Genomic DNA, 57,085 nt, shown 5'->3' with positions numbered 1-57,085 from the left:
CAGATTATACAGAAAAAAGCGCCCTCCGTCCTTGCAGCATAGAAAAGATATTTGGAAATAGCAAAAAAATCAGGCCAGGAGCGGCGGGCGGGGCGTTGCCGCCCTGCTCCGCCTAGGCCTTGGCGGGCTTGTTGCCCGCGCGGCGGCGGCGCGCCTCTTTCGGGTCCGCCTGCAGGGGGCGGTACACCTCGATGCGGTCATGCGCGCGCAAGACCGTGTCGAGCGGTTTGCGCTTGCCATAGATGCCGACCAGATTCACGGCCAGGTCGATGCCGGGCATTTCCTGCAGCAAGCCGCTCTGCTCGAGCGCCTGCTGGATAGTCGTGCCCGCAGGCACCGTCAAGGCACGCAGGAAGCTGCTGTCGGGCAAGGCGTGGCAGACCTGCACCTGGATGCCGGCGTCAGCCATACACGGTCTCCGCGCGCTTGCAAAAGGAATCGACCATGCTGTTGGCGATCATGCCGAAGACGGGGCCGATGATCTGCTCCAGCACGCGGCTGGAAAACTCGTAATGCAGGTCCAGTTCGATCTTGCAGGCATCCTCGCGCAGGGCCTTGAAAGTCCACACGCCATCGAGGGTCTTGAAAGGACCGTCCACCAGCTTCATCTTGATGGCGCTGAAAGGCGTGTTCTCGTTGGAGGTGGTGAAGCTTTGGCGCACGCCGTGGTACTGTATGCCCACACTGGCGACGACCGTGTTCTCGCCCCGCTCGCGTATCTCGACCGCACCGCACCAGGGCAGGAATTTGGGATAATCCTCCACCGCCGCCACCAGCGCGAACATTTGTTCGGCGCTGTAGCCGAGAAAAACTGATTTATGTACTACTGCCATTGAAGAACCATTTGCTATGATGTTGGATACATTTGATTTTATCGCGCTTGCGCGAGACAGTAGTTTAACCGACCCGCGCACATTTACCATCTCATGACCATAGCAGACAACAGAAAAGCATTCCACGACTACTTTATCGAGGATCGCTACGAAGCGGGTATCGCCCTGGAAGGCTGGGAAGTCAAAGCCATCCGTGACGCCCGCGTGCAAATCAAGGAAGCCTACGTCGTCGTCCGCGGCGACGAGCTATTCCTGTTCGGCGCGCACATCAGCGCCTTGCCGACCGCCTCCACGCATATCCACCCGGAAGCCGTGCGCACGCGCAAGCTGCTGCTGCACCGCGCGGAAATCGACAAACTGATCGGCAAGGTGGAACGTTCCGGCTATACCCTGGTCCCGCTCAACCTGCATTTCAAGGGCGGCCGCGTGAAATGCGAGATCGGCCTGGCAAAAGGCAAGAAGCAGCACGACAAGCGGGCCGCCGAACGCGATCGCGATGGCGCGCGCGAAGTACAGGCGGCAATGAAGACGCACCGCCGTTGATACGGCAAGGCATTTCGCGACAACAGGCCCGGCTATATGCCGGGTTTTCTTTTACCAATTACGACTGGCAGGCGGAAAATAAAAAACAATGTAATGGGGCGTAACGGGAGGATGATACAAAAAAAGGCAGAAGAAGAAATTGGTATTATTCAAAATACCATGAAGATAAGCGGGAAGAAATCAGGCCGGCGACGACGAATAAATGGAAAGTTCCGGATGCTTGCATGCTGCTTTGTATACCACCTGCACTACCACGCAGGACAAGCATCCGAATGAAGGGGTAGATTACACCTTCAGCAGATCACGCGACTTGCCCGAATCGGTCCACTCCTTGACCCATTTCGGTTGACGGCCACGGCCAGTCCATTGCTGCGTCGGATCATCGGGATTGCGATAACGTACAGCAACAGCGCCGGTTTTAGCGCGGATACCGGTACCAACGAGGTCTTTTACCGAAACGCCGACGCTTTGTGCAATCGCCAGGATTTGCTCGCGCGCCTTGGACAGGTCGTCCTGTTCGCGTTTTTTCATCTGCTTCTTGATGTCGTCCTGCAGCGTGCGCAGTTCGGACAGGGATAAGCTGGACAGATCCATGATATTTCCTTGTATGAGTTGAAAAATATAACTGAACAGTTAAATTCTATCCAATTGTAACGCGACTCAGGTGATTTTTCTTGAAATTTGATTGTTTTTTACAATTCTTTTAGCAAAAAACCTACGTTCCACGGCCATGAGACGATCCCACTCCCAATTCTGGAGCGGGCACAGCGACAGGATAGTTTGCATATACTCCCTGCTTAGGTGAATGCGATACGGGACATGCACGGCATTTATTTTGCAGCACTTTTTGTTTCATTGCAATTTATAGTAATTGCAAATGACAATTCAAAATACAGCCGGGAGCAATACTATCATCGATTACCGTTCCTTTGCCGGCAAAAGCCAGCGCAGGCAAACGGATATAAGTGCGATACCTGCCCGGCATGCCCGCAGGCCTCCACTTTAATCGAAAACCGTAATAAGCACGGCACCGCAGCACATAATACGGAGAGTAGCTGCAGCATAGCATGAAGAGTATCCAGCCACTCATCCATTCAAACACCCTGCCGTCCACGGATATTGCCAGGGTACAAATGCAAACCGCCCACCATTTCAGGCGGGCGGCATATCGACAGCGATGCGGCGAACTTACTGCGGACTTACTATTAATTGACTAGTCAGGCTGGAAACTCAGGGAATCGCCACGCCGCTTTTCGGCTTCTGGCTTTTGACCACCTGCATCGCCGTCGCGATCAGACCGCTCATGTCGCCCAGGTTGGCGGGCACGATAATCGAATTATTCGTTTTTGCCAGTTGCGCAAACGCATTCACATACTGCTCAGCAACTTTCAGGTTGACCGCATCTTCGCCGCCCGGCTCGCGGATGGCGGCGCCTACCTGGCGCAGGGCCTCGGCACTGGCTTGCGCCAGGGCTACGATGGCCGTAGCCTGCCCTTCGGCGCGATTGATGGAGGCCTGCTTCTCGCCTTCCGAGCGGGCAATGGCGGCTTCACGCTCGCCGCTGGCGATATTGATCTGCTCCTGCTTGCGCCCTTCCGAGGCGGCGATCAGGGCGCGCTTTTCGCGTTCCGCCGTGATTTGCGCCTGCATGGCATGCAGGATTTCCTTCGGCGGCGTCAAATCCTTGATTTCATAGCGTAATACCTTGACGCCCCAATTGGCGGCCGATTCATCGATGGCATTCACGATGGCCGTATTGATATGGTCGCGTTCTTCAAATGTCTTGTCGAGCTCCATCTTGCCGATGACGGAACGCAAAGTGGTCTGCGCCAGCTGCGTAATGGCCGCAATGTAATTCGACGAGCCATATGAGGCGCGCATGGCATCGGTGATCTGGAAATACAGAATCCCATCCACCTGCAATTGGGTGTTATCGCGCGTAATGCACACCTGCGGCGGTACATCGAGGGGAATTTCCTTGAGCACGTGCTTGTAAGCGATGCGGTCAACAAAAGGCACGACGATATTCAAGCCAGGCCCCAGGACCGCGTGGAATTTACCCAGCCGCTCCACCACCCAGGCATGCTGCTGCGGCACCACATTGACCGTCTTGAAGACAAATACCAATGCCAGCAATAACAAGATCAGCGACACGCTTCCGATGCTTACTTCCATAATCTACTCTCCAGGTTATCCAACAATCAAACGGCTGCCACGCACGGCACGTATGGTGTAATGACCGGCCTGCGTATCGCTGCCGGGTATCAATTCCACATCCCACAAGGCGCCGCGATACATGACGCGCGCCGCGCCATCGACCCAATGCGCCACGGCCACGCTTTGGCCGATATCGAGATTCACATTCGGATCCTGGGCCGCATCGCGCCGCGCCGCCTTGCCAAAGCGGCTGCGCCGCAATAACAAGGTAGCCGCTACGCCGACAATGGCGGCCGTCACGGCCTGCCAGCTGCCATTTCCGCCCGCCAGCGCCACCAATCCGCCCGCACTGATGCCGATGGCAATCATCAGCAGATAAAACGTACCAGTAAACAATTCCAGGATCAATACCGCGCCAGCGGCCACAAACCAGCCTACCCATTCAGCCATGATGCCTCCATCTTTTAAATCCGAAAATAAAAAACCCCGCAGCCTATATAAGCGACGGGGTTTGATGCGCAGTACTGCCTGATATTATTCTTGCCACACACCTATATACAAGCAGTCTAACGCAATTCCTGATGGCGTCAATAGGCCAGGGGCGAATTAGCGCCGGGCCAGGCGTTTATTCCTCCAGCAGGCTGCGCAGCATCCACGCGGTCTTTTCATGCAGGTCCAGGCGCTGCGTGATCAGGTCGGCCGTCGGCTGGTCATTGGCCTTTTCCAGCAGCGGGAACAGGCGGCGCGCCGTGCGCGCCGTCGCTTCCTGCGCCGCCACCAGGTGGCTGACCATCTCCAGCGCCGGCGGCACGCCGTCGATTTCCTTGATCGAGGCCAGCTTGACGAATTCCTTGTAGGTACCCGGCGCCGGGTAGCCGAGGGCGCGGATGCGCTCGGCGATCAGGTCCAGCGCGCCCCACTGTTCCGTGTACTGGGTCATGAACATCAGGTGTAGGGTGTTGAACATCGGCCCCTTGACGTTCCAGTGGAAATTGTGGGTCATCAGGTACAAAGTGTAGCTGTCGGCCAGCAGGCCGGACAGGCCTTCCGCGATCTTCGCGCGGTCCGCTTCCGAAATGCCGATGTCGATCTTTGCAGCTTTGGTCGGTTTCTTGCTTGCCATATGAACTCCCGTCAATGTGTTGGTGGAATCATTTTAGCTGATCTTGCGCTACCTCATCATTCACGCGCGTGCGCCATCCGCCGTGGACTTGATGCAGGTGACGGCGCATAAAAAAAACCCGCTGCCAGGGACCGGCAGCGGGTTTTTTCAGGAAGTGCGAAAGACGCTTACGCTTTCAGCGCAGCCAGCTTCTGCCAGGTGTCGATCACCGAGTCGGGATTCAGGGACATCGATTCGATGCCCTGCTCCATCAGCCAGACGGCGAAGTCCGGATGGTCGGAAGGACCCTGGCCGCAGATGCCGATGTACTTGCCGCGTGCCAGGCAAGCCTTGATGGCCAGGGCCAGCAGGGCTTTCACGGCAGGATCGCGCTCGTCGAAGTCGGCGGCCAGCAATTCCATGCCGGAATCGCGGTCCAGGCCCAGGGTCAACTGGGTCAGGTCGTTCGAGCCGATCGAGAAGCCGTCGAAATGGTCGAGGAACTGGTCGGCCAGGATGGCATTCGACGGCACTTCGCACATCATGATGACGCGCAGGTCGTTTTCGCCCCGCTTCAAGCCGTTTTTCGCCAGCAGGTCGATGACTTTCTCGGCCTGGCCCAGGGTACGCACGAATGGCACCATGATTTCCACGTTCGTCAGGCCCATGTCATTGCGCACGCGCTTCATCGCTTCGCATTCCATGTTGAACGCTTCGGAGAAGTCGGCCGACAGGTAGCGCGCCGCGCCGCGGAAGCCCAGCATCGGGTTTTCCTCGTCCGGCTCGTAGCGCGAACCGCCGATCAGCTTCTTGTACTCGTTCGACTTGAAGTCGGACAGGCGCACGATGACCTTTTTCGGCCAGAACGCGGCGGCGATGGTGGCGATGCCTTCGGCCAGCTTGTCGATGTAGAAAGCCTTTGGCGAAGCGTGGCCGCGCGCCACCGATTCCACGGCCTTTTTCAGGTCGGCATCGATGTTCGGGTATTCCAGGATCGCGCGCGGATGCACACCAATATTGTTATTGATGATGAATTCCAGGCGCGCCAGGCCCACGCCGGCGTTCGGCACGGACTGGAAATCGAACGCCAGCTGCGGATTGCCCACGTTGAGCATGATCTTGGTATCGAGCTTCGGCAATTCGCCGCGCGACACTTCCGACACTTCCGTTTCCAGCAAACCATCATAGATCTTGCCTTCGTCGCCTTCGGAACACACCACGGTGACAAACGTGCCATCCTTCAGCACGTCGGTCGCGTCGCCGCAGCCGACGACGGCAGGAACGCCGAGTTCACGGGCAATAATTGCTGCGTGGCAAGTACGGCCGCCACGGTTGGTGACGATGGCCGACGCGCGCTTCATGACCGGTTCCCAGTTCGGGTCCGTCATGTCGGCAACGAGCACGTCGCCTGGCTGCACGCGCTCCATGTCGGCCGGGTCGTGAATCACGCGCACGGGGCCGGCGCCGATCTTCTGGCCGATGGCGCGGCCGGAGGTCAGCACGGTGCCCGTGCTTTTCAGCTTGAAGCGTTCCTGCACGTCGGTCGCCTTCTGCTGCGACTTGACGGTCTCGGGACGCGCTTGCAGGATGTACAGCTTGCCGTCGCGGCCATCCTTGCCCCACTCGATGTCCATCGGACGGCCGTAGTGGTTCTCGATGATGACGGCGTATTTTGCCAGTTCCACCACTTCGCTGTCGTTCAGCGAGTAGCGGTTGCGCATTTCGACGGGCACGTCGACGGTTTTCACGGAACGGCCGGCTTTGGCTTCGTTCGTGAATTCCATCTTCAGCAGCTTCGAGCCGATATTGCGGCGGATCACAGGCGACTTGCCCTTCTCCAGCATCGGCTTGTGCACGTAGAATTCGTCGGGATTGACGGCGCCCTGCACCACGGTCTCACCCAGGCCATAGCTGGAGGTGACAAAGACCACGTCCTTGAAGCCCGATTCCGTGTCGATGGTGAACATCACGCCGGCGGCGCCCAGGTCGGAACGCACCATGCGCTGCACGCCGGCGGACAGGGCCACTTCCGCGTGGGTAAAGCCCTTGTGCACGCGGTAGGAGATGGCGCGGTCGTTGTACAGCGAGGCGAACACCTGTTTCATGGCTTCGAGCACGTTGTCGATGCCGACCACGTTCAGGAAGGTTTCTTGCTGGCCAGCAAAAGACGCGTCCGGCAAGTCTTCCGCCGTCGCCGAGGAACGCACGGCAAACGACATTTCCGTATCGGAGTCGGCTACCAGCTTGGCGTAGAACTGGTCGATTTCGGCGGCCAGGCGTGGCTGGAACGGGGTTTCGACGATCCATTGACGGATCTCGGCACCGGCTTGCGCCAGCGCGCGCACGTCGTCGATGTCCAGGCCTTCCAGGCGCTGGGCGATGCGTTCGGCCAGCGGCAGGCCGCCATTCGCGCTATACGACAGGAAGTCGCGGAAAGCCTGCGCCGTGGTGGCAAAGCCACCGGGCACGCGCACGCCGGCTTCCGCCAGCTGGCTGATCATTTCGCCCAGGGAGGCGTTCTTGCCGCCGACGGATTCGACATCCGTCATGCGCAAATGCTCGAACGAGGCGACGTACACCGCGTCCTTGTCTTTCTCCTGCGATACTGCGTTGGTCATAATGACACCCTTACTGATGATAGAAATCTTTACGCGAGGCGCACAGACAGTCTTCTTGTTATTCTTGGCGTCGTGCAGCACAATCATACCGTTACAGCCATTTTACCTTGTGCGGCGCAAATTGACGACGCACAATCTTGATCCGAAGACCCATGACACAAGAACCACGCCCCCCTCTGCCCTCCGCGGCCCGCACCGTTTTCTTTGTTTCGGACGGCACCGGCATCACCGCCGAGACTTTCGGCCACTCGGTGCTGACGCAGTTCGAACTGCGTTTCCGCCAGATCCGCCTGCCCTTCATCGACACCATGGACAAGGCCTACGAGGCGGCGCGCAAGATCAATGAAGCCTTCGCCGCAGATGGCCAGAAGCCCATCATCTTCTCGACCCTGGTGAAAAGCGATTTGTCGGCCGTGATCCGCAAGTCCAGCGGCATGCACATGGACCTGATCCAGACCTTCGTCGCCCCGCTGGAGCAGGAACTGGGCGTGATGTCCACTCACACCATCGGCCGCTCGCACAATATCGTCGACAGCGAGGAGTACAAAAACCGCATCGAGGCGATCAACTATTCGCTGGCGCATGACGACGGGCAGTCGCACAAGAACCTGTCATCGGCCGATGTCATTCTGGTGGGTGTTTCCCGCTCTGGCAAGACCCCGACCAGCCTGTATCTGGCGATGCAATATGGCATCAAGGCGGCCAACTACCCGCTGATTCCCGACGATTTCGAGCGCGAGAAGCTGCCATCGGCCCTACTGGAATTTAAGAATAAAATTTTCGGATTGAGCATTACGCCCGAACGTTTGTCGGAAATACGCAACGAAAGACGGGCTGGCAGCAAGTATGCGGCCATTGAAAACTGCCGCTACGAGGTCAACGAGGCGGAAAAGATGATGAAACGCGAAGGCATCCGCTGGCTGTCCTCCACCACCAAATCGATCGAGGAAATCTCCACGACGATCCTGCAGGAGATCAAGCCGAACCGCCGCGAATACTGATTCGCCGGCGCAGGATGCGAAAACGGGGCCCTGGCGGCCCCGTTTTTTGCATCTGCGGCCCTGGCGCCTACGCTAGGCCCTGGCGCACCTGCTCGAAAAAGCATACGGCAGCGCAGGCGGCCACGTTCAGCGATTCGACCTGGCCCAGATGGGGAATGACCACCTGGTGCGTCGCCATCGACAGCAGGTCGTCGGCGACGCCCTGCCCTTCATGGCCGAACAGCCAGGCCACGGGCTGGCGCAGGTCGACGTCGTACAGGCGCTGGGTGGCGTAGCCGCTGGTGGCCAGGGTCGCCACCTTGGCACTGGCGACCAGCGCCGCCAGATCGACGTTTTCAAAGATATCGAGCACGAAGTGCGCGCCCATGGCCGCGCGCAGCACCTTCGGCGACCAGCAGAAGGCCGTGCCGGCGCTGCAGTACACCTGCGTGATGCCCGCCGCCGCCGCGCTGCGCAGGATGGAGCCCACGTTGCCCGGGTCCTGCAGGTTATCGAGCAGCACGGCCGACACGCTGACAGGCGCCGTGACGGCCCGTTCCGGCGTCTCGATGAGGAACATCACGCCCACGCCGTGTTCCACCTGGCTCACGGCGTGGTACAGCGCGTCGGGCAAGCCCAGCACGTGCGCGCGCTGGCTTTCCAGCTGGCCCACGATGTCCATCACTTCCGCGTTCTGCAAGGCGCTTTCGCTGACGATGCACTGCTCCGGCATGCCGCGCAGCTGCAGGTACGACAGGCACAGGTGCACGCCGTCGAGCAGGGTGCGGCCCGACTTGCGGCGCGCCTGCGAACTGCCCGCCAGCTTCAGCAGCTCCTTGTATTGCGCGTTGTCGCGCGAGGTAATCGTCTTCATGCCACCACCTCCTGCGCGCCGAACAGGGCGATCACGTTGCGCACGGGGGCGAACGAGCGGCGGTGCACGGGCGAGGCGCCATGCAGGTGCAGGCGCTCCAGGTGCAGCTTGGTGCCGTAGCCCTTGTGCTGGTCAAAGCAGTATTCGGGATAGGCCGCGTGCAGCTGCACGAGGGCGGCGTCGCGCGCCGTCTTGGCCAGGATGGAGGCGGCGGAAATCGCATCGACCTTGTCGTCGCCGCCGATGATGGCCATGCCGCGCACCGGCATCACGGGGCAGCGGTTGCCGTCGATCAGGGCCAGGGTCGGCACGGTGGCCAGCGCCTCGACGGCGCGGCGCATGGCCAGCATGGACGCCTGCAGGATGTTCAGGCGGTCGATTTCCTCTTCCGACGCTTCGGCGATGGCCCAGGCCAGGGCCTTGGCCTTGATCTGCGGCGCCAGCAGGTCGCGCTTGGCTTCCGTGAGTTTTTTCGAGTCGCGCAAGCCGTCGATGGGCTGGTTCGGGTCGAGGATCACGGCGGCGGCGAAGACGGGGCCGGCCAGCGGACCGCGCCCTGCCTCGTCGACGCCGCAGACGATGTCGTCGGGCGAGAATGGCAAGTCGTCAAACAGGCCGGGATAGATATTTTTCACGTTGGATCTTTGTCAGGAACTGCAGTTGAAACGGTGCTTACTTGCGGTTGGCGGCGATGACCTGCATGACCGCATTCGCACTCTCCCGGGCGCTGTCGCGCAACAGGCTGTGATGCATGTCCGTGAAGCGCTGCACCAGGCGCAGACGGCCCGGTACGTCGCTCAGCTGCTGCCACATGGCGTCGGCCAGCGCCTGCGGGCTGGCCGCATTCTGCAGCAGCTCGGGCACCAGGTAGTCGCGCGCGAGGATATTGGGCAAGCCTATCCACGGCTGGTAGCCCATGTGGCGCATGATTTCCCACGAGGCGCGCATCATCCTGTAGGCGATGACCATGGGCTTCTTGTACAGCGCCACTTCCAGCGACGCCGTACCGGACGCCACCAGCACCGCATCGGCGGCGCAGATGGCCGTGTGCGAGCCGCCGTCGGTGAGCAGGATCTCGACGTCCTGCAAGCCGGCTTCCGCAATCAGCTGCAAAAAGTACTGGCGCTGCTTCTCGCCCGCCATGGGGGCGACGAAGCGCAAGGAGCGGTCGCGCGCCAGCAGCAGCTTGCAGGCGCCGACGAACGCCGCCGTGTTGTATTTGAGTTCGCCCATGCGGCTGCCCGGCATCAGGGTCACCACGTTCGCGTCCTCGGGCAGGCCCAGGATGCGGCGCGCGGCCGCCTCGTCGGGCTGCAGCGGGATCATTTCCGCCAGCGGATGGCCGACGTAGGTGACGGGCACGCCCGCCTTGCGGTAAATCTCTTCCTCGAACGGGAAGATCACCAGCATGTGCGAGACGGCCTTGATGATCTTCTTGATGCGGCCACCGCGCCAGGCCCAGATCTGCGGCCCGATGTAGTGCACGGTGGGGATGCCGCCTTCCTTGAGCTGCTGTTCCAGTCCCAGGTTGAAGCCCGGGTAGTCGGCGCCGATGAAGACGGCGGGCCGCTCGGCCAGCAGCTGGTCGCGCAGCGCGTTCTGGATGCCCTTGATTTCGCGGTAACGGGGAATGATCTCGAACAGGCCGCGCACAGTCAGCTTGTCGAGCGGCCAGTCGGAGACAAAACCCTGCCTGGCCATGTGCTCGCCGCCGATGCCGTGGAAACGGGCGCCGGGCAGCTGCGGCACGAGGCCGGACAGCAGCCGGCTGGCCAGCAGGTCGCCCGACACCTCGCCGGCGACGATGGCGACCGACAGGCCGCTGGCCAGGTCAGCGGACGATGCCACGCGACGCCACGCCAAGGAATTCGCGCATGGCGCGAATGTGTTCCGCCACCTCGGGAGAGGACGCCTGCTCTTCTTCGAACAGGGCCGCCTTGGCCTCGTCGAGGGTCAGGCCCGAGCGGTAGATCAGTTTATACGCGGCACGGATGCCGTTGATCTGCTCGCGCGTAAAGCCGCGGCGTTTCAAGCCCTCGATATTGACGCCGTGCGCCTGCGCCGGATTGCCGCTCAGGAGCACGAACGGCGGCACGTCCTGCGTCAGGCTGGTGCTCATGCCGACGAAGGCATGCGCGCCAATCTTGCAGAACTGGTGCACGTTGGCGAAGCCGCTCATGATGACCCAGTCGCCGATTTCCACGTGGCCCGCCAGTTGGGCATTGTTCGAGAAAATCGTGTTATTGCCTACCAGGCAATCATGCGCCAGGTGGACATACGCCGAGATCCAGTTGTCATTGCCCAGGCGCGTCACGCCGCCGCCCTGCACCGTGCCGGTGTTGAAGGTGCAGAACTCGCGGATGGTGTTGCGGTCGCCGATTTCCAGGCGCGTCGCCTCGCCCGACCATTTTTTATCCTGCGGCTGCGCGCCGATGGACGAAAACTGGAACAGGTGGTTGTCGCTGCCTATCGTCGTATGACCGTCGATCACCACGTGCGGGCCGACCTTCGTGCCGGCGGCTATGCGCACGTGCGGGCCGATGATGGAGTACGGCCCCACCTCGACCGAGCTGTCCAGCTCGGCCTTCGGATCGATGACTGCCGTGGAGTGGATGGCCGCCATTACTGCCCCGCTGGATGGCTCGCGGACTGGCTCGCATCCTGCGCGCTGCGGATGGTGCACATCAGTTCGGCTTCCAGCGCCACCTTGCCGTCGACCGAGCCGACTGCCTTGTATTTCCAGATGCCGCGCGAAACGCGCAGGATTTCCACGTCCATCTTCAGCTGGTCGCCCGGTTCCACGGGACGCTTGAAGCGCGCATTGTCGATGCCGACAAAGTACACCACCGAGTTTTCATCCGGTTTCACGCCCATCGACAGGAACGACAGCAGGGCCGCCGTCTGCGCCAGCGCTTCGATCATCAGTACGCCCGGCATGACCGGCTTGTGCGGGAAGTGGCCCTGGAAGAACTCTTCGTTGACCGTCACGTTCTTGATGGCGGTGATGGTCTTGTTCGCTTCCCAGTCCAGCACGCGGTCCACCAGCAGCAGCGGATAGCGGTGCGGCAGCAGCGATTTGATGGCCAGGATGTCGAGGGTCTTTTTTTCAGTAGTCATTTTTCGTCTTGCGTGGTCAGTGTTTTAATTGTTTTTTCAAGCGTGCGGATTTTCTCGCGCATGCTTGACAGGTTGCGCACGATGGCGGCGCTCTTTTCCCAGTCGGCGTTCTTGGCCAGCGGATAAAAACCCGTGTACTGGCCCGGTTCCGCGATTGAGCGCGAGACCATGCTGCCCGAACCGATGTGGACGCGGTCGGCGATCGTCAGATGGCCCAGCACCATGGCGGCGCCGCCAAAGGTGCAGTATTTGCCGATGATGGCGCTGCCCGCCACGCCGACGCAGCCGGCCATGGCCGTGTGCGCGCCGATATGGCAGTTGTGGCCGATCTGGATCTGGTTATCCAGCTTGACGCCATCTTCGATGATGGTGTCGGCCAGTGCGCCACGGTCGATGGTGGTGTTGGCGCCGATATCGACATCGTCACCGATCACCACCCTGCCCGTCTGCGGTATCTTGATGTAGACGCCGCCTTCGTTGGCGAAACCGAATCCGTCGGTGCCGATCACGGCGCCCGAATGGAGGATGCCGCGCTGGCCGATCACGCAGCGCGCGTGGAACGTCACGTTGGCGAACAGCTGGGTGCCGGCGCCGATGACGGCATCGCGGCCCACCACGCAGCCGGGACCGATGATGCAGCCGGCGCCGATCACGGCGCCCGCCTCGATCACCGCATGCGGGCCGATGGAGGCGCTGGCGTCCACCTGCGCGCCGGCGTCGACAAAGGCGCTCGGGTGGATGCCGGCCGGCGCCCTGATTTCATGCAGGGCGGCGAAAAACTGCGCCGCGCGCGCGAAATACACATAGGGATTCGGGGTGACGATGCGCGCGCCGGCATAATCAAAGCCGATCAGCGCGTCGTCGGCCGGCGTGAGTATCAGCGCCGCGGCGCCGCTCTGGGCCGCCTGCGCGCGGAATTTGCTATTGCTGAGAAAGCTGATGTGCGAAGCGCCGGCGTCGGCCAGCGGTGCGATTCCTGTGACTTCCAGGTTCGGATCGCCCGCCAACTGCCCGCCGAAGCGTTCGACCAATTCTCCTAGTCGAGTGCCCATCTATGAAACCCTTATAAAAACGCCTGCCACTGCCAATTGCGCGGCGCGATTTGCGGTCTCCGATGCTCACTGTGCATGCGCACAGCTGCGCTTCCCAACCACAACTCACATCCGCTCGCTACGGCACTGTCAGGCGTGAAAACCGTACTGTTACTTGTCCAGCGCCTTCAAGACCTTGTCGGTAATGTCGATGCGCGGGCTGGCCCACAGGGCCTCTTGCAGCACGATGTCGTAGCCTTCGATATGCGCCATCTGCTGGATGATGGTGTTGGCTTTTTCCGCGATGGCGCTGCGCTCTTCATTCGTGCGCTGGCTCAGGTCTTCGCGGAATTCGCGCTGGCGGCGCTGCAATTCCTTGTCCAGCTCGAAAAACTCGCGCTGGCGCTTGGCGCGCTCCGCCTCGCTCAGGGTCGGCATATCCTTTTCCAGGGCCTCGTTGGCGACCTTGAAACGGGCCGCCAGTTCCTGCACGGCCTTTTCACGCGAGCGGAACTCCTCGGCCAGCTTGGCGCTGGCCAGCTTGGCCAGCCTCGATTCGTTATAAATACGTTCGCTGCTGATCCAGGCGATCTTCGACTCCTGAGCCTGCGCCTGCACCGGCAACAGCGAACTCCAGCACAATGCGATCGCGGCAAGGGTCTTGGGCAGGGTAGCGGATGCGGTGTTCATGATACTCCATGGTCAAAAAGTGAAAGCTGGCGCCCGGTTCGAATGGGGCCGGTCAGAAACCGGTACCCATCTGGAACTGGAAGCGCTCCAGGCGGTCCGTCGGCTTGGCGTTCAGCGGCTTGGCATAGCTCAGCTTGAGCGGGCCCACCGGTGAAATCCAGCTGATCCCCAAGCCAGCAGAATAGCGCAATTGCGAGATGCGCATCTTTTCGCCTTCCTGGTAGACCTGGCCGCCGTCAAGGAAACCGAACCAGCGCAGGCTGCGGTCATTGCCTGAACCGGGGAATGGCATCTGCAATTCCGCGTTGCCGATCAGGCGCGAAGCACCGCCGAGCGCATCGTTGGTGCTCGGCTCGACCGCGCCCAGCGAGGAACTCAGGTAGCCGCGCACGGAACCGATGCCGCCGCCGTAGAAGTTCTTGAAGACGGGATACACGTGGTTGCCGATGCCGTGGCCGTAATCGATCTCGCCCTTCAGCGCCAGGGTGACCTTGCTGAACAGCGGACGGAAATACTGGTGCTCATAGATGGCGCGGAAGTATTTCTGGTCGCCGATCAGGTCAGCCTCCAGGTTGACGCGCTGGTAGCGGCCGACCGATGGCGTCAGGGCGCTGTCGCGGCTGTCGCGCTGCCATGCCGCCGTCAGCGGGATGGAATTCGTGGTGGCCGAACCGATGCCGTCCGACGGGCCGCCGTTGTCGATCACGTACTGCTTGAAGCGCACCGGGCTGGTGATATCGGTCTCGATGCGCGAACGCTCGGCGCCGATGCCGAAGAAGATGGTGTCGACTTCCGAGAACGGCACGCCGAAACTGACGCGGCCGCCCGTCTGCTTGATCTTGTAGCTGCCGATGTTCAGCGCCGGCGGTTCCGTCGTGCGCAGGTACACTTCGAAGCTGCGCGAGATGCCGTCGTCCGTGTAATACGGATTGGTTTGCGAAAACGCAATGGTGCGGCTGTAGTGGCTGGTATTGAGTTCGATACCGACCGTGTTGCCGCTGCCGGCAAAGTTGGCCTGCGAAATCGAGGCCGACAGGGTGAATTTTTCCGATTGCGAAAACGCGCCGCCGATCAGGAAGTTACCCGTCGGCTTTTCCACCACCGTCACGTTGACGTCGACCTGGTCGGTCGTGCCCTGCGCTTCCGGCGTGTCGATGGTCACGTCCTTGAAGTAGCCCAGGCGGTCGACGCGGTCGCGCGACAGCTTGATCTTGTTGCTGTCGTACCAGGACGACTCGAACTGGCGGAATTCGCGGCGGATGACTTCATCGCGCGTGGTGGTGTTGCCGGCGATGTTCATGTGGCGCACGTAGACGCGCTTGCCCGGATCGATGAAAAAGGTAAACGCCACTTCATGTTTTTCGCGGTTGATCTCGGGATTGGCGTTGACGTTGGCAAAGGCGTAGCCGAACGTGGCCAGGCGGTCCTGGATGCGCTTGTTCGTCGCCGTCAGGCGCGCGCCCGAGTAGATGTCGCCGTCGCGCATCAGGTTCAGGGCCTTGAGCTCTTCTTCGCGGCCGAACATCTCGCCTTCGAACTTGGTGCCGGAGACCTTGTATTTCTCGCCTTCGGTGATGTTGATCGTCAGGTAGATGTCTTTTTTGTCGGGCGTGATGGAGACCTGGGTCGAATCGACCTGCATCTCGATATAGCCGCGATCGAGGTAGAAGGACTTGAGCGATTCGATATCGCCCGTCAGCTTGGTCTTCGAATACTGGTCCGCCTTGGTGTACCAGCTGAACCAGCCGCCCGTGTTCAGGGCCAGCTGCTCACGCAGCTCCTTGTCCGAGAAGGCCTTGTTGCCGACGATGTTGATCTGCTTGATGCGGGCCACGTCGCCCTCGTCGACGGCGAACACCACATTGACGCGGTTACGCTCGATCGGCGTGACGGTGGTGGTGATCTTCACGCCGTACAGGCCATGCGACAGGTACTGGCGCTTGAGTTCCTGCTCCGCGCGGTCGACGGACGCCTTGTCGAAAATCTTGGCTTCGCCGACGCCGATTTCCTTCAGCGCCTTGACCAGCACGTCTTTTTCAAATTCCTTGGTACCGGTAAATTCCACCGACGCGATGGCCGGGCGTTCCTCGACCAGCACCACCAGCACATCGCCATCGACTTCCAGGCGCACATCCTTGAACATGCCCGTCGCGTACAGCGCCTTGATGGCGGCGATACTCTTCTCGTCGGAGAACGTCTCGCCGACCCGCACCGGCAGGTAGGCAAACACGGTGCCCGCTTCAGTACGCTGGATCCCTTCGACCCGGATGTCCTTGACAGTGAATGGCTGGACGGCCAGCGCGTGGCCGGCACAGAAGGCCATGACGGCAGCGCCAATCAGGCTGCGGCGAAAGGATGGCAAGGCAAAACGAGCAGAATGTAATTTCATTGGGGTTATTCAATGGTAAATCAATGGACAACATACACAAAAGACTGCTTGTGCGACTTATGCAATGGCATCCGCCATCGCATTAATTGATCAGCCGCAATACGTCATTAAAGACGGCAAGCACCATCAAGGTCAGCAACAAACCGATCCCCAGGCGTTGGGCAATCTCGCCTACGCGTTCCGGCAAGGGGCGTCCGGTCAAAACTTCCAGCGAATAATACAGCAAATGCCCGCCATCCAGAACAGGAATGGGTAGCAAATTCATCACGCCCAGACTGATACTGATGAAGGCAATGAAGCTCAGGTAGCTTACCAGGCCGGTGCGCGCCGTCTGGCCCGCATAATCGGCGATGGTAATCGGGCCAGTTACATTCTTCAGCGACACCTGGCCAGTGATCATTTTACCCAGCATTTTCAGGCTCATGACACTGGTATCCCACACCTTGGCAGAGGCCTTGCCCACGGCAGAGAACGGTCCGGAGGCCACGCTGATCATATCCGGCACCTGTCCCAGCTTCGCCTGGATCTTACCAACTGTTACAGCTCCCTCTGCTCCCGCGCCCGGCACGGCTTCCGGCGTGATGGGCACGGTCAGGTCCTGTCCATGGCGCAGCAGCTGCAATTGCAGGGTGCGTCCCGGCGCCCGGCTGAGGGTATCGATGATGGCGCCCACGTCCTGTACGGGCTGGCCATCGATGGCGAGGATCTCGTCGCCCTTCTGCAAGCCGGCGCGCGCCGCGGCGCCGCCGGGCAGGATTTCCATCATGGTGGGGGCCGAACGGGCCAGCGTCAGGCCCAGCTTGCCCAGCACGTCGCCTTCCAGATCCGCTTCCGTCAGGCCGGCCGTCGGCAGGATGGCTTCCTGCATGCCACGGTCGGGACGGCGCACGTCGATGCGGGCGGTCTGCTTGTCGAGGGTGGCCTGGATCAGTTCCCAGCGCAGCTCGGACCAGCTGGCCACGGCCTTGCCATTCACGGACTCGACGGTGTCGCCGCTGCGCAGGCCGGCCGCATAGGCAGCGGTCTGCTCGGCAACGGGGCCCAGCTTGCTCGATGGCTCTTCGATGCCATGCATGAACAGGCCCGCGTACAGGGCGATGGCGACGAGGAAATTGGCCAGCGGGCCGGCGGCGACGATGGCGATGCGGCGCCAGACGCTCTGGCGCGTGAATTCACGGCGCAATTCGCTTTCCGGCAAGCCGCTCACGTCCTGCGCGCGGCTGTCGAGCATGCTCACATAGCCGCCCAGCGGCAACGCGGAAATCGCCCATTCCGTCTGATCCTTGCCAAACCTGCGCGAATACACGACTTTTCCCATGCCGATGGAAAAGCGCAGCACCTTCACGCCGCAGGCGCGCGCCACCAGATAGTGGCCCAGCTCATGCAGCGTGACCAGCGAGCCCAGCGCGACGATAAACGCCAGCAAGGTGGTAATCAGGGTCATGCGGCCAGCCTGTGCGCGATATAGGCGCGTGCCGCCGCGCGGGCCAGGCGGTCCTGCTCCATCACGGCCTCGATGCTGGAAGCGGCGCCATGCGGCACCGTCTCGATGACGTGGGCGATGACGCGGTCGATCTGGCGGAAGCCGATCTGCTCGTCGAGGAAGGCTTGCACGGCCACTTCATTGGCCGCGTTCAGCAGGGCCGGCGCCGTGCCGCCCGCGCGCAGGGCGTCGAACGCCAGCGCCAGGCAGGGGAAGCGGCGGAAGTCGGGACGCTCGAACTGCAGGGTCGCCACTTGCGCCAGGTCAAGCTGCGCCACGCCGGAAGCGATACGCTGGGGATACGCCAGCGCATGGGCGATGGGCGTGCGCATGTCCGGGTTGCCCAGCTGGGCCAGCACGGAGCCGTCGATGTACGACACCATGGAATGGATCACGCTTTGCGGATGGATCAGCACCTCGATCTGCTCGGCAGGGGCGCCGAACAGCCAGTGCGCCTCGATCACTTCCAGGCCCTTGTTCATCATGGTGGCCGAATCGACGGAAATCTTGCGTCCCATGGCCCAGGTCGGATGCTTGCAGGCCTGGTCCGGCGTCACCTGGTCCAGGGTCTCGACGTCGCGCGTGAGGAAGGGACCACCGGAGGCCGTCAGCACGATCTTCGCCACGCCGGCGGCGCCCGGCGCGCGGCCGTGGGCGTGCGGCATGCACTGGAAGATGGCATTGTGTTCGCTGTCGATGGGCAGCAGCACGGCACCGTTGTCGTGCACGGCATCGATGAACAGCTGGCCGGACATGACCAGCGCTTCTTTATTGGCCAGCAATACTTTCTTGCCGGCACGGGCAGCCGCCAGGGTGGGCGCCAGGCCGGCGGCGCCGACGATGGCTGCCATCACGCCCGTCACCTGCGGCGCGCTGGCGATGGCGCACAAGGCTTCCTCGCCGTACTCGACCTGCGTATCGACGCCCTGCCCGCGCAGCAAACGCGTCAGCTCAAGGGCGGCGTCAGCCGTGGCGACGACGGCGCGCTGCGGATGGAACTGCAGGCACTGGGCGGCCAGCTCGGCCACGCGGGTATGGGCGCTCAGCGCATACACGCTGTATTGCTCCGGATGACGGGCGAGCACGTCCAGGGTGGACACCCCGATCGAACCGGTCGCGCCAAGGATGGTAATGTATTGCATGAAAGTTTCCTTAAAGCCAACTTGCCACGAGGGCGGCAAATGGCAAGACCGGGATCAAGGCATCGATACGGTCAAGCACGCCGCCATGGCCAGGCAGCAGGTTGCTGCTGTCCTTGATGCCGGCGCGGCGCTTCAATTGGGATTCGAACAGGTCGCCGACGATGCTGGCGGCGACGATCAGCAGCAGCACCAGCAGGGCCACGAGCCAGCCGCGGCGCAATTGCAGTTGCACGGCAAAGGTATCCTGCAGCACCGGCAGCGATGGCGCGGCCACGATGGTGATGGCGGCGATGACGAGCACGGCGATGCCGCCGCCGATGGCGCCCTCCCAGGATTTCCCAGGGGAAATACTTGGCGCCAGCTTGCGCTTGCCGAAGGCCTTGCCCGAGAAATAGGCGCCGATGTCGGCGATCCAGACGAGGGCCATGACGGACAGCAGGAATAAGGGGCTATGCAGGAACAGGGCAACGATGGCGACGAAGCAGCCGACGATGGTGACGGGGTACACCAGGCTGAGCAAGGTGTTGCCCAGGCCTTCCATGGGCGGCAAGCCCGTCGCCAGCGACGGCACGAAGCGGATCAGCCAGATGGCCACGCACAGGGCGAACCAGAAATTGAGCTGTGCCATGCCATTACCGACAAAAAACGTATAAGCGAACGCTGCAGTCCACACGGCCGCGATCACGAGCGCATGGCGATTTTTGAAGAGGCGGAAGCTTTCCCATACGGCGGCGCCGAAGAACGCCGTGGCGATCACGGCGAAAGCGGGGAAATAGTTGAGATACAGAACCGGCAGCAAGACCGCCAACAAGACCAGGGCGGTGATTATCCGTGTTTTCAGCATCAGTTTGTCTTTTCAGTTAATTGCGCACTGGTACGGCCAAAGCGCCGTTCGCGCTGCTGGTAGGACGCGATTGCCGCGTCAAGGCAGTCGACATTGAAGTCGGGCCAGAAAGTCTCGGTGAAATACAACTCAGTGTACGCCAGTTGCCACAGCAGGAAATTGGAAATGCGCTGTTCGCCGCCCGTGCGGATGAACAGGTCGGGCTCGGGCGCGTAGGCCATGGCCAGGTGCGGCGCCAGCTGCTCTTCCGTGTAAGCGTGCCCGGCGGCTTGGCCATCGGTCCCCGCCTCGGCCGTCATTTTGTTGACTGCCTGCATGATGTCCCAGCGGCCGCCATAGTTGGCGCAGATGGTCACCGTCAGGCGCGTGTTGCGGGCCGTCTTGCGTTCGGCGTTGGCGATCAGGGTTTGCAGCTGTTCATTGAAGCGCGACAAGTCGCCCACCACCTTCAGGCGGATATCGTTGGCGTGCATCTTGACCACTTCGCGTTCCAGCATGGTGACGAACAGGCGCATCAGCATCGACACCTCTTCTTCCGGGCGGCGCCAGTTCTCCGAACTGAAGGCAAACAGGGTCAGGTACTCGATGCCGCGGTCGAGGCAAAGCTCGACGACACCGCGCACGGCGTCGGCGCCCTTGACGTGGCCTGCCACGCGGGGCAGGAAGCGCTTGGTTGCCCAGCGACCATTGCCATCCATAATGATTGCCACATGGCGCGGCACCGTGCCCACCTCCGGTACTGCCGTTGTCGAACTCGAATAGATCATGAAAACACTAATGCCAAAAATAAAAGATAACTATTATGCGCCAAATAGCACTGCCCGGAAAAGCCATGCTTTTCCGGGCAGTGTCAAAGGGGCCGAAAACTAGACCGTCAGCACTTCTTTTTCTTTGTCGACGACCATCTTGTCGATGTCGGCAATAAACTTGTCCGTCAGTTTCTGCACTTCTTCCGACGAGCGGCGCTCGTCGTCTTCGGAACAGGCTTTTTCCTTGACCAGTTTCTTCAGCGATTCATTCGCATCGCGACGAATATTGCGCACGGCAATTTTCGCGTCTTCCGCTTCGCTCTTGACCAGCTTGACCATCTCCTTGCGGCGCTCTTCCGTCAGTGGCGGAGTCGGCACGCGGATCAGGTCGCCCTGCGCCGACGGGTTCAGGCCCAGGTCGGCGTCGCGGATGGCTTTTTCGATGGTCGAGGCCATCTTCTTTTCATATGGCTGCACGCCGATGGTGCGCGCATCGATCAGGGTCACGTTGGCCACCTGGGTCAGCGCCGTCGGCGAACCGTAGTACTCGACCATCACGTGGTCCAGGATACCCGTATGGGCGCGGCCGGTACGCACTTTGGCCAGATCGGCCCTCAGTGTTTCCAGCGACTTCGCCATGCGTTCCTGGGCATTCTTTTTAACGTCAGCTAAGGACATGCTGCTCTCCTGTGGTGACGCCTGTCAAAACCTGCTGCGCGTCGGCATTTGCGGCCTGCGATGCTCACCGTACCTTCGTACGGTTGCGCTTCTCGGCCACAACTGCCTTCCGCTCGCGACGGTTTTGTCAGGCGTTATTAATGTTAATGAATCTTGAAATTACTACTAATACTAATTTAGACGTGAACCAAAGTACCTTCGTCTTCACCGAGAATCACGCGCATCAGCGCGCCCGGCTTGGTGATCGAAAACACCTTGATCGGCAGTTTCTGGTCGCGGCACAGGGCGAATGCGGTGGCATCCATCACTTGCAGGTGCTTGGCGATGGCATCGTCGAACGTGATCGTGTTGAACAGGGTCGCGTTCGGGTCCTTCTTCGGATCGGCCGTATAGACGCCGTCCACCTTGGTGGCCTTCAGGACGATCTCGGCGCTGATCTCGGAACCGCGCAGGGCCGCGGCCGTGTCGGTGGTAAAGAAGGGGTTGCCGGTACCGGCGGCGAAGACGACCACTTTACCCTCTTCCAGGTATTGCAGGGCTTTCGGACGGACGTACGGCTCGACAACCTGTTCGATGCCGATGGCCGACATGACGCGCGCGGTGATGCCGACATGGCGCATGGCATCGGCCAGGGCCAGTGCGTTCATCACGGTGGCCAGCATGCCCATGTAGTCGGCGGTGGCACGGTCCATGCCTTGCGCGCCGGGCGCAACGCCACGGAAGATATTGCCGCCGCCAATCACGATTGCCAGTTCCACACCCAATTTCGCCACCTCGGCCACATCGGCCACCATGCGCTCGATCGTGGCGCGGTTGATGCCGTAGGGATCATCGCCCATCAGGGCTTCGCCGGACAACTTGAGGAGGACGCGCTTGTAGGCTGGTTTTGACATGAGCTGGGGCTCCATAAATGAGGTTATTCGAGTATGACATGGCGCAGCGCCTTGCAGCGCCGGATAGGCGGGAGGAAGCTGCCCATGCCGCCGCCCGGCACGACGGGTGCGGGCGGGCCAAAAAAACGGGCCTCTCGGCCCGCTTTACTTACGCTCCCTGGGAGGCAGCCATCTGTGCTGCGACTTCTGCTGCGAAGTCGTCTTGCTTCTTCTCGATGCCCTCGCCCACGACGTACATGGCGAAACCCTTGACGGTGGTGTTCGCCGCCTTCAGCATTTGCTCAACCGACAGCTTGTCGTTTTTCACGAAAGCTTGGTTCAGCAGGGAAACTTCTTTCAGGAATTTCTGTACGGAACCTTCCAGGCGCTTGGCCAGGATTTCCGGCGATTGCGCTGGCTTGCCTTCGGCGGCCGCTTTGGCTGCGTCTTCTTCGGCTTTCAGTTGGGCAACCGAACGCTCTTTTTCGATCAGTTCCGCAGGAACTTCGTTCGACGACAGCGACACTGGCTTCATGGCGGCGATGTGCATGGCCACGTCCTTGCCTACTTGCTCATCGGCGCCGTCGAATTCGACGATCACGCCAATGCGCGAGCCGTGCAGGTACGATGCCAGCTTGTTGCTGGTTTCGAAACGCTGGAAGCGGCGGATGGTCATGTTTTCGCCGATTTTGCCGATCAGGGCAGCGCGCACTTCGTCCAGGGTCGTGCCATCGAGTGGCAGGGCCAGCAGGGCAGCTACGTCAGCCGGGTTGTGTTCCGCGACCAGACGGGCGGCATTGTTTGCCAGCGCCAGGAAGTCGTCGTTTTTCGCAACGAAGTCGGTTTCCGAGTTCACTTCGACCAGGGCGCCCACGCCATTGGCGATGTAGGTTGCCACTACGCCTTCAGCGGTGATGCGTGCCGATGCTTTCGATGCCTTGCCGCCCAGCTTGACGCGCAGGATCTCTTCCGCACGCGCCATGTCGCCATCGGCTTCGGTCAGTGCTTTTTTGCATTCCATCATTGGTGCGTCGGTTTTGCCGCGCAATTCGCCTACCATCGCTGCTGTAATCGCTGCCATGTGTTTCTCCTGATTCGGTGAGAGTCGATAGTCGCGGCACGGGCTTGCGCCTTGCCAGCGGTCACTATCGTTTTTTTGTTAAAAAAAAGGGGGAGCTGCTGCCACCCCTTTTCCATTACTGCTGTGCTTACAAACGGCTGTCTTGCGACAGCCTGGCCATTAAGCCTGTTCGTTCACTTCGACGAATTCGTCGCCAGCGGCTGCTTTAACCATTTCAACAACTTCGTTACCGGCAGCTGCACGGCCTTCGATGATTGCATCAGCAACACCGCGAGCGTACAACATGATGGCTTTCGAGGAGTCATCGTTACCTGGGATCACGAAGTTCACGCCTTCTGGGGAGTGGTTGGTATCGACAACGCCGATGACCGGGATACCCAGTTTAGCCGCTTCGGTGATCGCACCTTTGTGGTAGCCGACGTCGACGACGAAGATTGCGTCAGGAACGCCGCCCATGTCCTTGATGCCGCCGATCGATTTTTGCAGCTTGATCATTTCGCGGGAGAACATCAGCGCTTCTTTTTTCGACAGCTTCTCGATCGAACCGTCTTCGACCATCGCTTCCATGTCCTTCAGGCGCTTGATCGAGGTTTTGATCGTTTTGAAGTTGGTCAGCATGCCGCCCAACCAACGTTGATCAACGAAAGGCACGCCAGCGCGTTGTGCTTCAGCAGCGATGATTTCGCGGGCTTGACGCTTGGTGCCAACCATCAGGATGGTGCCACGGTTTGCAGCCAGTTGACGCACGTGCTTCATTGCGTCCTGGTACATCGCCATGGTTTTTTCCAGGTTGATGATGTGGATCTTGTTGCGATGGCCGAAGATGAACGGTGCCATTTTTGGATTCCAAAAACGGGTTTGGTGACCAAAGTGGACACCGGCTTCCAGCATTTCGCGCATTGTTACGGACATTATTAACTCCAGGGTTGGGTCTGGAATCCGATCAGTCACCATACAGGCACCCTTGTCGACCGGATTCGCGTGTTTATATAAATTAAAGACACTGTTTTACTGCATTGCTTAAAAGAGAATTCAAGCAACCCGGGATTCTACACCGAAATAGCCGTGACATCAAGTGCGCAGCGCAAATCGCGCGCCGGGCGAAAGCGTCCGACGCACCACGCTGGTGCAAGGTGTGGCGGCAGCGCCCTTTCCCCTTGAAATCCCCCTCCGGCCATAGGAAGGAGGCGGCGCATCAGGGGCGCCTCGTTTATAATTTCGACATATTTGCAGACTTTTCCTCGCTCAGCAGGATTTGTCTGTGCTTTTCACCCGAATTTCTTGCAGATTGCGAATCACATCATGTCCACCATCCGTATCAATTCCGCCGCCGACATCGAAGGCATGCGCGTAGCCGGCAAGCTCGGCGCCGAAGTACTCGACTACATCACCCCCTTCGTCAAGGTGGGCGTCACGACGGGCGAACTGGACCGCCTGTGCCACGAATACATGGTCAACGTGCAAGGCACCATCCCTGCCCCGCTGAACTATTGCCCGCCCGGCTACACGCCTTACCCGAAGGCCATCTGCACCTCCGTCAATGACGTCATCTGCCACGGCATTCCCGGCGACAAGGTCCTCAAGAGCGGCGACTCCGTCAACCTCGACATCACCGTCATCAAGGATGGCTACCACGGCGACAACAGCCGCATGTTCCTCGTCGGCACGCCGACCATCCTGGCCAAGCGCCTGTCGGAAATCACCTATGAATGCATGTGGCTGGGAATCGACCAGATCAAGCCGGGCGCCCACCTGGGCGATATCGGCCACGCCATCCAGCAACACGCGGAAAAGGCCGGCTACAGCGTCGTGCGCGAATTCTGCGGCCACGGCATCGGCAAGGTCTTCCATGAAGAACCGCAAGTACTGCATTACGGCAAGCCAGGCACCCTGGAGCGCCTGGAAGCGGGCATGATCTTTACCGTCGAACCCATGATCAACGCGGGCCGCCGCGAAATCCGCGAAATGAATGACGGCTGGACCATCAAGACCAAGGACCGCAGCCTGTCGGCGCAGTGGGAACACACGGTGCTGGTGACGGAAACGGGCTATGAAGTGCTGACCGTGTCGCCCGGCATGCCGCCACCGCCCGCCTTGATCCTGAACAAGGCCTGATTCTTCTCTCCCACGCACCGCCACCCAGGGCCCAGATGAAAAAGCAAGTTCGGGAACAGCTGAAACAGCAACTGAAAGCCGACCGCCAGGTCGTCATTGCGGCCTTCCAGGCCGACGGCAAGCCTGAAAAACTGCTGCGCAGCCTGCGCCACAGCGTCGACGGCGTGCTGGCGCGCGCCTGGCAGGAAGCGGAATTGCCGCCCGGCACGGCGCTGGTGGGCGTGGGCGGCTATGGCCGTGGCGAACTGTTTCCCTATTCCGACGTCGACCTGCTGATCCTGCTGCAGCAGGCGCCGGACGCCGGCACGCAGGAAAAGCTCGAGGAACTGGTGCAGCTGCTGTGGGACCTGGGCCTGGAAATCGGCCACAGCATCCGCACCGTCGATGAATGCATGGTCGAATCGAAGGCCGACATCACCGTGCAGACCAGCCTGCTCGAAGCGCGCCTCGTGTGCGGCAATGCGGAACTGTTCGCGCAATTGCAGCAGCGTTACGACGCAGCCATGGACCCGCAGGCGTTTTTCCAGGCAAAGACGGCGGAAATGCGCCAGCGCCACGCCAAGTACGAAGACACGGCCTTCAGCCTGGAACCGAATTGCAAGGAAAGCCCGGGCGGCCTGCGCGACCTGCAGGTGATCCTGTGGGTGGCCAAGGCGGCGGGCCTGGCGAACTCGTGGCGCACCCTGGCCACGGGCGGCCTGATCACCCTGACGGAAGCGCGCCAGCTGATGGAAAAGGAGCGCGCCTTCAAGGATATCCGCGTGCGCCTGCACCTGCATGCGGGCCGGCGCGAAGACCGCCTCGTGTTCGACGTGCAGACGGCCATCGCCGAATCGCTGGGCCTGCAGGCCACGGGCAGCGGACCGCACATGCGCCGCGCCAGCGAATTTCTCATGCAGCGCTATTACTGGGCCGCCAAGACGGTGACGCAGCTCAACACGATCCTGTTGCAAAACATCGAGGCGCGCCTGTTTCCGCAGGACGACGTGGCCGTGCCCATCAACGAGCGCTTCAATGAAGTCAACAGCTTGATCGATATCAGTGCCGACGATACGTTTGAGCAATATCCTTCCTCCATGCTGGAAATTTTCGTCCTGATGACGGAGCGCCCCGCCCTGAAGGGCATGACGTCGCGCGCCACGCGGGCCCTGTGGCACGCGCGCTTCAAGATCGATGCGGCCTTCCGCCAGGACCCCGTCAACCGCGCCCTGTTCCTGCGCATCATGCAGGCGCCGGTCGGCATCATCCATGCGCTGCGGCGCATGAACGAGATGAGCATCCTGGGGCGCTACCTGCCGAATTTCCGCCGTATCGTGGGACAGATGCAGCACGACCTGTTCCACGTGTACACGGTCGACCAGCACATCCTGATGGTGGTGCGCAACATGCGCCGCTTCACCATGAGCGAGCACGCACACGAATACCCGTTCTGCAGCCAACTGATGGCCGATTTCTCCCAGTCGTGGCTGCTGTACGTGGCGGCCCTGTTCCACGATATCGCCAAGGGACGCGGCGGCGACCATTCCAAGCTGGGCGTGGCCGACGCCACCCAGTTCTGCCAGGACCACGGTCTGTCCTTTGATGACACGGAACTCATCGCCTTCCTGGTGGAAAATCATTTGACCATGTCGCAAGTGGCGCAAAAACAGGATTTATCCGACCCCGACGTTGTCCAGGCGTTCGCCAAGGTGGTCAAGGACGAGCGCCACCTGACGGGCCTGTACCTGCTGACGGTGGCCGACATCCGCGGCACCAGCCCGAAGGTGTGGAATGCGTGGAAAGGGAAATTGCTGGAAGACCTGTACAAGATCACCCTGCGCGTGCTGGGCGGCGAACCGCACACGGCCGACCGCGAGCTGAAGAACCGCCAGCAGGAAGCGCTGGCCACCCTGCGCCTGTACGGCTTGCCGCCCGATGCGCATGTAAAGCTGTGGCAGCAGCTGGACGTGGCGTATTTCCTGCGCCACGACGCCTCCGACATCGCCTGGCAGACGCGCTCGCTGTATGACAAGCTCGACAGCAAGTTGCCGGTGGTAAAATGCCGCCTGGCGCCCATCGGCGAAGGCTTGCAGGTGGCCGTGTACGTGCCCGACCAGCCCGACCTGTTCGCGCGCATCTGCAGCTATTTCGACCGCAAGAACTTCAGCATCCTCGACGCGAAGATCCACACGACGAAGAACGGCTATGCGCTCGACACCTTCCTCGTCACCGAGCAGAATTTTGCCAAGAGCTACCGCGACATCATCAGCCTGATCGAGCACGAACTGGGCGAGCTGCTGCAGTCGCAGGCACCGCTGCCGCCGCCGGGCAAGGGACGGCTGTCGCGCCTGTCGCGCACCTTCCCCTTCCAGCCGACCGTTGACCTGCGGCCCGATGAAAAGGGCCAGTATTACCTGCTGTCGGTGGCCGCCAACGACCGCACGGGCCTGCTGTACTCGATCGCCAACGTGCTGACCAAGTACCGCATCAACCTGCACACGGCCAAGATCATGACCCTGGGCGAGCGGGTCGAAGACGTCTTCCTCGTCGACGGCCCCGCGCTCAACAATGCCCGCAACCAGATATTGCTGGAAACCGATTTACTCGATGCGCTGAAAGTATAAGCTTGCCGCGCGTCGCCTACCCTTACTGAAACTGAAACAACATGACCGAAGAATTATTACGCTTGTCCAAACGCATGTCCGAACTGGGCCTGTGCTCGCGCCGCGAAGCCGATGAATGGATCGCACGCGGCTGGGTCCGCGTCGATGGCAAGGTGGTCTCCGAGCTGGGCAGCAAGGTCACCCCCAGCCAGCGCGTCACCGTGGAGCGCCAGGCGGCCGCCGAGCAGTCGAAGCGCGTCACCGTCCTCATCAACAAACCCGTCGGCTATGTCAGCGGCCAGGCCGAGGACGGCTACACGCCCGCCGTGGCCCTGATCAAGGCGGAAAACCGCTGGGCGGAAGACCGCAGCCCGGAACAGTTCCACCCCACGCAGCTGCGCAGCCTGGTGGCCGCCGGCCGCCTGGACATCGACTCCGTCGGCCTGCTGGTGCTGACCCAGGACGGCCGCGTGGCCAAGCAGCTGATCGGCCACGATACCGATATCGACAAGGAATACCTGGTGCGCGTCAGCTACACCAAGGGCGGCACCCTGCCCGACAGCGACCTGAAAAAGCTCAACCATGGCCTGTGGCTGGACGGCAAGCCGCTGCTGCCGGCCAAGGTGCGCTGGCAAAATGAAGACCAGCTGAGCTTTACCTTGCGCGAAGGCAAGAAACGCCAGATCCGCCGCATGTGCGAAGCCGTCGGCCTGAAAGTGCTGGGATTGAAACGCGTGCGCATCGGCAAGGTCAAGCTGGGCGACTTGCCGACAGGCCAATGGCGCTACCTGAGCGCGGACGAACAGTTTTAAGCGCGCCGGCGCCACCTGGCATGCCAGGCGGCATGCCGGCACAGGCAAAAGCGCCGGATGATAGTGATATAAAGATAATTATTGTGATTTGGTTAGCAAATATTGCTCTGAACCTATACACTATTCCCCATTAGAACATAAGAGATACGCTGTCGTGAACGATCCCATCCCCAATCCCCTGCGCAAGGGCGCGCCCAGCCTGGCCGACGTGGCCGAGCCGATGGCGCCCGGCACCAAGCCGCACCACATGAGCGATCCGTGGGATATCGGCGAAACCCTGTGCAGCCTGGCCGATAATGGCGACGCCATCTCCATCTACCCCACCGGGGGCGAAGACGTCATCATGGCGCGCATCCTGTCCGTCGACGACGACTTGCCGCAATTCGTGCTGGAACTCAATGAGGGTGCCACCCTGCCCGCAGGGGGCGCCACGTTTGTTTCCTGGGTACAAAACGCCAAGCTGCAATTTACCATCAACGGCGAATGGGAAGCCTATCCCGAGCGCCCGAACGTCTACCTGACAAACTTCCCCAGCCATTGCCTGGTGCTGGAGCGGCGCGAATCGGCACGCCTGGAAACGCCGCTGGGCGTGTACTACCTGGCCGCCTTCGTGCTGGAAGGCCGTCCCTACGAATTGCAGCTGTACGATTTTTCCGCCGGCGGCATCGGCATGCGCGCCCACCCGCGCGATACGGTAGGCCTGTACGTGGGGCGCAAGCTGTCGCGCGTGCGCCTGGAGCTGGGGCCGGACAAGGTCATGATTGCCGACCTGGAAATCCGCCTGTCGCGCACCTTCCGCTCCTTCCTGCTGGGCGAGCAGGTGCAGATCGGCTGCCGCTTCCTGAACCTGACGCAAGCCATGCAGGATGAATTGAAGACCCTGCTCGACAACCTGGGCAGCAGCCGCAAGGTACGCTGAGCTGCGCCCGCACAAAAAAAATGGCCGCCCAGCTGATGCTGCGCGGCCATTTTTATTTGACAGTAACGGTCACGAAGCGCCTGAAAAACGTTCAGGGCAAGGCGCCTTGCCGAAGACGGCAGGATTAGTACGGCGAGGCAATGCAACGCCGCCATGGGCGTTTTTTCAGGTGCCGCTCAATCGTCGTCGTTCGGGTCGAGGTCCGGGAACATCACGTCCGTGTAACCGAATTGCGTAAAATCAACGATACGCATCGGATACAGAATGCCATGCAGGTGGTCCACCTCGTGCTGTACCACGCGCGCATGGAAGCCGTCGCAGTCGCGGCTGATGGGCTGGCCGAACTGGTCCACGCCTTCATAGTGCAACTCGCTCCAGCGCGGCACGCTGCCGCGCAGACCCGGCACGGACAGGCAGCCCTCGAAACCCTCTTCCTTGCGCTCCGACAAAGGCGTCAGCACGGGATTGATGAGCACGGTTTCCGGCACCTGCGGCGCATCGGGATAGCGCAGGTTCTGCTTGAAGCCGTAGATCACCACCTGCAGGTTGACGCCGATCTGCGGCGCCGCCAGGCCTGCGCCGTTGGCGGCATGCATGGTGTCGAACATGTCGGCGATCAGCGCATGCAATTCGGGCGTATCGAATTCGCGCACGGGTTCGGCCATCCGCAGCAGGCGCGGGTCGCCCATTTTCAAGATCGGGCGCACCGTCATTTCGCCTCCCCGGTCGTTTGTAGCTGTTGCAGGTATGCGCGGAAAGCGGCACCCGTTTCCGGATGCTTCATGCCCATCGCCGTCGTCGCCTTCAGGTAGCCCAGCTTGGAGCCGCAGTCATAGCGCTGGCCCGTGTAGCGGTAGGCCAGTACGCGCTCTTCGCGCATCAGGGCGGCGATGCCGTCCGTCAGCTGGATTTCGCCGCCGGCCCCCGTCCCCAGGTTTTCCAGGTGATCGAAGATGCGGCTGCTCAGCACGTAGCGGCCCACGACGGCCAGGGTCGATGGCGCCTCTTCCGGCGCAGGCTTTTCCACGATGGCCGACACGAGCTCCAGGTCAGGCTGGTAATGCTGGGCGCTGACGATGCCGTATTGCCGGGTTTCCGCGCGGGGCACATCCTGCACCGCCAGCAGTGAACAATTTTCGTACTGGAAGACGTCGGCCATCTGCGCCAGCACGGGCCGCGTGCCCTCCTCCACGTCCATGAAGTCGTCGGCCAGCAGCACGGCAAAGGGCTCGTCGCCGATGACGGGACGGGCGCACAGCACGGCGTGGCCCAGGCCGAGGGGCGCCGACTGGCGGATGTAGATGCAGTTGATGTGCTTGGGAATGACGTTCTGCACCATTTCCAGCAACTGGCGCTTGCCGGCCGCTTCCAGTTCCGTTTCGAGCTCGTAGGCCGTGTCGAAATGGTCTTCGATGGCGCGCTTGTTGCGACCCGTGATGAAGATCATTTCCGTGATGCCCGCCGCCACGGCCTCTTCCACCGCGTACTGGATCAGGGGCTTGTCGACGATGGGCAGCATTTCCTTCGGCTGCGCCTTGGTGGCCGGCAAGAAGCGACTGCCCAGGCCGGCGACGGGAAAGACTGCTTTTCTGATTTTTTTCATGGGTCTATCTGCAAAATATTGAATGAATACCGATGACCGTGGATCATGCGCGCCCTATTCCTGCGCCAGCAAGGCCAGCAAGCCAGCCTCGTCGAGCAAAGCCACGCCCAGATCCTGGGCCTTGGCCAGCTTGCTGCCGGCATCCGCGCCGGCGACGACATAACTGGTCTTTTTCGACACGGAACCGCTGACCTTGCCGCCGGCCGCCTCGATCAGCTCGGCTGCCTCGTCGCGGCTCATGTTGGGCAAGGTGCCCGTCAAGACGAAGGTCTTGCCCTCCAGCTTGCCGCCAGCGGCTGCCTGTTCCGGCAATTGTGACAGCAATTCCTCGCGCAGGGCGTCCAGTTGGTGCAGCGCAGCGACATTCGCCTCCTGCGCCAGCCAGGCCGCCAGCGACTCGGCCACGGCGGCGGGCAAGCCCGCATGGAAACTGGCGCCCTGTGCCGCCAGGCTGGCCAGGGTCACGCCCCGCTCCACCAGCTGCTTGCTGCGCGGCTCCGTCAGCTTCGGGATGGCCAGCGCGGCCAGCAGCTTGCTTTGCTCCAGCTGCGTGCGCAGCTTGGCGCTGGGCGCATGTTCGCCTTGCGGCGTCACGCCCGCGCCGAGCAAGGCATCCAATGCCTGCTGGTTCTTTTCTTCCGCAAAGAAGCCGGCAATCGACTCGGCCACCGTGCCGCCGATATCGGGCAGCACGCGCAGCAGGGCCGCCGGCGCCCGGCGCACATAATCCAGGCTGCCGAGCCACTCGGCCAGGGTCTTGGCCGTCGATTCGCCCACGTGGCGGATGCCCAGCGCGAACAGGAAACGCTCCAGCGGCGGCTGCTTGCTGGCTGCTATGCCGGCCAGCAGGTTTTCCGCCCACTTGGTGGGAATCTTGCCTTGTTGCACTGTTTCAGGCGTGGAACCATCGCGCTCGTCCGCGCGCAGCTTCATTTCCAGCAATTTGTCCAGGGTCAAACTGTACAGGTCGGCCAGGCCGTGCACGTATTCCAGTTCGACCAGGGTGTCGATATAACGTTCCCCCAATCCCTCGATATCCATCATGCGACGGCCCGCGAAATGGCGGAACGCTTCCTTGCGCTGGGCCGAGCAGAACAGGCCGCCCGAGCAGCGGGCGATGGCCTCGCCCTCTTCGCGCACGACGTGGGAATCGCAGACGGGGCAACGCTCCAGCATCTTGAACGGCGGCGGCGCCGGTTCCGGCCGCCGTTCCAGCACGACGGACAGCACTTCGGGGATCACGTCGCCGGCGCGGCGCACGATGACGGTATCGCCCACGCGCACATCCTTGCGCAGCACTTCGTCTTCATTGTGCAAGGTGGCGTTGGTCACCGTCACGCCGCCGACGGACACGGGCGCCAGACGCGCCACGGGCGTCATGGCACCCGTGCGGCCCACCTGGATGTCGATGCCCAGCACCTGCGTCAGCGCCTCTTCGGCGGGAAACTTGTGCGCCAGCGCAAAACGGGGCGCGCGCGAGACAAAGCCCAGTTCCTGCTGGTCTTCCGTCGCGTTGACCTTGTAGACGACGCCATCGATTTCATACGGCAAGGCAGGACGCCGCGCGCCGATGTCGGCATAGTAATCCAGCAAACCCTGCGCGCCGTGCACCACGCGGCGTTCGGACGACACGGGAATGCCCAGGGTGTCGTACCAGTCCAGCAGGGCCGAATGGGACACGGGCATGGCAGCGCCGTCGAGGGCGCCGATGCCGTAGGCATAGAAACGCAGCTTGCGCTGGGCCGTGATGCGCGAATCGAGCTGGCGCAGGCTGCCGGCCGCCGCATTGCGGGGGTTGGCGAATTCCTTCTGGCCCGCCTCGCGCTGGCGCTCGTTCAGGCGGGCAAAGTCCGCCTTGAACATCATCACTTCACCGCGCACGTCGAGCAGGGCCGGGACGTTCCCGCCATGCAGGCGCAGGGGGATGCCGGAAATCGTGCGGATATTCGCCGTCACGTCCTCGCCCGTGGCGCCGTCGCCGCGCGTGGCGGCCTGCACGAACAGGCCGTGCTCATAGCGCAGGTTGATGGCCAGGCCATCGAATTTCACTTCGGCCGCATACGCGACCTCTTCCCCGTCGAGTTCCAGGCCCTCGCGCACGCGGCGGTCGAAATTGACGATATCGTCATCGGTGAAACCATTGTTCAGCGACAACATCGGCACCGTGTGCGTGACTTGCTCGAATTGCGGCAGGGGCGCCGCGCCCACGCGCAGGGTGGGCGAATCGGGCGCGCGCAGCTCCGGGTGGGCCGCTTCCAGCGCCTGCAGTTCGGCGAACAGCCGGTCATACTCGGCGTCGGGAATGGTGGGATTGTCGAGCACGTGGTAGGCGTGCAGGTGCCGGTTGAGTTCGGCGGTGAGTGCCAGGACGCGGCTGGCGGCGTCCTGGTTGGTCAGATCAGTCATTGTTGCGGGATTCTTCAGCTAAATAAACGCAGGGCGCGGGTGGAGCCTGCCGGGATGTCGGCCGCGTCCATTTCCTGGTAAAACTCTTGCACCTGGCCGGCGATCTCGGCCAGCGCCGCGTCCGACAGGGCCTGGTTGTAGTCGTCGACGATAGTGGCGTCCAGGCGGCCCACCAACGCCTTGGCGCAGGCGACCATGGCGCCGAAACCGTCGCGCGCGGGCGCCACGCAAGGCACGTCCAGCAGCAGGGTCAAACGGGGCGTCGTTTCCTCGGCCAGGGTGACGTTGGTCGACAGCGAGAACAGGTAGCCGCCATCGCCATCGGGCATGACGAAGCGGCCGTCCGGACGCACGTCGAAGCCTTGTTTCTCCAACGCAACGAGCAGGGTAGAAATGGCCCACGGCGCGCCATTCGTGTGCAGGTTGACGCCCAGCTGGGCATCGTGGCCGGCGACGAAGCGGTGCAGATTGCGCGCTTCGGCCATCACTTCCATCATATCCGGCACTTCCGGCTCGGCGCCGATGTCGTCGGCCACGCCGCGCAGGCGCGTGACCAGTTCCGAGTATTCCAGTTCATTCAGGGCCGTGCTGCGGCTGGCCAGCTGCACGCCGCCCTGCATCTTCGTATAGACACCGCCGTGCGTGATCGGTTCCCAGTCGCCGTTCACATGCAAACCGATAAAGTGCACGGGCTTGTTGCCCACCAGGCGCAGGGTTTGCAGCACGGGCAGGATCTTGTCGCCGCGCACGGGCGCTTCCAGCGACAGGGGCAGCAGGCAGTCGATCAGTGGGTCGACGAGGCTGGTCGCCTGCTCGCTGGCGGCGCTCACTTCCTGCACGGGCGGAGCGGCCGGCGCGGCCACTGGAGCGGACTCGGCGGGCGCATCGCCCAGCGACGGTTCCGCATGCACGGCAGCGTCGGGCACGGCCGTGGCCGGCGGCGCGCCGAACGACGGCTCGGCCTTGACGGCGGGCGCCGCGGGCGCGGAATCGAAGCGCGGCTCCTGGCGCAGCACGGGTTCCTGGGCGTCCGTCGCGGGGGCCTCGCCTTCGCGCATCAGCACGTCGTCGTGGTCGGTGGAAAAGGCCCGCTCCACGCTTTTCTTGGCCTTGTATTCCTGCCATTTGTTGTACGAGAAAACACCGACGATAAAGACGCCGCCGGCGCCGAACAAGGTAATTTGAAGGTCTGTCATGCTGCTTGTGCCTCGGTTGCAAAATTTGCGGCGGACTCCATGTCCACCGCCACGATGCGCGATACGCCCTGCTCCTGCATCGTCACACCGATCAATTGATGGGCCATTTCCATCGCAATCTTGTTATGCGAAATGAAAAGGAATTGGGTCTGGTCGGACATGCGCTTGACCATGCGACAGAAGCGTTCCGTGTTCGAATCGTCCAGCGGTGCATCGACTTCGTCGAGCAGGCAGAACGGCGCCGGATTCAGGCGGAACATGGAAAACACCAATGCGGTCGCGGTCAGCGCCTTCTCTCCACCGGACAACAGGTGGATGGTGGCATTTTTCTTGCCGGGAGGCTGCGCCATGACTTGTACACCGGAATCGAGAATCTCGTCGCCCGTCATGGTCAGCCTGGCCTGTCCCCCGCCGAACAGGATGGGGAACAGCTCGGAAAAGTGGTGGTTGACCTTGTCGAACGTGTCTTGCAGCAGGTCGCGCGTTTCCTTGTCGATCTTGTGGATCGCGTCTTCCAGGGTATTGATCGCTTCCGTCAAGTCGGCATTCTGGGCGTCGAGGAAATTCTTGCGCTCGGACGCCTGCGCCAGCTCGTCCAGCGCGGCCAGGTTGACGGCGCCCAGGGCCGTGATGGCATTCGTCAGGCGCGTCACTTCGCCCTGCAGGTACGATGGGCGCATGTCCGGATGCAGCTTTTCCGTCAACGCCGCCTCGTCGGCGCCCGATTCCAGCAGTTGCTGGGCGAATTGCTCCTGGTTCAGGCGCGCGGCCTGTTCCTTGAGCTGCATTTCCATGATCTTGTCGCGCTGCGGCTGCAGGCTGCGTTCCGACTGCGTGCGCGCATCTTCGGACAGGCGCAGCTGCTGCGTAATTTGATCGAGTTCATGGCGCGCGTCGGCCAGCGCCCGCTCCTGCGTCGTGCGGCGCTCGAGCAAGTCTTGCAAGCCGTCGGCGGCCGCGCCGCTTTCCAGATTCGCCAGTTCCAGTTCGCCCGCCTGCAGGCTGGCCGTCACCTGCTGGGCCTGCGTACTGGCCGTGGCGATGTTGCGGCGCAATTCCTCGATCTTCGCGCGGTGGGCTTTTTCCGCGTATTCCGTATCCTTGGCGGCACGCTCCAGGTCGCGCAAGGCTTCGCGCGCCTCGGCCAGGCGCTGTTCCTTCTGCAGGAAGTCCGTATGGCCGTCTTCGTGGGCTTCCTGCAGGTTGCCCAGTTCCATGTCCAGCTGCTCGAATTTCTCTTCCGATTCGGCCTTGATCTGCTGCTGCTCCGCTTCCTGCGCGGCAATTTCCGCCAGGTCGGCGCCGATCTGCGTGCTGCGCTGGTTGAAGCGCGCTTCCACTTCCGACAGTTTCACCACGTCCAGCTGCAAGGTATGCACGGAAGACGTCAGTTGCTGTATGCGCAGGCGCAAGTCCGACAGGTTGCGCGTCAGGGCGCCCACGGCCGCGTCGGCCCGCACGGAACGGGCGCGCGCCTCTTCGGCCAGCAATTGCTGGGCGCGCAATTGTTTACCGATGTTGTCGATTTCCTGCTGGCGGCCCAACATGCCTTCCTGCTCCGAATCGGCCGCATAGAAGCGCACGCTGGTGGCCGTCACCACGTGGCCAAGCCGCGTGACGAAATAGCCGCCCGGCGGCAATTTGCCCCGTTCGGCCAGCGCCTCGGCCGCGTCTTCCACGGCGTAGGCGTTGTACAGCCAATCCTGCAGCAAGCCGCGCAAGCCCGGATCGTTGAGTTTCAACAAGTTCAGGAAGGGTTTCAGGCCCGCTACTTCCGGCAGCGGCAGCGGCGCCACGGTGGACGGCGCGTACAGGGCCAGCTTGGCCGGCGGCGCGTCCGCAAAGAAGGCCTTGGCCCAGTCGATATTCGACAGCTGCAGGGCCGACGTGCGCTCGCGCAGGATCGATTCCATGGCCGCTTCCCAGCCCGCTTCGATCTGCAGCTTTTGCCACAGACGGGGCAAGGTATCGAGCTCGTGCTTTTTCAGCCAGGGCTGGACCTTGCCCTGCGTCTGCACCCGTTCCTGCAATTGTTTCAAAGCGGAAAGACGCGCTTCCAGCTGGGCGTTGGCAGCCGTTTCGGCATTGACCTGTGCCTGGGCTTCGGCCCGTTCCTGTTCCAGCTTGGGCTGCTGCTCCAGCGCTTCTTCCAGGTAAAAACCCTGCTCTTCCAGCGCCTGCTGTTTTTCTTCCAGCTGGAGCTTGAGGTTTTCCAGGTGGCTGCTGTCGGGCAGGCTGAGGCTATTCTTTTCCTGCTGCAGGCGCTCGCGGCGCGTCAACAGGCTGGCGAGGATGTTCGAGGCATTGCGCTGGTGCGCCGATTCCAGTTCCAGCTGCTGCTGGGCCTGCATGATTTTCGCCCGCGATTCCGTGCTCTTGTGCTGCGCGGCGCGCCAGGCGGCGTCCAGCTCGGGCAATTGCTCGCCCTTCTGTTCGGCCATCATCTGCGACTGCTCCACCTTGGCGGCCAGTTCCTCGAGGTGGAATTCCGCTTCCTCGATCTGTTCCTGGTATTCGCCGCCCTGTTGCGTCCACTGGTCGCGCTGGGCCGTCAGGGTGGCCAGCTGGGCTTGCAGGCGGGCGCGCGATTCGATGACGAACTTGATCTGCGCTTCCAGGCTGCCGATTTCCGCATTCGTCTGGTACAGATGGCCTTGCGCCGTATGCAGGCGGTCGCCCACGGCAAAATGCGCCTGGCGCATCTGCTCCAGGGTCAGTTCCACGTTGCGCAGCTTGGCCGTCTGTTCTTCCAGGTCCGTCTGCGCCTGTTCCACTTCGCGGAAATAGCGCGTCTGCTCGTTCTGCGCCTCGTTCTTGCGCAGCAGCCACAGCAGCTTCTGCTTTTCTTCCTGGTCCGCCTGCAGGGCGTGAAAGCGGGTGGCGACGGCCGCCTGCGCTTCCAGTTTTTCCAGGTTGGCATTGAGTTCGCGCAGGATGTCTTCCACGCGCAGCAAATTCTCGCGCGTGTCCTGCAGCCGGTTTTCCGTCTCGCGGCGGCGTTCCTTGTACTTCGACACGCCGGCCGCTTCTTCCAGGAAGACGCGCAATTCTTCCGGGCGCGATTCGATGATGCGCGAAATCATGCCCTGGCCGATGATGGCGTAGGCACGCGGGCCCAGGCCCGTGCCGAGGAAGATGTCCTGGATGTCGCGCCGGCGCACGGGCTGGCCATTAATGTAATAGGTGGACGTGCCGTCGCGCGTCAGGGTGCGCTTGACGGCGATCTCGGCGTACTGGCCCCACTGGCCGGATGCCTTGCCATCGTTGTTGTCGAACACCAGCTCCACGGACGCGCGCCCGGCGGGCTTGCGGTGCGTGGAGCCGTTGAAGATGACGTCCTGCATCGACTCGCCGCGCAATTCCGACGCTTTCGATTCGCCCAGCACCCAGCGCACAGCGTCGATGATGTTCGACTTGCCGCAGCCGTTAGGTCCGACCACGCCCACGAGCTGGCCTGGCACCTGGAAATTGGTGGGATCGACGAAAGACTTAAATCCCGACAACTTGATGGAAGAGAGACGCACGTGTTTTAGAGTTCCTGGCCTATGCTGGCATTTGATTTATGGGTGAACCCGGTTCATATTCACTTCATGGTCACCGCGGTCACCATTGCGACGGCAGCCTGGCCACTCACCGCGAAAAAGTGGTTCATCATACCATTTCCCGCTGCTTTTCTGGCCAAAAAACAGCAGCGTCAGGCGGCGGCCGGCAGCACGTCACGGGGCTGGACGGCCATCCTGCGCCAGTTTCCAGTCCGCGCGGGAAAAAACGCGCTCATGGCCGGACAGTACCATGGCCAGTCTTTGCAGCCACTGCTCGGTGGGCATGGGTTCAGCCTTGAAGCTGAGCAGCACCATCAGCGCCAGGCTGGCCAGGGCCAGCGCATGGCTGACGGCGATATTCACGGCACCGCGGGCGCTGCGCATGAAACCCAGCGCCACGGCCAGCCCCAGCACGCAGCCGCTGACGGCTTCGGAGACGCTGTGCGCATGCACGAGCACGCGCGATATGGCCACCAGCACGGCAAAGGCCACGCCGACGAGCACGCCGGCCTGGCGCCAGCGCCCGTCCGCCTGCTGCAGCAGCACGTACATCAGCACGGGGAACACGGCGCCCGCGCGCATGGCGTGGCCGCTGAAGCCGGTAAAGTCCAGCGCGCTGCTGCCCACGCCCCAGCTCATGAAGGCCAGCTTGGACAGCACGACGAGGGCCAGGCCGCCGCCGTACCACAGGCTCCAGGCAAGCACCAGCTTCCACTGCCGCGACACCAGCAGCCACACGGCAATCGCCACGCCCGCCGGCCCCATCACGGACATATCGGCCGCAAAAGAAATCCCGTTCCACCAAGTCATCGTGCCTGCATATATTTCATGATCAGCTTGCACTATGCCATGACTGCCCCTGCTTGCGCCCGGGTTTTCATCAACAGCAGGCAAGAATTACATTCCATTACAATTCCCGCCCCACAAATTGCCACAAAGAAACAACTTCAGGGATGGCGGCGCGCCTCAGATATTCGTCAGGCGCTTGCCCTTGGGCGGCGCAAAATCGCAAATGGAGGAAATCATGCCCACTTCCAGCGCCTGGTCGGCCGTCAGGTGCAGGTCGGAATACGCATGCACCTGCCACTGCTCGTCCGTGAGGCTGACGTGGCTGCGCAGGATGCGCTCGGTGCGCATGTCGTCGGCGCGCAAGCCTTCGACGATGATGCTGAGCGCATCGGGCCGGGAACCGGGCGAGGCCGTCGCGTGCGACTTGTGCACCATGAAGCGGGCCGTGTCGCTGGCGTGGCGCTGGCGCCCCGCCAGGAACAGCGTCACGGCGATGGAAGCCACGGCGCCGCCGTTGTAGGTAATGATGTCAAGCGGCAACTTGCTGAGGAAGTTGTACAGACAGATGCCATCGCTGACATAACCGCCGTTGGACTGGATCAGGATGTGCGCCGTGGTGAGCTTGTCTTCCGTGATGTCGGCCGCGGCATTGAAAACGCGCCGCACCATGTCGCTGTTGACGTCGCCCGAGAGGGTGAAGTAACCGTGCTGCTCGGTGTTGTTTTGCGTCTCGCTTTGTGTCGTGTTCATGGCAGTCACCCGCAAGTAAGCCAGGATTTCATCATAGCGCATTCCTGCGCGGCCGGGCGCCCTTTTACGGGGTCCCGAGCCCCCCGCCAGCCCCGCAAACAGGTGCTTTGGCGGCGCCCGTGCAACGTCTTTTCAGATTGACAGAACCACCCTGCTGGCATATATTCCTCCCACTTGATCGGGAGAGGGCAACCCAGCGTTGCCGCCGAAGGGGCACTACCCAAAAACTCTCAGGCAAAAGGACCGATCAGGCGGACTGAAGCTGTTGCTTTGGCAACATCTTTAGCTCAACTCTGGAGAGCGGCCGCGGCACATGCCGGCGGCCCACCGAAGGGGCGCACGGGGCAAGCCCCCGTAATCTCTCAGGTACAAAGGACAGGGGGGTCAGTGATCACGCTGGAAAGCCGTGTTTGGCTATTCTATGTTTTGTTAACTCCCCTTTTACCTTCGTCCCGAGGAATCCATGACGCTCAAAGCGACCCCACTCAACAACGCCCACCGTGCCCTCGGCGCCCGCATGGTCGATTTCGGCGGCTGGGACATGCCCGTCAACTACGGCTCGCAAATCGAAGAACACAACGCCGTGCGCGGCGACGCCGGCATGTTCGACGTGTCGCATATGTGCGTGGTCGATATCGAAGGCCCGAACGTGCGCGCCTTCCTGCGCGGCTTGCTGGCCAACAACGTTGACAAGCTGCAAGTGTCGGGCAAGGCGCTGTACTCGTGCATGTTGAATGCCGAAGGTACCGTCATCGATGACCTGATCGTCTACTTCTTCAACGAAAACTGGTTCCGCCTCGTCGTCAACGCGGGAACGGCTGAAAAAGACGTGGCCTGGATGCAGCAGCAAAATACAGCCACCAACAGCGGCCTGACGATTACCGAGCGCCGCAATGCCAACGCCCCGATGGCCCTGGTGGCCGTGCAAGGCCCGAACGCGCGCGCCAAGGTGTGGCAAGTGCTGCCGGAAACGCAAGCCGCTTCCGAAGCCATCAAGCCGTTCAACGTCGTCATCGTCAAGGACACGGCCTTCGGCGAAGTCATGCTGGCGCGCACCGGCTACACGGGCGAAGACGGCTTTGAAATCGGCGTGGCCGCCACCCAGGTGGAAGCGCTGTGGAACGCCCTGGCTGCCGCCGGCGTCAAGCCGGCCGGCCTCGGTGCGCGCGACACCCTGCGCCTGGAAGCGGGCATGAATCTGTACGGCCAGGACATGGACGAAACCGTCAACCCGCTCGACGCGGGCCTGGCGTGGACCATCGACCTCGTCAGCGAGCGCGACTTCATCGGCAAGGCCGCCCTGCTGGCCAAGGGCCAGAACGCGCAATTCGTCGGCCTGATCCTGCGCGAAAAAGGCGGCGTGCTGCGCGCCCATCAAAAAGTCATCATCGCCGGCAGCGACGCCACGGGCGAAATCACCAGCGGCACCTTCAGCCCCACCATGCAGGAAGCCATTGCTCTCGCGCGCGTGCCGAACGGCGTGGCCGTGGGCGACACCGTGCACGTGGAAATCCGCGGCAAGCAGCTGGCCGCTTCCGTCGTCAAGCTGCCTTTCGTGCGTAACGGTAAAATCCTGGCTGCGTAAGCGTTAATAGAGCCGCCCGCAAGACCGTACAACCATAATCAATAACGAACATTTACCATCTGGAGCCACACATGAACATTCCTGCAGACCTGAAGTACACCGCTTCCCACGAATGGGTACGCCTTGAAGGCGACGGCACCGTCACCGTCGGCATCACCGAATACGCGCAGGACGCGCTGGGCGACATCGTCTTCGTCGAACTGCCAACCGTGGGCAATACCTATGGCGCCGGCGACGATGCTGCCGTGGTGGAATCCGTGAAAGCCGCCAGCGACATCTACGCACCGGTTGCCGGCGAAGTCGTGGCCGTCAACGACGACGTCGTCAACTCGCCAGAGTCGATCAATGCCGACGCCTACGCCAACTGGCTGTTCAAGATCAAGCCAGCCGACGTGTCGGCCCTGGACGGCCTGCTCGACGCTGCCGCCTATGGCGCCACCACCAGCGCGTAATCGCGTTTGACTCACGGGCCGCGTTTGCGGCCCGTTTGCATTTAATTTTGTAGCTATACCCCGCCGCCGCGCCCGCGCGCCGCATCCCGGTTTTTCAGTCTTTTTTGGCCTCTATATCATGACCCGCACCAGCCTGACCCAACTCGAAGCACGCGATGCCTTCATCGCCCGCCACATCGGCCCTTCCGCCACCGAACAGCAAGCCATGCTGGCGACCCTCGGCTATCCATCGCGCGCCGCGCTGATCGACGCCCTGGTGCCAAGCAACATCCGCAACAAGGGCGCCCTGCCCCTGGGCGCGTACTCGCAGCCGATGCCGGAACAGGAAGCCCTGTCGCGCCTGAAAGCCATCGCCGGCAAGAACCAGGTCTTGAAATCCCTGATTGGCCAAGGCTATTACAACACCTTCACCCCCGGTGTCGTTTTGCGCAACATCTTTGAAAATCCCGCCTGGTACACGGCATACACGCCTTACCAGCCTGAGATTTCGCAAGGGCGCCTGGAAGCGATCCTGAACTTCCAGCAAGTGATCACCGACCTGACCGGCATGGGCATCTCGAACGCCTCGATGCTGGACGAAGGCACGGCCGCCGCCGAAGCGATGACATTGATCCAGCGCGTGGGCAAGTCGAAGTCGAACGTGCTGTACGTCGCCAATGACGTGCTGCCGCAAACCTTGGAAGTGGTGCAGACGCGCGCCCAGCCGATCGGCATCGAGGTGCGCACCTTCGACCCGGCGGAAATCGAGTCGCTGGACGCCTGCTTCGGCGTGCTGCTGCAATACCCCGGCGTCAACGGTGTCGTGCGCGACTACCGCGCCGGCGTCGAAAAACTGCACGCGAATGGCGCCATGGTCATCGTCGCGGCCGACCTGCTGGCCCTGACCATGCTCACGCCACCGGGCGAATGGGGCGCCGACGTCGTCGTCGGCAACAGCCAGCGCTTCGGCGTGCCGCTCGGTTTCGGCGGCCCGCACGCAGGGTACCTGTCAACGCGCGATGAATTCAAGCGCAATATGTCGGGCCGCCTGGTGGGCGTGACCGTCGATGCGCAGGGCAACAAGGCCTACCGCCTGGCCCTGCAGACGCGCGAACAGCATATCCGCCGCGAAAAAGCGACGTCGAATATCTGCACGGCGCAAGTGCTGCTGGCCGTGATGGCTTCGATGTACGCCGTCTACCACGGTCCTGCCGGCCTGCTGCAGATCGCCCAGCGCGTGCACCGCTTTACGGGCGTGCTGGCCGCCAACCTGAAGACCCTGGGCCACAAGGTCGTCAATACCACCTATTTCGACACCCTGACCATCCAGGTCGCCGATGCGGAAAAACTGCACGCGGCGGCACTAAAACACGGCGTCAACCTGCGCAAGGTCGACACCACCCACGTGGGCGTGTCGCTGGACGAAACCACGACGCGCGACGATATCGCGCTGCTGTGGAACGTCTTCGCCGACGGCGTGGCCAACGCGCCTGCCGCCCCGGACCTGGACGCCGTTGAAGCAAATGTGACCAGCGCGCTGCCGGCCAACCTGGCGCGCGAGAGCGCCTACCTGACCCACCCCGTCTTCAACAGCTACCACTCGGAACACGAGATGCTGCGCTACCTGCGCAGCCTGGCCGACAAGGACCTGGCGCTGGACCGCACCATGATCCCGCTCGGCTCGTGCACCATGAAGCTGAACGCGACGAGCGAAATGATCCCCGTCACCTGGCCCGAGTTCTCCAACATCCACCCGTTCGCCCCCGACGCGCAAACGGTGGGCTACCGCGAAATGATCGCGCAGCTGGAAGAAATGCTGTGCGCGCTGACGGGCTATGCGGCCGTCTCGCTGCAGCCGAACGCCGGCTCGCAGGGCGAATACGCGGGCCTGCTGGTGATCAAGGCCTACCACGAGTCGCGCGGCGAAGGCCACCGCAACATCTGTTTGATTCCATCGTCGGCGCACGGCACCAACCCAGCATCGGCCAACATGGTCGGCATGCAGGTCGTCGTCACCAGCTGCGACGCCAACGGCAACGTGGACCTGGCCGACCTGAAGGCGAAAGCGGAAAAGCACAGCGCCAACCTGGCCTGCGTGATGGTCACCTACCCATCCACCCACGGCGTGTTTGAAGAAGGCATCCAGGAACTGTGCGAGATCATCCACTCGCACGGCGGCCAGGTCTACATCGACGGCGCCAACATGAACGCGCTGGTCGGCGTGGCCGCTCCCGGCAGTTTTGGGGGCGACGTGTCCCACCTGAACCTGCATAAAACCTTCTGCATCCCGCACGGCGGCGGCGGACCGGGCGTCGGCCCCATCGGCGTGGGCGCCCACCTGGCGAAATTCCTGCCGAACCAGCGCTCGTCGGGCTACCAGCGCGACGTCGCAGGCATCGGCGCCGTCAGCGCCGCGCCATTCGGCTCGGCCAGCATCCTGCCGATTTCGTGGATGTACATCGCCATGATGGGCGCGGAAGGCTTGACGGCAGCGACCGAGACGGCGATCCTGGCGGCGAACTACATCGCGCGCCGCCTGGCGCCGCACTACCCTGTGCTGTATTCGGGCCACGACGGCCTGGTCGCGCACGAGTGCATCCTGGACCTGCGCCCGATCACGGACGCCACCGGCATCAGCAACGAAGACGTGGCCAAGCGTTTGATGGACTTCGGTTTCCATGCGCCGACCATGAGCTTCCCCGTGCCGGGAACCCTAATGATCGAGCCGACGGAAAGCGAATCGAAAGTGGAAATCGACCGCTTCATCGACGCCATGATCGCCATCCGCGCGGAAATCGCCAAGGTCGCCAGCGGTGAATTCGACCACGACGACAACCCCTTGAAGAACGCGCCGCACACGGCACAGGTATTGATGTCGGACAACTGGGAACGCAAGTACAGCCGCGAAATCGCCGCCTACCCGGTCGCTTCCTTGCGCCAGCGCAAATACTGGCCACCGGTCGGCCGCGCCGACAACGTGTACGGCGACCGCAACCTGTTCTGCGGCTGCGCACCGATCAGCTCGTACGAAGAGGAATGACGCCAGACCAAACCTACTGCGCGTCGCGCTTTGCGGCCAGCGATGCTCACCGTACTCAAGTACGGTAGCGCTTCTTGGCCACAAGGAGGCGCCGAGCCTCACTGACGCTCGCTATGGTTTTGTCAGGCGTCGAAACTCAGCAATCAAGAAATAAAATCCCGGCAAAAGCCGGGAGTATTAAATTAGAACAGAACGGCAGGCCGCAAGGTCTGCCGTTTTTTTATGCGCGCTCTACAGCGCCAGCAAGACGGCCCCAGGCACGCCCAGCACGGTGCCCAGTATCGTCAGGCACACGACGTCACGCCGCTCGCAGCGGGCGCGATACGAACTCCAGGCGGCAAACAGCAGCGCCACGGCTACGCCGCTGAGCGAAATTCCCACTTCCGTCATGCCGTCTCTCCCCTCATTGTTGCTTCCTTCATCGTTCTCATCCTTTCATTGACCGCACTGGCTACCTATCGGTAGGTAGCCAGTGTACAATAAAAAAGACGGCGGTGTCCATGCCGCGTTTTTTGACGATATGAAGGAAATGCAATGCAGCAGCAAACCACCCTCCCCGCCGCCAGTCTCGCTCTGGCGGCTTCCCTGGCCCTCGTGGCCGTGCTCGGCCCGGCCGGCATCGACATGTACCTGGCCTCCATGCCGGCCATGGCGCGCGAACTGCACACGAGCTATGCGAATGTGCAGCTGAGCCTGACCACCTTCCTGCTGGCCCTGGGCGGCGGGCAGCTGCTGTGCGGGCCGCTCACCGACATGCTGGGGCGGCGCCGTCCATTGCTGGCCGGCATCGCCGTGTACATGCTGGCGGCCGTGTGGGCTGCGCAGGCGGAGCAATTGCACACCCTGCTGCTGGCGCGCACCCTGCAGGGCCTGGGCGCGGCGCTGACCCTCGTCGTGGTGATGAGCATGGTGCGCGACGTGGCCGACGGCGTCCAAGCGGCGCAGCTGTTTGCCCTCCTGATGACCATCGTCGGCCTGGCACCCGTGCTGGCGCCCGCCGTGGGCGGCTTGCTGGACGCCCATTACGGCTGGCGCGCCGTGATGCTGGCCCTGGCCGCGCTGGGCGCCTTGACCCTGCTCAATAGCGCATTGTTCCTGCCGGAAACCTTGCCGCCTGCACGCCGCATTGCGCCGCAAGGCATGCACCGCACCTATGCGCGCATCGCGTTCGACCGCGCTTTCCTGCTGCCCGCGCTGGCCCTGTCGGCCAGCTTCTTCTTCCTATTTGCGTATATCGGCGGCGCGTCGCTCGTCTACCAGCGCGACTTCGGCCTGTCCGCCGGCAGCTTCGGCCTCGTGTTCGGCGCCACGGGCGTGGCCGTGCTGCTCGGCGCCATGGCCAGCGGACGGCTGGTGGCGCGGCACGGCGTGGCACGCCTGTGCGTGGCGGGCAGCGCCGCCATGCTGGGTGGCGCCGTGCTGGCCCTGCTGGGCGCGTGGGCGGGAGCAGGCATCGCTGCCGTCGTGCCGGGCATGTTCGTGTCCCTGTTCGGCCTGGGCATGGCGGAAGCGGCGCTGATGGCCATGGCCATGGGTTCGCAACAGCGCGCCCTCGGTTCCACGGCGGCATTGCTGGGCGCCATACAGATGAGCTTGTCATCGCTGGCCACGCCGCTGGCAGCCAGCCTGTCCGAACGGGGGCCACTGCCGTGGCTGCTGTTCTTGACCGGGGCCGGCCTGCTGGTATCATGGTTGACCCTGGCCACTGCGCGCGTCCATCCGGCACACGCCGCCAGCCTGGGCGCGCACTGACGCTTCACCCAACTACTACCCTCATATGAAGAAACGCTCGGCCTCGGCCGATAACATCTGTGCCGTCGCCGTCGTGCACTTTTCCGAACACGGCTACGACGCTTCGTCCCTCAGCGACATCGCCGCACAGGCGGGCATGCGCAAGGCGTCGCTGTATTCCCACTTCGCCGGCAAGGATGCCTTGTTTCTGGACGTGTTTGCCGACGCGCTGGCCGAAGAGCAAGCCTTCATGGACGCCTGCTTCGCCGACGAGGCGGCGCTGCCAGCACCCGGCGGCCAGCGGGCCGGTGCCCTGTACTGCGACCGCATGGCGCAGCGCTATGCGGATTCGGCCCATTTGCGCTTTTTGCTGCGCACCGCGTATTTGCCGCCCGCACCCCTGCGCGTGGAGGTGGGCACGGGCTACGAAGCCTTGCTGGCGCAATTGCAGCGCCATTACGTGGCCAGCCTGGGCCGCCTGGCGCCCGCCCTGCCGCCGCAACGCGTCGACCTGTACGCGCAAGCCTACCTGGGCATCGTCGACAGCCTGCACGTCGAACTCATTTACGCGGGTGGCGCCGCCCTGCAGCAGCGCCACGCGGCGCTGTGGCAGGTCCTGTCCGATTCGCTGGCGATGGCGGCATGACGGCGGCAAATACCACAGTCACATTACACTTTGGAAACCTAAGATTTCTTCAGTTGACACTGTTGCAGCACGTGCATAAGATGCCCCCATTATTCATTTACGGAGTCCCACGTGGGTACTTGTTCTAGTGACAGTAGCCGATCTTGTATCGGTGATTGCCTCGGCAGCTAAACAGCAAGCAACGCGGAATCCGTTTCCTCCGTGCCTTGCTGAGCAAGGTGCGGTGTCTCACGCGGCCAGTCTGGCCGCGCGCCTCTTCCCCCTCTTTCCGATCGCGACCGGCTACTGACCCGGATTGCCCGCAAGCATCATGGTTGCCATGGTACGCTTGCGGCACGCAAGTCTTGCCTGCGGCTGCGCCGCCCGTCAACACCTCGTCGCGAAAGGAAGAGCATGAATCTCTTCACCCGTTTGTTCGAATCGTTCCTGCGCAAGCGCCACACGGCCGGCCATTTCCGCCGCCGCGCCATGCCGCTGGAAAACAGCACGGCCCGTCCCGTGCCCGACCACCTGGCCCGCCAACTGCTCGCCGCCGCCCATGAAGAGCTCGACAGCGCCCTGAACCGCCTGCACACGCGCCTGGAAGGCTTGCGCGATGCCGAGGCACAGGTCATTGCCGCGCAAACGGGGCCGAACGAGGTCGAGCATGAAAAGCCGCTGGCCTGGTACCAGCACCTGTGGCTGTGCTACAAGAACCCGTTCAACCTGCTGCTCACCGTGCTGGCCATCGTTTCCTACCTGACGGAAGACCCGAAGGCCACCATCGTCATCGGCACCATGGTGATTTTGTCGACCCTGCTGCGCTTCGTGCAGGAAGGCCGCTCGAACCGCGCAGCCGAACGCCTGAAAGCCATGGTCAGCAACACGGCCACCGTGCTGCGCAACGGCCAGCGCACGGAGCTGCCCATCCGCCAGCTGGTGCAGGGCGACATCATCGTTCTGTCGGCCGGCGACATGATCCCCGCCGACTGCCGTTTGCTGTCCGCCAAAGACCTGTTCGTCAGCCAGGCCGCCATGACGGGCGAATCCTTGCCGGTAGAAAAGATGGCCGAACTGGCCGATGGCAACGGCAAAGATCCCATGGACCTGGCCAACCTGCTGTTCATGGGCACCAACGTCATTTCCGGCGCCGCCACGGCGCTGGTGCTGGCCACGGGCAACCGCACGTATTTCGGCACCATCGCCACGCGCGTGACGGCCACCGAGCGCACGCCGACGGCGTTCGAGGCGGGCGTCAACAGCGTCAGCTGGCTGCTGATCCGCTTCGCCCTCGTGATGGCGCCGCTGGTCTTCCTGATCAACGGCTGGACCAAGGGCGACTGGATGGAGGCCTTCCTGTTCGCCCTCTCCGTGGCCGTGGGCCTGACGCCGGAAATGCTGCCCATGATCGTCACCAGCACCCTGGCCAAGGGCGCCGTGAAACTGTCGAAAAAGAAAGTCGTCGTCAAGCGCCTGGATGCCATCCAGAACTTCGGCGCCATGGATGTCCTGTGCACGGACAAGACGGGCACCTTGACGCAGGACAAGATCGTGCTGGAGCGCCACACGGACGTGTTCGGCCAGCAATCCGATGAAGTGCTGCAGTTCGCCTACCTGAACAGCCACTACCAGACGGGCTTGAAAAACCTGCTGGACCGCGCCGTGCTCGACCATGTGGAATTGCAGACGGAAATGCAGCTGGCGCGCGATTACGTGAAAGTCGATGAAATCCCGTTTGATTTCGTGCGCCGCCGCATGTCCGTCGTCGTTTCCGAGCGCGACGACCACCATGAACTGATCTGCAAGGGCGCCGTCGAGGAAATCCTCGCCGCCTGCAGCCATTTGCGCTTGAATGGCGTGAACGTGCCGCTCGACGCCGCCCTGCTGGAAAAAGTGCTGGACACGACGCATGGCCTGAACGCGGAAGGCTTGCGCGTGGTGGCCGTGGCCGTCAAGGAAGTGCCGCCCCATAAGACCGTGTACGGCGTGGCCGATGAAACGGCGCTGACCCTGATCGGCTACGTGGCCTTCCTCGATCCGCCGAAGGAATCGACGGCGCCTGCCCTGCGCGCGCTGGCGGAACACGGCGTGACGGTGAAAGTATTGACGGGTGACAATCACCTGGTGACGGCGAAGATTTGCCGCGAAGTGGGCCTGGCCGTGCACGGCGTGCTGCAAGGTCCGCAGCTCGACGACATGGACGACGCCGCCCTGGCCAGGGCGGCCGAGGACAATACCGTGTTTGCCAAGCTCAGCCCGCTGCACAAGGAGCGCCTCGTGCGCGCCCTGCGCGGCAATGGCCATATCGTCGGCTTCATGGGCGACGGCATCAACGACGCACCCGCCCTGCGCGCGGCCGACATCGGCATTTCCGTCGATTCGGCCGTCGATATCGCCAAGGAAGCGGCCGACATCATCCTGCTGGAAAAGAGCCTGATGGTGCTGGAAGAAGGCGTGCTGGAAGGCCGCCGCACCTTCAGCAACATGCTCAAGTACATCCGCATGACGGCCAGCTCGAATTTCGGCAATGTGTTTTCCGTGCTGGTGGCCAGCGCCTTCCTGCCGTTCCTGCCCATGCTGCCGCTGCACCTGCTGGTGCAGAACCTGCTGTACGACGTGTCGCAGATCGCCATTCCCTTCGATAACGTCGATGCCGAGCTGATCCAGCAGCCGCTGAGCTGGAACCCGCGCGACATCGGCCGCTTCATGGTCTTCTTCGGCCCCATCAGCTCGATCTTCGACATCAGCACGTTTGCCCTGATGTGGTATGTCTTCGATGCCAATTCGCCCGAGAAGCAGACGCTGTTCCAGTCCGGCTGGTTCGTCGTGGGACTGTTGACGCAGACCCTGATCGTGCACCTGATCCGCACGCCCAAGCTGCCCTTCATCGACAGCATCGCCTCCGTGCCCCTGCTGGTGGCCACCACCGCCATCATGGCCGTGGGCGTCTTCCTGCCGATGGGTCCGCTGGCGACCTACTTCAAGCTGCAAGCGCTGCCGCTCGCGTATTTCCCGTGGCTGCTGGGCATCCTCGTGTGCTACACCCTGCTGACGACGGTCATGAAACGCGTGTATCTGCGCAAATTCGGCTGGCAATAGTATGATGAGCCGCTCTTTCCCCTTATAAAGGCGCGCATGAGCGGCTCCCCCCTTTCCAAACGTACGCTGGCCCTGCTGCTGTCGGGCCTCGTCTTTCCCGGCAGCGGGCATTTTGTCCTGCAGCGCAAGGCGCGCGGCTGCCTGTTCCTCGTGCCCGCCCTGGTCGCGCTGCTGTTCGTATTGCGCCAGATCATGGCACGATTGGACCAGGTCATGGCACAGATCAACAGTGGCACCCTGCCCCTCGACGTGCAGCTGATCGTGGAAAGGGTGGACGCCCTGTCGGCCAACGACGGCCCCGCCATGGCGGTGGCCATGGGCGTGCTGGCCGTGTGCTGGCTGGCCAGCCTCGTCGATACCTTGCTCATCAAGCCATGACGCCGGCAGCGCAGGCGCGCACCGAGCGCCGGGAAGCGAAGATGCAGGCGCGCCGCGCCCAGCTGGCCGCCAAACGCCAGGACCACGGCGGCCCGCTGGCCTGGCGCGGCTGGTTCGACGGTTCCGCCCACCCGAATCCGGGCAGGCTGGGCGTGGGCGCCCTGCTGCTGGGGCCGAACGGCGAGCGCATCGAAGTGAGCCACGCGGCCGGCCATGGCAGCAGCAGCGACGCGGAATATGCGGCCCTGACGGCAGTGCTGCGGGCGGCGCTGGACGTGCGGCCGGTACAGCTATTGCTGTACGGCGACAGCCAGGTGGTGATCAACGATGTGCTGGGAACGACGCCGGCCGGCGCCAAGGGACTGGAAATGCACAGGGCCACCGTAGTGGCCCTGTTGCAACAATTTCCTGAGGTTAGCCTGCGCTGGATACCGCGCCACCGCAATGGCGAGGCGGACAGGCTGTCGCAGCGGGCGATCGCGACCTGGGAAGGCCTGCCGCTACGGGAGGATTAAGCGGCGCGGCCGATCCGCAGCGCTTCCGTCGGCGCCTTCGCCGCCGGCCGCGCGGTGCCATTGATGCCCTTCAGGCCGCCGGCACCCGCCTGCTGGCCATTGAGCTTGAACACGCTGACGACCTGCGCCAGGCTGTGCGCCTGGTGCTGCATGGATTCCGCGGCGGCCGCCGACTCTTCCACCAAGGCCGCATTTTGTTGCGTCACGGCATCCATCTGGCCGATGGCCCGGTTGATCTCGTCGATACCCACGCTCTGCTCGCTGCTGGCCGCCGTGATTTCCGTGATGATGTCGCTCACGCGCTGCACGCTGTCGACGATGTCGTTCATGGTCGAGCCAGCCTGCGCCACGAGCATGCTGCCCGCGTTGACCTGTTCCACGGAGGCGCCGATCAGGGTCTTGATTTCCTTCGCCGCCGAAGCGGAACGCTGGGCCAGGTTGCGCACTTCGGACGCCACGACGGCGAAGCCACGGCCCTGCTCGCCGGCGCGCGCCGCTTCCACGGCCGCGTTCAGGGCCAGGATGTTGGTCTGGAAGGCGATGCCGTCAATCACGCTGATGATGTCGACGATCTTGTTCGACGAGCTATTGATCGATTCCATCGTGCCCACCACCTGCGCCACCACTTCGCCGCCCTTGACGGCCACTTGCGCCGCCGACGCTGCCAACTGGTTCGCCTGGCGCGCATTGTCCGCATTCTGCTTCACGGTACTGGTCAATTCTTCCATCGACGACGCCGTTTCTTCCAGGGAACCGGCCTGCTCTTCCGTACGGGAAGACAGGTCCTGGTTGCCGGCGGCGATCTGCGTCGAGGACGTGGCGATGCTGTCCGTGCCGCTGCGCACTTCGCTGACGATGTTGAGCAAGCTCGTGTTCATGTCCTTCAGGGCGAGTAAAAGTTGCCCGGTTTCATCCTTGGCGCTGGCGTCGATCTGCGCCGTCAGGTCGCCGTCGGCCACCTTGCGGGCAATGTCCACGGCCGTGCGCAGGGGGCGCACGATGCCCGTCGTCAGCAGCCAGGCGCAGACGACGCCAAAACCCAGCGCCAGCGCCGCCAGCACCAGCAGCAGGTTGCGGCTGGTCTTGGCCACGTCATCGATTTCGCGCGCCGTGGCGTCGATGCTGGCGCGCTGGTGCTGCAGCATGTCATTGACCACTTTCAGGTATTTCGTCGAACCGGGCACGAAGATGCCCTGGAACGCCTGCGCCGCTTCCGCCTCCTGTCCATCGGCCTTCAGCTTCGACACTTGCGCGCGCGAGTCGAGGTACACCTTGCGCTGTTCGCTCACCAGGCGGAACAGTTCCTTTTCTTCCGGGCTGGAAATCAAGGCTTCTATCTTCTTTTGCAATTCGCCCGAGACGACGGACGACTGCTTGGCCTCTTCCGCAAAATACGCGCCCAAGGTCGTATCGCTGCTGCGGGCGATGGCCGTGGTGCGGCGCACGCCGCTGTCGATCTTCGCGTACCAGTCGGAAATATAGCGCTCCTTGGCCAGCGGCAGTTCCATCATGGTGCGCGTGGCAACGGCCACGTCGTGCAAGCGCCACACGCTGATACCCGTGATGAGCATGGAAAACAGCAAGATCACGGCAAAACCCAGGCCGAGGCGCACACCGATACTGACATTTCTTAACAAATTCATGTGACTATCCTAAAAAAGCGGAACCAGACTACATAAGGGTACGAAAGAATACATACAGAAAGACTGAACACGGCCGCGGCCGCCGATAGCCGGTGCTTAACCCAGGCGCAGGGCTGCCGGCCGGGCCGCACGCGTCGCCGCCTTCGCGCCGCCGGCCTGCTGGCCGTCGAGCTTGAACACGCTGACGACCTGCGCCAGGCTGTGCGCCTGGTGCTGCATGGATTCTGCGGCGGCCGCCGACTCTTCCACCAGGGCCGCATTTTGTTGCGTCACGGCATCCATCTGGCCGATGGCCCGGTTGATCTCGTCGATGCCCACGCTCTGCTCGCTGCTGGCCGCCGTGATTTCCGTGATGATGTCACTCACGCGCTGCACGCTGTCGACGATGTCGTTCATGGTCGAACCGGCCTGCGCCACCAGCATGCTGCCCGCGTTGACCTGTTCCACGGAGGCGCCGATCAGGGTCTTGATCTCTTTCGCCGCCGAAGCGGAACGCTGGGCCAGGTTGCGCACTTCGGACGCCACGACGGCGAAGCCGCGGCCCTGCTCGCCGGCCCGCGCCGCTTCCACGGCCGCATTCAGGGCCAGGATGTTGGTCTGGAAGGCGATGCCGTCAATCACGCTGATGATGTCGACGATCTTGTTCGACGAGCTATTGATCGATTCCATCGTGCCCACCACCTGCGCCACCACTTCGCCGCCCTTGACGGCCACTTGCGCCGCCGACGCTGCCAACTGGTTCGCCTGGCGCGCATTGTCCGCATTCTGTTTCACGGTACTGGTCAATTCTTCCATCGACGACGCCGTTTCTTCCAGGGAACCGGCCTGCTCTTCCGTGCGGGAAGACAGGTCCTGGTTGCCGGCGGCGATCTGCGTCGAGGACGTGGCGATGCTGTCCGTGCCGCTGCGCACTTCGCTGACGATGTTGAGCAAGCTCGTGTTCATGTCCTTCAGGGCGAGTAAAAGTTGCCCGGTTTCATCCTTGGCGCTGGCGTCGATCTGCGCCGTCAGGTCGCCGTCGGCCACCTTGCGGGCAATGTCCACGGCCGTGCGCAGGGGGCGCACGATGCCCGTCGTCAGCAGCCAGGCGCAGACGACGCCAAAGCCCAGCGCCAGCGCCGCCAGCACCAGCAGCAGGTTGCGGCTGGTCTTGGCCACGGCGTCGATCTCGCGCGCCGTGGCGTCGATCGTCGCGCGCTGGTGCGCCAGCAAGTCCGACACCATCTTCTGGTACTTGGCGGCGGCCGGCACGAAAGTCTTCTCAAACACTTCGTTGGCGGCCTCGATCTGCGATTCGCCTTTCAGCTTGTAGACCTGGTCGCGCGAGCCGATATACACCTTGCGCTGCTCCAGCAGGCCGGCGAACATGGCTTTTTCCTCCGGCTTGTCGATCAGCGCCTCGATCTTCTTTTGCAGCTCGGCCGAGCTGGCCGACGAGACTTTCGATTCTTCGGCGAAATAGCCGCTGAGCGAAGTGTCGCTGCTGCGGGCAATCGCGATGGTGCGGCGCACGGCGCTGTCGATGCGGCCGTACCAGTCGGAAATATAGCGTTCCTTGGCCAGCGGCTGCTCCATCATGACGCGCGTGGCGCTGGCCACGTCGTGCAGGCGCCAGACGCTGATGCCCGTAATGAGCATGGAAAACAGCAAAATCACGGCAAAACCGAGTCCCAGGCGGACACCGATGCTGACGTTGCGTAATAAATTCATGTGACTATCCTAAAAAAACCGATTGCCGGCGCGGCGCCATGGCGGGCAGCCTGGCGTGGCAGGTGCTGGCTGGCTGCGGCATCCAAAGCGGGCGTGACAAGTGAAACTGGCGCACGGTTCGCGTGAACCGTGCGCCAGGAAATGCGCTAGCGTGCGCCTTGCAGAAAGAGCAAGCAATGCTTGGGGTCAATTGTTTCTAAAAAAACCTACTCGGCACAGGGGTGTCCGGACGTACTGGACGCAACGCCGTCCTGGACTCTTCCTGGCGGCTTAGGCGGCCAGCTTCTCGATGAGGCCCATCTCGGCGCTGGACATCAGCTGGTCGATATCGACGAGGATCAGCATGCGCTCGTCGATGGTGCCCAGGCCGATCACGTATTCCGTGTTGATCGAGCGGCCCATGTCGGGCGCCGGCTTGATCTGTTCCGGCAGCAGGGTGGTGACGTCGGAAACGCGGTCGACGACCATGCCGACGACGCGGTTGCCGATGTTGAGGATGATGACGACGGTGAACTGGTCATAGCTGGGCGTGCCCAGGTTGAACTTGATGCGCATGTCGACGATCGGCACGATGATGCCGCGCAAATTGACGACGCCCTTGACGAACTCGGGCGCGTTGGCGATGCGGGTCGGCGTTTCATAGCTGCGGATTTCGCTGACTTTCTGGATGTCGATGCCGTATTCTTCCTGGCCCAGGGTAAACGCCAGGTATTCGGCAGCCTTGGCGACAGCCGCGCCCGATTCGCTGGAAATGGTGCTCATGTTGATCCTTTAGAAAAAACGCCGGATGCGCGCATGGCATTCGTGGTGCCTGGCGTTAAAGAACAGCGAATTAAAATTGCAATACGGCAATATTAACGCATGTAAATTTGACGTGCACTAAAAAAGCGCACCTGGGCATAATTTACTGTCTTTAAGGCAATCTTCTGTGGCAAAGCCGATACCAGGATCGTCGCGGCCCGCGTTTATTTCACGAGCGTGTTGTCAATGACGTCATCGAAGAAGGCATATTCGAAGCGGTACATGAAATCCATGGCGCACGGCACGCCGTGGCACAGGCCGGGCTTGAATTTTTCCTTGCTCAACAGAATCGCGCCGTAATACGCCATGCGCTCGTTCGAAGCCGAATACACGCTGACGTCGCCCACATTGCCCTCGGCATCGACCGACAGGATCAGCTTCATCTCGCCCCCGCCGCCGATGCGCCGGTGCACCTCGCGCAATTGCACGATGCTCGGTCCCAGCCCCCGCACGGGGAATGGCGGCTCGTCATCCGCCGCCATGGGGGAATACGTAGCGCGCAGCTTGGCCTTGTATTCCGCACTGAGTTCCCCGTACGTCTGGTTCAGCGGCAGCCAGCTGTCGAACAAGACATCGCGCCGGATATGCGTGCCCGTGGCGGGCGTCTCTTCCTTGTAGTTCAGCGCGGGATTCTTATACGCCAGCAATGGCGGGCAGGTCAGCATCGCAGCAAGCAGGATCAGGATGGTTCGCATGATGGCTTTCAGAGTGGAAGAAAACAGGCCCGGGCACGCTTCTGCCCAGGCTGGAAAAACATGCCGCGAGGCTAGTTTGCATTAAAAGCAAGAAAAAAACAATATCGCGCCACGGCGGCCGGCAGCGGCATGGCCCTATGGCACAATAGGGCGCTTTACCCCGGACATTCAGGATCACGCCACATGACAGACAGCAGTTCCCTCACCCTTTGGCAACCCCGCCTGCTGGCCCTGGCCATGGCCGGCCTGGGCGACGACGGCGCCCACGACATCAACCACTTGCAGCGCGTCTGGCGCAATGCCGGCCTGCTGCTGCAACAGCATGCCGAGGCCGATGCGCTGACCGTGATGGCCGCCTGCTACCTGCACGACCTGGTCAACCTGCCGAAAAACCATCCCGAGCGCCACCTGGCCTCGCGCCAGGCGGCCGCGCTGGCCTGCCGCCAGCTGGCGGAACTGGACTTTCCGGCAGACAAACTGGCGGGCGTGGCCCACGCCATCGCCACCCACAGTTTTTCCGCCGACCTGGCGCCCACCACCATCGAGGCGCAGATCGTGCAGGATGCCGACCGCATCGACGCGCTGGGCGCCGTGGGGCTGGCGCGCCTGTTTTACACGGCGGCGCGCATGGACAGCGCGCTGGCGCATGGCACGGACCCGCTGGCCGCCCATCGCCCCCTCGACGACAAGGCATACGCCCTCGACCATATCGTCACCAAGCTCGACAAGCTGCCCGGCAAGATGCAGACGCGGGCGGGCCGCGCCCTGGCCGAACAGCGGCTGGCCGTGCTGACGGATTTCCGCGCCGCCTTCGCCGGGGAATGGGGAATTGCGGCCTAGCATGGGTGGCGATAGCCAGCACGGCACATGCTGTCTATAATATAAGGCTCAGCTATCGCGCCGCGGCGCCAGCAGCAAGCTGGCACGCCCGGACG

50 protein-coding genes and 2 riboswitches are annotated in these 57,085 nt (G+C 62.4%); of the genes, 15 read left to right on the top strand and 35 right to left on the bottom strand.

Translation table 11 applies throughout. From position 1 onward, the window contains the following. Positions 1–112 precede the first annotated feature (112 nt). Positions 113–409: an RnfH family protein gene (locus tag AC07VL_RS09925; protein WP_494805676.1), complete on the bottom strand. Its 297-nt coding sequence runs from the start codon at positions 407–409 to the stop codon at positions 113–115. Continuing rightward, positions 402–833, bottom strand: a complete 432-nt coding sequence (locus AC07VL_RS09920; protein ID WP_494805675.1) for a type II toxin-antitoxin system RatA family toxin — start codon at positions 831–833, stop codon at positions 402–404. Before AC07VL_RS09920 ends, AC07VL_RS09925 begins: the two co-directional genes overlap by 8 nt. Positions 834–926: 93 nt before the next feature. Here AC07VL_RS09920 and smpB point away from each other — a divergent pair, with 93 nt between their 5' ends. Then, entirely contained in the window at positions 927–1,376 is a 450-nt protein-coding gene (gene smpB, locus AC07VL_RS09915; protein ID WP_092804361.1) for an SsrA-binding protein SmpB, read from the top strand. Positions 1,377–1,661: 285 nt separating this feature from the next. On the opposite strand, the gene AC07VL_RS09910 is transcribed toward smpB, so the two are convergent. From AC07VL_RS09910 to ppsA, 5 genes are all read right to left on the bottom strand, one after another. After that, complete coding sequence (locus AC07VL_RS09910) at positions 1,662–1,970, bottom strand: H-NS histone family protein (RefSeq protein ID WP_290602382.1); 309 nt, start codon at positions 1,968–1,970, stop codon at positions 1,662–1,664. Positions 1,971–2,606: 636 nt separating this feature from the next. Beyond that, positions 2,607–3,551 (bottom strand): SPFH domain-containing protein, encoded by a 945-nt coding sequence (locus AC07VL_RS09905; RefSeq protein WP_494805674.1) that lies wholly within the window; start codon positions 3,549–3,551, stop codon positions 2,607–2,609. Positions 3,552–3,566: 15 nt separating this feature from the next. Beyond that, on the bottom strand, positions 3,567–3,983 hold the full coding sequence (locus AC07VL_RS09900) for an NfeD family protein (RefSeq protein WP_100872737.1): 417 nt from the start codon (positions 3,981–3,983) through the stop codon (positions 3,567–3,569). Positions 3,984–4,158: 175 nt separating this feature from the next. Continuing rightward, entirely contained in the window at positions 4,159–4,656 is a 498-nt protein-coding gene (locus tag AC07VL_RS09895) for a Dps family protein (RefSeq protein WP_131378634.1), read from the bottom strand. A 167-nt stretch (positions 4,657–4,823) separates the two neighbouring features. Beyond that, positions 4,824–7,253 carry a phosphoenolpyruvate synthase gene (gene ppsA / locus AC07VL_RS09890; protein ID WP_290602386.1) on the bottom strand — a complete coding sequence of 810 codons (2,430 nt, stop codon included), beginning with the start codon at positions 7,251–7,253 and terminating at the stop codon, positions 4,824–4,826. A 152-nt stretch (positions 7,254–7,405) separates the two neighbouring features. On the opposite strand from ppsA, the gene ppsR reads away from it, so the two are divergent. After that, positions 7,406–8,254 (top strand): posphoenolpyruvate synthetase regulatory kinase/phosphorylase PpsR, encoded by an 849-nt coding sequence (gene ppsR, locus AC07VL_RS09885; protein ID WP_494805673.1) that lies wholly within the window; start codon positions 7,406–7,408, stop codon positions 8,252–8,254. A 67-nt stretch (positions 8,255–8,321) separates the two neighbouring features. Here the strand turns inward: ppsR and AC07VL_RS09880 are convergent, their stop codons facing one another. The 16 genes from AC07VL_RS09880 to rpsB form a co-directional block, all read right to left on the bottom strand. Then, positions 8,322–9,107, bottom strand: a complete 786-nt coding sequence (locus AC07VL_RS09880; RefSeq protein ID WP_494805672.1) for a TrmH family RNA methyltransferase — start codon at positions 9,105–9,107, stop codon at positions 8,322–8,324. Then, the gene (gene rnhB / locus AC07VL_RS09875) at positions 9,104–9,742 is read right to left on the bottom strand and encodes a ribonuclease HII (RefSeq protein WP_494805671.1); all 639 of its coding nucleotides are present in this window, start codon (positions 9,740–9,742) and stop codon (positions 9,104–9,106) included. Before rnhB ends, AC07VL_RS09880 begins: the two co-directional genes overlap by 4 nt. Positions 9,743–9,779: 37 nt before the next feature. Next, positions 9,780–10,955, bottom strand: coding sequence for a lipid-A-disaccharide synthase (lpxB, locus tag AC07VL_RS09870; protein WP_494805670.1), 1,176 nt, complete (start codon positions 10,953–10,955; stop codon positions 9,780–9,782). After that, entirely contained in the window at positions 10,939–11,730 is a 792-nt protein-coding gene (gene lpxA, locus AC07VL_RS09865) for an acyl-ACP--UDP-N-acetylglucosamine O-acyltransferase (RefSeq protein ID WP_494805669.1), read from the bottom strand. Before lpxA ends, lpxB begins: the two co-directional genes overlap by 17 nt. Next, the gene (fabZ, locus tag AC07VL_RS09860; protein WP_290602396.1) at positions 11,730–12,224 is read right to left on the bottom strand and encodes a 3-hydroxyacyl-ACP dehydratase FabZ; all 495 of its coding nucleotides are present in this window, start codon (positions 12,222–12,224) and stop codon (positions 11,730–11,732) included. Before fabZ ends, lpxA begins: the two co-directional genes overlap by 1 nt. Then, positions 12,221–13,276: a UDP-3-O-(3-hydroxymyristoyl)glucosamine N-acyltransferase gene (lpxD, locus tag AC07VL_RS09855; RefSeq protein WP_494805668.1), complete on the bottom strand. Its 1,056-nt coding sequence runs from the start codon at positions 13,274–13,276 to the stop codon at positions 12,221–12,223. The genes fabZ and lpxD overlap by 4 nt, the downstream gene beginning before the upstream one ends. A gap of 150 nt (positions 13,277–13,426) precedes the next feature. After that, complete coding sequence (locus AC07VL_RS09850; protein WP_290602399.1) at positions 13,427–13,945, bottom strand: OmpH/Skp family outer membrane protein; 519 nt, start codon at positions 13,943–13,945, stop codon at positions 13,427–13,429. A 52-nt stretch (positions 13,946–13,997) separates the two neighbouring features. Then, on the bottom strand, positions 13,998–16,334 hold the full coding sequence (gene bamA, locus AC07VL_RS09845) for an outer membrane protein assembly factor BamA (RefSeq protein WP_494805667.1): 2,337 nt from the start codon (positions 16,332–16,334) through the stop codon (positions 13,998–14,000). 82 nt (positions 16,335–16,416) lie between these two features. Continuing rightward, entirely contained in the window at positions 16,417–17,778 is a 1,362-nt protein-coding gene (rseP, locus tag AC07VL_RS09840; protein WP_494805666.1) for an RIP metalloprotease RseP, read from the bottom strand. Then, positions 17,775–18,959: a 1-deoxy-D-xylulose-5-phosphate reductoisomerase gene (gene ispC, locus AC07VL_RS09835; RefSeq protein WP_494805665.1), complete on the bottom strand. Its 1,185-nt coding sequence runs from the start codon at positions 18,957–18,959 to the stop codon at positions 17,775–17,777. The genes rseP and ispC overlap by 4 nt, the downstream gene beginning before the upstream one ends. Before the next feature lie 10 nt (positions 18,960–18,969). Next, positions 18,970–19,803: a phosphatidate cytidylyltransferase gene (locus tag AC07VL_RS09830; RefSeq protein WP_494805664.1), complete on the bottom strand. Its 834-nt coding sequence runs from the start codon at positions 19,801–19,803 to the stop codon at positions 18,970–18,972. After that, a complete protein-coding gene (gene uppS / locus AC07VL_RS09825; protein WP_290602406.1) occupies positions 19,803–20,570 on the bottom strand; it encodes a polyprenyl diphosphate synthase in 768 nt (255 codons plus the stop codon). The genes AC07VL_RS09830 and uppS overlap by 1 nt, the downstream gene beginning before the upstream one ends. A 99-nt stretch (positions 20,571–20,669) precedes the next feature. Next, positions 20,670–21,230 carry a ribosome recycling factor gene (gene frr, locus AC07VL_RS09820; RefSeq protein ID WP_290602408.1) on the bottom strand — a complete coding sequence of 187 codons (561 nt, stop codon included), beginning with the start codon at positions 21,228–21,230 and terminating at the stop codon, positions 20,670–20,672. 176 nt (positions 21,231–21,406) lie between these two features. Next, positions 21,407–22,123 carry a UMP kinase gene (pyrH, locus tag AC07VL_RS09815; protein WP_086137735.1) on the bottom strand — a complete coding sequence of 239 codons (717 nt, stop codon included), beginning with the start codon at positions 22,121–22,123 and terminating at the stop codon, positions 21,407–21,409. A 148-nt stretch (positions 22,124–22,271) separates the two neighbouring features. Further along, positions 22,272–23,183, bottom strand: coding sequence for a translation elongation factor Ts (gene tsf, locus AC07VL_RS09810; RefSeq protein WP_494805663.1), 912 nt, complete (start codon positions 23,181–23,183; stop codon positions 22,272–22,274). A gap of 159 nt (positions 23,184–23,342) precedes the next feature. Then, the gene (gene rpsB / locus AC07VL_RS09805; RefSeq protein WP_086145236.1) at positions 23,343–24,095 is read right to left on the bottom strand and encodes a 30S ribosomal protein S2; all 753 of its coding nucleotides are present in this window, start codon (positions 24,093–24,095) and stop codon (positions 23,343–23,345) included. 390 nt (positions 24,096–24,485) lie between these two features. On the opposite strand from rpsB, the gene map reads away from it, so the two are divergent. The 4 genes from map to AC07VL_RS09785 all read left to right on the top strand — a co-directional run bounded on the left by map (position 24,486) and on the right by AC07VL_RS09785 (position 29,611). Next, positions 24,486–25,298: a type I methionyl aminopeptidase gene (gene map, locus AC07VL_RS09800; RefSeq protein WP_076569965.1), complete on the top strand. Its 813-nt coding sequence runs from the start codon at positions 24,486–24,488 to the stop codon at positions 25,296–25,298. 35 nt (positions 25,299–25,333) lie between these two features. Continuing rightward, positions 25,334–27,901 (top strand): [protein-PII] uridylyltransferase, encoded by a 2,568-nt coding sequence (locus tag AC07VL_RS09795; protein ID WP_494805662.1) that lies wholly within the window; start codon positions 25,334–25,336, stop codon positions 27,899–27,901. 41 nt (positions 27,902–27,942) lie between these two features. Continuing rightward, entirely contained in the window at positions 27,943–28,692 is a 750-nt protein-coding gene (locus AC07VL_RS09790; RefSeq protein ID WP_494805661.1) for a pseudouridine synthase, read from the top strand. 154 nt (positions 28,693–28,846) lie between these two features. Beyond that, positions 28,847–29,611: a flagellar brake protein gene (locus tag AC07VL_RS09785; RefSeq protein WP_494805660.1), complete on the top strand. Its 765-nt coding sequence runs from the start codon at positions 28,847–28,849 to the stop codon at positions 29,609–29,611. A gap of 176 nt (positions 29,612–29,787) precedes the next feature. On the opposite strand, the gene def is transcribed toward AC07VL_RS09785, so the two are convergent. From def to AC07VL_RS09750, 7 genes are all read right to left on the bottom strand, one after another. Continuing rightward, entirely contained in the window at positions 29,788–30,324 is a 537-nt protein-coding gene (def, locus tag AC07VL_RS09780) for a peptide deformylase (protein WP_290602418.1), read from the bottom strand. Then, positions 30,321–31,214, bottom strand: coding sequence for a UTP--glucose-1-phosphate uridylyltransferase GalU (galU, locus tag AC07VL_RS09775; protein WP_494805659.1), 894 nt, complete (start codon positions 31,212–31,214; stop codon positions 30,321–30,323). Before galU ends, def begins: the two co-directional genes overlap by 4 nt. 54 nt (positions 31,215–31,268) lie before the next feature. Continuing rightward, positions 31,269–33,620, bottom strand: a complete 2,352-nt coding sequence (ligA, locus tag AC07VL_RS09770) for an NAD-dependent DNA ligase LigA (protein WP_494805658.1) — start codon at positions 33,618–33,620, stop codon at positions 31,269–31,271. Between the two features lie 14 nt (positions 33,621–33,634). Then, complete coding sequence (locus AC07VL_RS09765) at positions 33,635–34,816, bottom strand: cell division protein ZipA C-terminal FtsZ-binding domain-containing protein (RefSeq protein WP_494805657.1); 1,182 nt, start codon at positions 34,814–34,816, stop codon at positions 33,635–33,637. Continuing rightward, positions 34,813–38,340, bottom strand: a complete 3,528-nt coding sequence (gene smc / locus AC07VL_RS09760; protein ID WP_494805656.1) for a chromosome segregation protein SMC — start codon at positions 38,338–38,340, stop codon at positions 34,813–34,815. Before smc ends, AC07VL_RS09765 begins: the two co-directional genes overlap by 4 nt. 192 nt (positions 38,341–38,532) lie before the next feature. Then, positions 38,533–39,168 carry a phosphatase PAP2 family protein gene (locus AC07VL_RS09755; protein WP_494805655.1) on the bottom strand — a complete coding sequence of 212 codons (636 nt, stop codon included), beginning with the start codon at positions 39,166–39,168 and terminating at the stop codon, positions 38,533–38,535. A 156-nt stretch (positions 39,169–39,324) separates the two neighbouring features. Next, the gene (locus AC07VL_RS09750; protein WP_494805654.1) at positions 39,325–39,897 is read right to left on the bottom strand and encodes an ATP-dependent Clp protease proteolytic subunit; all 573 of its coding nucleotides are present in this window, start codon (positions 39,895–39,897) and stop codon (positions 39,325–39,327) included. 169 nt (positions 39,898–40,066) lie between these two features. Continuing rightward, positions 40,067–40,153: riboswitch (glycine riboswitch) on the top strand. Positions 40,154–40,180: 27 nt separating this feature from the next. Next, positions 40,181–40,286, top strand: a riboswitch (glycine riboswitch). Between the two features lie 74 nt (positions 40,287–40,360). On the opposite strand from AC07VL_RS09750, the gene gcvT reads away from it, so the two are divergent. From gcvT to gcvP, 3 genes are all read left to right on the top strand, one after another. Continuing rightward, a complete protein-coding gene (gene gcvT, locus AC07VL_RS09745; RefSeq protein ID WP_494805653.1) occupies positions 40,361–41,482 on the top strand; it encodes a glycine cleavage system aminomethyltransferase GcvT in 1,122 nt (373 codons plus the stop codon). Between the two features lie 71 nt (positions 41,483–41,553). Next, on the top strand, positions 41,554–41,934 hold the full coding sequence (gcvH, locus tag AC07VL_RS09740; RefSeq protein ID WP_076569743.1) for a glycine cleavage system protein GcvH: 381 nt from the start codon (positions 41,554–41,556) through the stop codon (positions 41,932–41,934). A 118-nt stretch (positions 41,935–42,052) separates the two neighbouring features. Then, positions 42,053–44,953: an aminomethyl-transferring glycine dehydrogenase gene (gene gcvP, locus AC07VL_RS09735; RefSeq protein ID WP_494805652.1), complete on the top strand. Its 2,901-nt coding sequence runs from the start codon at positions 42,053–42,055 to the stop codon at positions 44,951–44,953. 231 nt (positions 44,954–45,184) lie between these two features. Here gcvP and AC07VL_RS09730 read toward each other — a convergent pair whose 3' ends face one another. Beyond that, entirely contained in the window at positions 45,185–45,343 is a 159-nt protein-coding gene (locus AC07VL_RS09730) for a hypothetical protein (RefSeq protein WP_170909688.1), read from the bottom strand. 144 nt (positions 45,344–45,487) lie between these two features. Between AC07VL_RS09730 and AC07VL_RS09725 the strand changes: the two genes are divergently transcribed. From AC07VL_RS09725 to AC07VL_RS09705, 5 genes are all read left to right on the top strand, one after another. Beyond that, the gene (locus tag AC07VL_RS09725) at positions 45,488–46,705 is read left to right on the top strand and encodes a Bcr/CflA family efflux MFS transporter (protein WP_494805651.1); all 1,218 of its coding nucleotides are present in this window, start codon (positions 45,488–45,490) and stop codon (positions 46,703–46,705) included. A 25-nt stretch (positions 46,706–46,730) separates the two neighbouring features. Next, positions 46,731–47,330, top strand: a complete 600-nt coding sequence (locus tag AC07VL_RS09720; protein WP_494805650.1) for a TetR/AcrR family transcriptional regulator — start codon at positions 46,731–46,733, stop codon at positions 47,328–47,330. Positions 47,331–47,723: 393 nt separating this feature from the next. Further along, the gene (gene mgtA, locus AC07VL_RS09715) at positions 47,724–50,408 is read left to right on the top strand and encodes a magnesium-translocating P-type ATPase (protein ID WP_494805649.1); all 2,685 of its coding nucleotides are present in this window, start codon (positions 47,724–47,726) and stop codon (positions 50,406–50,408) included. Positions 50,409–50,444: 36 nt separating this feature from the next. Further along, the gene (locus AC07VL_RS09710; RefSeq protein ID WP_494805648.1) at positions 50,445–50,786 is read left to right on the top strand and encodes a hypothetical protein; all 342 of its coding nucleotides are present in this window, start codon (positions 50,445–50,447) and stop codon (positions 50,784–50,786) included. Then, positions 50,783–51,301 carry a ribonuclease HI family protein gene (locus tag AC07VL_RS09705; protein ID WP_494805647.1) on the top strand — a complete coding sequence of 173 codons (519 nt, stop codon included), beginning with the start codon at positions 50,783–50,785 and terminating at the stop codon, positions 51,299–51,301. Before AC07VL_RS09710 ends, AC07VL_RS09705 begins: the two co-directional genes overlap by 4 nt. On the opposite strand, the gene AC07VL_RS09700 is transcribed toward AC07VL_RS09705, so the two are convergent. The 4 genes from AC07VL_RS09700 to AC07VL_RS09685 all read right to left on the bottom strand — a co-directional run bounded on the left by AC07VL_RS09700 (position 51,298) and on the right by AC07VL_RS09685 (position 56,150). Next, positions 51,298–52,944, bottom strand: a complete 1,647-nt coding sequence (locus tag AC07VL_RS09700) for a methyl-accepting chemotaxis protein (RefSeq protein WP_494805646.1) — start codon at positions 52,942–52,944, stop codon at positions 51,298–51,300. The two genes, AC07VL_RS09705 and AC07VL_RS09700, sit on opposite strands and share 4 nt — an antisense overlap. Positions 52,945–53,040: 96 nt before the next feature. Further along, entirely contained in the window at positions 53,041–54,654 is a 1,614-nt protein-coding gene (locus tag AC07VL_RS09695) for a methyl-accepting chemotaxis protein (RefSeq protein ID WP_494805645.1), read from the bottom strand. A 270-nt stretch (positions 54,655–54,924) separates the two neighbouring features. Beyond that, on the bottom strand, positions 54,925–55,416 hold the full coding sequence (locus AC07VL_RS09690; RefSeq protein WP_092802530.1) for a chemotaxis protein CheW: 492 nt from the start codon (positions 55,414–55,416) through the stop codon (positions 54,925–54,927). Between the two features lie 203 nt (positions 55,417–55,619). Further along, positions 55,620–56,150, bottom strand: coding sequence for a hypothetical protein (locus AC07VL_RS09685; RefSeq protein WP_494805644.1), 531 nt, complete (start codon positions 56,148–56,150; stop codon positions 55,620–55,622). A 183-nt stretch (positions 56,151–56,333) separates the two neighbouring features. On the opposite strand from AC07VL_RS09685, the gene AC07VL_RS09680 reads away from it, so the two are divergent. Beyond that, on the top strand, positions 56,334–56,990 hold the full coding sequence (locus AC07VL_RS09680; protein ID WP_494805643.1) for an HD domain-containing protein: 657 nt from the start codon (positions 56,334–56,336) through the stop codon (positions 56,988–56,990). The last annotated feature ends 95 nt before the right edge of the window (positions 56,991–57,085 follow it).

The organism is Janthinobacterium sp. GW821-FHT03C08 (genome assembly GCF_059420905.1).
This window is presented reverse-complemented; position numbering and strand designations above follow the sequence as displayed.

Bases quoted from the DNA above. Each gene is read 5' to 3' on its own strand.
- AC07VL_RS09725 (WP_494805651.1), top strand. From the start codon at position 45,488: ATGCAGCAGCAAACCACCCTCCCCGCCGCCAGTCTCGCTCTGGCGGCT.
- AC07VL_RS09910 (WP_290602382.1), bottom strand. From the start codon at position 1,970: ATGGATCTGTCCAGCTTATCCCTGTCCGAACTGCGCACGCTGCAGGAC.
- ppsA (WP_290602386.1), bottom strand. From the start codon at position 7,253: ATGACCAACGCAGTATCGCAGGAGAAAGACAAGGACGCGGTGTACGTC.
- AC07VL_RS09850 (WP_290602399.1), bottom strand. From the start codon at position 13,945: ATGAACACCGCATCCGCTACCCTGCCCAAGACCCTTGCCGCGATCGCA.
- AC07VL_RS09900 (WP_100872737.1), bottom strand. From the start codon at position 3,983: ATGGCTGAATGGGTAGGCTGGTTTGTGGCCGCTGGCGCGGTATTGATC.
- def (WP_290602418.1), bottom strand. From the start codon at position 30,324: ATGACGGTGCGCCCGATCTTGAAAATGGGCGACCCGCGCCTGCTGCGG.
- rpsB (WP_086145236.1), bottom strand. From the start codon at position 24,095: ATGTCCGTAACAATGCGCGAAATGCTGGAAGCCGGTGTCCACTTTGGT.
- AC07VL_RS09705 (WP_494805647.1), top strand. From the start codon at position 50,783: ATGACGCCGGCAGCGCAGGCGCGCACCGAGCGCCGGGAAGCGAAGATG.
- smpB (WP_092804361.1), top strand. From the start codon at position 927: ATGACCATAGCAGACAACAGAAAAGCATTCCACGACTACTTTATCGAG.
- AC07VL_RS09750 (WP_494805654.1), bottom strand. From the start codon at position 39,897: ATGAACACGACACAAAGCGAGACGCAAAACAACACCGAGCAGCACGGT.
- tsf (WP_494805663.1), bottom strand. From the start codon at position 23,183: ATGGCAGCGATTACAGCAGCGATGGTAGGCGAATTGCGCGGCAAAACC.
- AC07VL_RS09905 (WP_494805674.1), bottom strand. From the start codon at position 3,551: ATGGAAGTAAGCATCGGAAGCGTGTCGCTGATCTTGTTATTGCTGGCA.
- rseP (WP_494805666.1), bottom strand. From the start codon at position 17,778: ATGACCCTGATTACCACCTTGCTGGCGTTTATCGTCGCGCTGGGCTCG.
- AC07VL_RS09925 (WP_494805676.1), bottom strand. From the start codon at position 409: ATGGCTGACGCCGGCATCCAGGTGCAGGTCTGCCACGCCTTGCCCGAC.
- galU (WP_494805659.1), bottom strand. From the start codon at position 31,214: ATGAAAAAAATCAGAAAAGCAGTCTTTCCCGTCGCCGGCCTGGGCAGT.
- AC07VL_RS09695 (WP_494805645.1), bottom strand. From the start codon at position 54,654: ATGAATTTATTACGCAACGTCAGCATCGGTGTCCGCCTGGGACTCGGT.
- fabZ (WP_290602396.1), bottom strand. From the start codon at position 12,224: ATGACTACTGAAAAAAAGACCCTCGACATCCTGGCCATCAAATCGCTG.
- pyrH (WP_086137735.1), bottom strand. From the start codon at position 22,123: ATGTCAAAACCAGCCTACAAGCGCGTCCTCCTCAAGTTGTCCGGCGAA.
- ligA (WP_494805658.1), bottom strand. From the start codon at position 33,620: ATGACTGATCTGACCAACCAGGACGCCGCCAGCCGCGTCCTGGCACTC.
- uppS (WP_290602406.1), bottom strand. From the start codon at position 20,570: ATGATCTATTCGAGTTCGACAACGGCAGTACCGGAGGTGGGCACGGTG.
- AC07VL_RS09920 (WP_494805675.1), bottom strand. From the start codon at position 833: ATGGCAGTAGTACATAAATCAGTTTTTCTCGGCTACAGCGCCGAACAA.
- frr (WP_290602408.1), bottom strand. From the start codon at position 21,230: ATGTCCTTAGCTGACGTTAAAAAGAATGCCCAGGAACGCATGGCGAAG.
- gcvT (WP_494805653.1), top strand. From the start codon at position 40,361: ATGACGCTCAAAGCGACCCCACTCAACAACGCCCACCGTGCCCTCGGC.
- AC07VL_RS09790 (WP_494805661.1), top strand. From the start codon at position 27,943: ATGACCGAAGAATTATTACGCTTGTCCAAACGCATGTCCGAACTGGGC.
- bamA (WP_494805667.1), bottom strand. From the start codon at position 16,334: ATGAAATTACATTCTGCTCGTTTTGCCTTGCCATCCTTTCGCCGCAGC.
- AC07VL_RS09680 (WP_494805643.1), top strand. From the start codon at position 56,334: ATGACAGACAGCAGTTCCCTCACCCTTTGGCAACCCCGCCTGCTGGCC.
- AC07VL_RS09685 (WP_494805644.1), bottom strand. From the start codon at position 56,150: ATGCGAACCATCCTGATCCTGCTTGCTGCGATGCTGACCTGCCCGCCA.
- ppsR (WP_494805673.1), top strand. From the start codon at position 7,406: ATGACACAAGAACCACGCCCCCCTCTGCCCTCCGCGGCCCGCACCGTT.
- AC07VL_RS09830 (WP_494805664.1), bottom strand. From the start codon at position 19,803: ATGCTGAAAACACGGATAATCACCGCCCTGGTCTTGTTGGCGGTCTTG.
- AC07VL_RS09700 (WP_494805646.1), bottom strand. From the start codon at position 52,944: ATGAATTTGTTAAGAAATGTCAGTATCGGTGTGCGCCTCGGCCTGGGT.
- AC07VL_RS09690 (WP_092802530.1), bottom strand. From the start codon at position 55,416: ATGAGCACCATTTCCAGCGAATCGGGCGCGGCTGTCGCCAAGGCTGCC.
- mgtA (WP_494805649.1), top strand. From the start codon at position 47,724: ATGAATCTCTTCACCCGTTTGTTCGAATCGTTCCTGCGCAAGCGCCAC.
- lpxA (WP_494805669.1), bottom strand. From the start codon at position 11,730: ATGGCGGCCATCCACTCCACGGCAGTCATCGATCCGAAGGCCGAGCTG.
- gcvH (WP_076569743.1), top strand. From the start codon at position 41,554: ATGAACATTCCTGCAGACCTGAAGTACACCGCTTCCCACGAATGGGTA.
- AC07VL_RS09880 (WP_494805672.1), bottom strand. From the start codon at position 9,107: ATGAAGACGATTACCTCGCGCGACAACGCGCAATACAAGGAGCTGCTG.
- ispC (WP_494805665.1), bottom strand. From the start codon at position 18,959: ATGCAATACATTACCATCCTTGGCGCGACCGGTTCGATCGGGGTGTCC.
- AC07VL_RS09720 (WP_494805650.1), top strand. From the start codon at position 46,731: ATGAAGAAACGCTCGGCCTCGGCCGATAACATCTGTGCCGTCGCCGTC.
- lpxD (WP_494805668.1), bottom strand. From the start codon at position 13,276: ATGGGCACTCGACTAGGAGAATTGGTCGAACGCTTCGGCGGGCAGTTG.
- map (WP_076569965.1), top strand. From the start codon at position 24,486: ATGTCCACCATCCGTATCAATTCCGCCGCCGACATCGAAGGCATGCGC.
- AC07VL_RS09730 (WP_170909688.1), bottom strand. From the start codon at position 45,343: ATGACGGAAGTGGGAATTTCGCTCAGCGGCGTAGCCGTGGCGCTGCTG.
- AC07VL_RS09765 (WP_494805657.1), bottom strand. From the start codon at position 34,816: ATGACAGACCTTCAAATTACCTTGTTCGGCGCCGGCGGCGTCTTTATC.
- AC07VL_RS09710 (WP_494805648.1), top strand. From the start codon at position 50,445: ATGAGCGGCTCCCCCCTTTCCAAACGTACGCTGGCCCTGCTGCTGTCG.
- AC07VL_RS09895 (WP_131378634.1), bottom strand. From the start codon at position 4,656: ATGGCAAGCAAGAAACCGACCAAAGCTGCAAAGATCGACATCGGCATT.
- AC07VL_RS09755 (WP_494805655.1), bottom strand. From the start codon at position 39,168: ATGACTTGGTGGAACGGGATTTCTTTTGCGGCCGATATGTCCGTGATG.
- gcvP (WP_494805652.1), top strand. From the start codon at position 42,053: ATGACCCGCACCAGCCTGACCCAACTCGAAGCACGCGATGCCTTCATC.
- AC07VL_RS09795 (WP_494805662.1), top strand. From the start codon at position 25,334: ATGAAAAAGCAAGTTCGGGAACAGCTGAAACAGCAACTGAAAGCCGAC.